Origin of the sequence: Paenibacillus sp. (assembly GCF_031177825.1) — a bacterium.
Lineage (GTDB): Bacteria > Bacillota > Bacilli > Paenibacillales > YIM-B00363 > Paenibacillus_AE.
Window position 1 is genome coordinate 1 of record NZ_JAPSKE010000027.1, and the last position, 57671, is coordinate 57671.

Below are 57671 nucleotides of genomic sequence, written 5' to 3' on the forward strand. Positions count from 1 at the left end.
CGGTAGAGAGCCAGCAGGTGCCGTATCACGGAACGGCGAGCGAACCGCCCGCACCGACGAAAACGGGGCACACGTTCGATGGATGGTACACCGACAGCGCGAGAACGACGGCGTATAACTTCGCTGCGCCGGTAACCGGGAACGTGACGCTGTACGCGAAGTGGACCGTGAACGAGTACACCGTAGATTTCAATACGGACGGCGGCAGCGCGGTGGAGAGCCACCAGGTGCCGTATCACGGAACGGCGAGCGAACCGACTGCACCGACGAAAACGGGGCACACGTTCGACGGGTGGTACACGGACAGCGCGAGAACGACGGCGTATAACTTCGCTGCGCCGGTAACCGGGAACGTGACGCTGTACGCGAAGTGGACCGTGAACGAGTACACCATTGATTTCGATACGGACGGCGGCAGCACGGTAGAGAGCCAGCAGGTGCCGTATCGCGGAACGGCGAGCGAACCGCCCGCACCGACGAAAACGGGGCACACGTTCGATGGATGGTACACCGACAGCGGAAGAACGGCGGCGTATGACTTCGCCACGCCGGTGACGGGGAACGTGACGCTGTACGCAAAGTGGACCGTGAACGAGTACACCATTGATTTCGATACGGACGGCGGCAGCACGGTAGAGAGCCAGCAGGTGCCGTATCACGGAACGGCGAGCGAACCGCCCGCACCGACGAAAACGGGGCACACGTTCGATGGATGGTACACCGACAGCGGAAGAACGGCGGCGTATGACTTCGCCACGCCGGTGACGGGGAACGTGACGCTGTACGCAAAGTGGACCGTGAACGAGTATACCATTGATTTCGATACGGACGGCGGCAGCACGGTAGAGAACCAGCAGGTGCCGTATCACGGAACGGCTATCGAACCGGCGACGCCGATTAAATCGGGTTACACGTTCGACGGGTGGTTTTCGGACAGCGCGAGAACAACAGCCTATCAGTTTCACACGCCGGTGACCGATAATCTAAAAATATACGCCAAATGGTCTCTCCGTTCCGACACCTCTTCGCCGCCCGCCGCGCCGGTAGACGAGACGCCGAGTACGCCGAGTACGCCGGGAGGTGCGGTTTCCCAAGCCGATCCGGAGCCTCCGATCCAAGTCGAACCGGAGGCGTTTGAAACCGAAGACGGGCGGAACGGCGTGCGTCTTCGGTTCGGCGAGGAGCAGGTCAGGGATATATTCATCAACGCAGGTAACCGGTTGAAGACGGTCGAGGTCCCCGGAACGGAACCTGTAATTCAAGTGGAGTTTCCGAGCGAGTTACTCAAGGAGCTTGCATCCGCTCAACCCGATGCGGTCATTGAGGTCAAGGCGCGGGGAGCGGCCTATCGCGTCCCGGTAAGCTTGTTGGCCGGTACGAACGCGAGCGGTCCGGTCGCAGTACGCATCGCCCAAGGCAGTCCAGGCGCAACGAGACAGCTGAATGAATCGGCCGAGGGACGCGGGCTCCGGGTAGTTACGTCCGAACCGGTCGAGTTTGAACTAAGCGTCGGGGGCGCGATGATGACAGACTTTAACGGTGTGTATGTGGAACGAACCATATCGCTGCGGGAAGAACCGAATCCGGACGAAATGACGGCGATTTGGTTGGATGAGAGGGGAGTGCCCCATTTTGTTCCGTCCCGATTTTCGACCCAAGACGGCCTTTCCGTCGTGACGATTTTTTCGCCGCATAACAGCGTCTACGCCGTGGTCGAGTCGCAGAATCGTTTTCAAGATATGGAAAACCATTGGGCTCGAGAAGAGGTGGAGCTCCTTGCCAATAAGCTGGTCGTGAACGGCACCGCCGACGGCATCTACAACCCCGATGTCCGAATTACTCGCGGGGAGTTTGTCGGAATGTTGGTTCGCTCCCTTGGGCTGATGCAAGAAGGGCAGGCATCCTTCACGGATGTCGGCTCCGACGATTGGTTTGCGAGTTCGGCTGCGGCGGCTTACCGCGCCGGAATCGTGTCCGGCTATGAAGACGGCTCCTTCCGGCCCCATGCTTATGTCACCCGCGAACAGATGGCGGTCATGATCTTGCGTGCGGTCGAATTTACCGGTCAACGTCTCCCCGAAGCGAAGTCGACCGCGTTGGGCGCGTTCGCCGATCGAACGGAAATTGCGCAGTGGGCGGCGGACGCCGTCGATCAAGCATGGTCGGCCGGACTGATGAGAGGGACCGCCGAAGGGGTGTTCGCGCCGAAGGAGCAAACGACGCGGGCGGAATGCGCGGTCATATTGAAACGAGTAATGGAATATGTAGGATTTATTGATTAACCGAACATCAGGGACGCCTAATTCGGCTACGGAAAAACGCTTGCCAATACGCAGGCGTTTCAGATTGCAGAAAAACTCCTCTGTTTCCAACATGGAACTCAGGAGTTTTTCTTGCTTTCGGACTGCGAAGCGCAAGAATGTAGCAAATCGTGGTTTTGAAGCACCTGCCCTCAGTGCCTTCTCCGGGTTGAAGGAGTAAAAGACCAAAACAATAGTTTGGATAATTTTGGGTTCCAATGTTTTAATTATATTGTACAAATACATTGGAGGTGACGATGAATGGTATGACGATTCGCGACGAATCTTGGCAAGGAAGCGTGACTGGAAGCGCGGATAACGCAAGATTCAGCAGTTCACAACGAAAAGCAGCGAAAAGGAGAATGGAGCATATGCTAAGCAAAAAAACGAATAATGCCGATGTTATCGGCTACTGTTGCATGAGAATTCCAGTATCGGATTTGAAAAAATCGGTAGATTTTTATTGCAATGGATTGGGTTACGAATTGAATTCGGCGGATTATCAGTTTGGAGAAGCGCATGTCGCATTGAAAAACGGAAATGGCCCGGGTATCTTTTTGATGGAAACCAAACCGGAAAATGTCACACAATTGAAGTTTGTATTTCCTCGTTCATTCTTTATCACAAGCGGCACGGGGCACGTGACGATGGTTGAGATGTTAACGAATGATTTGCTGGCTTTGCATGAACGGATTCAACAAGCTGGAGCGCATATCGATAAAGAACCTGTATTTACTAATGATTTCGGTTATTTCACCTTTTATGACCCGGATGGGCACTATATTCGTGCGGTCGAAGAAAGAGGCGTGTATTTCGAATTAAAACAAAGAATGAGTTCAACGCTTGAACGGGAACTGACCGAGCATGAGGATCGATTGATAAGGGGGTTATGCGAAAAGACGAGCGTGGAACAGCAAAAATTTCTCAGCTCCCTCATCTCGGAAATTCGAGGTTCTTAAGCAGGAGTCACAAAAATCACACAAACTCTTACAAGCGGATCCAGGCAGAAGCCAGAGGAAGGGACTTACGGGAATACCAGCGCAACCCTTCTGCCTCGATCACGCGCCCCTCTTATCCACAATGGCGAAGCAGCCCTCCTGGTTGACAACTTGAGTATATTACCTGTGCGGGAACCGAAGTCTCCGCAAGTGAATGAACCCTCCTTTATTTTTAAATCATTCCCCCAAATAAAACAATGAAATAAAAGGAAACATGAGAAAATACCGCGATTTCGTTATGTTTCTATAAGGGTTAATTTTATAAAATGGAAACGGAAGCAACAAACAACAACGAAGGAGGCTACCAGGTGTCAATCTTGTTCAGTCCGTTCACAATTCGCGGGATGACGTTAAAGAATCGGATTATGATGTCGCCGATGGGAACGGTGGCGGCCGACGAGCATGGCTGTTTGTCGGAGTGGCAGTTTATCCATTACGGCGCCCGAGCGGTAGGTCAAGCGGGTTTAATTATAATCGAGGTGACGGCGGTCGAAGAGAGAGGCGCCGATCCCGGCTCGCTAGGACTCTGGAACGACAGTCAAATGGATAAACTATCAGAACTCATTCGCATCATCAAGCGTCAAGGAGCCAAGGTCGGCGTTCAGCTCGGCCACGCCGGCCGAAAGAAAGAGACGGGACTGGGGCTGTCCTCCTCCGGTCTGCCGTTCAGGGGCAGGCGCACGGAAGCTCTAAATGTAGCAGGTATTCTGGAAATCGTAAAGGCGTTCGGTCGAGCGGCATATCGAGCGAAGCAAGCCGGCGTCGACGTCATCGAACTCCATGCCGCGCATGGCTATTTAATAAATGATTTCCTTTCGCCTCTAACGAACGTACGCGAAGACCATTATGGAGGGAGCCATGAAAATCGGTATCGGTTCCTCGGTGAAATCATTGACAGCGTGCGGGAAGTATGGGAAGGGCCCCTCTTCGTAAGGGTATCGGCCAATGAGTATGAAGAAGGCGGGAACGGAATCGAGGATCATCTTATTTTCGCATCTTATATGAAAAAACAGGGGGTCGACCTGATTGACGCCAGCAGCGGCGGCGTTACCGATCGAAAGCCGGAAGTGTTTCCCGGCTATCAAGTGAGATATGCACAAGCAATCCGGCAGCAGGGGCAACTGCCTACCGCGGCGGTGGGGTTAATCACGACAGGGAAGCAAGCCGAGGACATATTGCGCGAAGGCAGTGCCGACCTTATCGCCGTCGGACGAGCCCTGATGCGGGATCCGTATTGGCCGCGGACCGCAGCCGAGCAGCTTGGCGAGACGATCCCGGAACCTAATTCTTACCGTGGACTGTGGTTCCCGAGGGGATATACCGAGGGGGGCTAACGAACCCCGAAGAAGCCGGACTACATTGTAGTTCCGGCACGCGGTCTTTGCTCTGGTGTGCGCAGCTCCGCACTTCGCAGACGCTCTCCCTTACGCCCAGAAGGTAGGGTATTTGCGTCGTTGATCCAAATTGTTAATTACCAACGCTGTCAGCACGATCGCTAAGGAGCCGGCGAGAACGGGAGTCAATAAGAATAGCCAAGGGCTGCCCTCCATAATGACGACGATCGGATCCGCCCCCGCCGGCGGGTGCGTCGTGCGAGTCAAGTGCATGAGCGCGACGGACAGTCCAACCGCCAACGCGATAACCCAGGGATCATTCCCGAAGAGCTTCAGTAAAATTAACCCGACGAAGGTGGAGAGCAAATGCCCTCCGACGATGTTCCTTGGTTGGGAGAGCGGTGCATCCCACACGCCGAAGGCTAACACGCAGCTGGCTCCGAAAGGCGCCATCATCCATGCGGATTGCGTTGCATCGGTGAGCCACGCCAGAAGACCGATCGCCGTGAAACCGCCCAAGAAGCCGATCAAGGCAGTGCGTGGAGCGACGGAGAGCGGATTCCTCCCATTCCCCTTCATTTTAGAAAAATACTTCGCAACCTTGTTCTCCAACATGTTGAAACCCATTCCCCCCCCCCCTATAAATAACCATATAAATATGATTGAAATGCTAATGAATTGGTTATTTAAGATATTATTAGGTTTGTAATTCGACGTCAACCTATATTTTGGCGAAGCAGGCATTCGAGCCGGCACGGTTTCCATGACCTAACGGCTGCGGTATAATTTATATATACTTTCCTACCAAAAATTTTGGGGGATTTCGATGATAAAAGGCTATGTTCTGCAAGCGGACCCCGAATTTGCGTATGGCTTGAATTTGCAAATCAAGGAGCAGCTAAAGTGGCTCATCGGAGTCGGAGCGATCGGACCCGGCGAGCTGCTCCCTCCTGCGCAACAGCTGGCGGACCAGCTAGGCGTGAACCGCAACACAGTAACCCTTGTTTACACGCAGTTGCGCGACGAAGGCCTCGTATCGATCAAGAAGGGGCGGGGGACGCAAGTCGCAGAAGGAACGGCGACGGACCGATTGCGGGAGTCGCGAGGTTCGATGTACGAAATGTTGAATCGGATAGCCGAGGATGCGGCCGCTGACGGCAACGACTTGAACGAGTTGATCGTTGCGTCGTTTGCCTTCGTTCAGTTATTCCGTCGCAAAGACGTGCACAAAAAGAAAATCCTTTTTATCGAATGCCGCGAGCACGACTATCCGTTCTACCGAAGTCAAGTCGAGCAATGCTCGGGCGGGGAACTCGTAAGCGTGTTTTTAGAGGATATCGCAAGCAACCCTCGGGTCTTAGAGGAGGCTGCGAAGCAAGCGCAATTGGCCGTTACAACTTTGAATCATGCCGAAGAGGTAAGAAAGTTGCTTTCCGACAAACCGCTGCGGCTTGTGACCATTGGAGCGACGGCCGATATATCCGTGCTGCTCGATATCGCAAAAATCGAGGCGGGAAGCAAGATCGCTTTCGTTTGCCTGGGGAAGCGGGGGGGACAGTGGATGGCGGAAAGGGTGGAGGCTGCCGGAATCCGTCATTTCGATATTTCCGCTGCGGGTACCGATGACAAAGAGGGACTTTGGGAAGCTATAAGGGAGTCAAACCGGGTTTTCGCATCCTCGGCGGTATTCGACGAACTCAAGGTTCTAGCGCCGGACAAGGTTTCCTTGTTCCCGCTTGTTTTGGAGAGGAGCAGCGAGGAATTCATCAGAGAAGCGGCCAAGTAAGGAGTTGTGCACACATGCCAAAGAAAATAGCCCCGACCTTTTATTTTATCGGGAATCATCCCGTTATCGATTTTGTAAATACGGTAATTCCGATAGACGGAAAGCTTGTCGATTTGTTGGGAAGCCTTGCGGAACTGTTGGATTGGATGGTAATAGCAGGCTTCCTGCGCAAAGACGAAGCGGCGGACTACGTCCGTAAGTGGGAAGGAGGGAGCGAGGAAACGGAAGTTCTGGAGACCGCCCGAACATTGCGTAATGGACTGGCGGAATTGTTGGGAGCGGACAAAGCGGGACACGACGGTTCCGATGGGATCGAAACGGTCAATCGATTGCTGAAGGAAAGGATCGTAACGACAAGGCTCCTTCGTCGGAGCGATGGCGGCTTTATCGCCGAACGGCGGACGTTGATGCGAACCCCCCTCGAGCTATTGGTCCCGATCGCGGAAGCGGCGGTCGATTTCTTTAGCCGATGCGATTCGGGATTGGTGAAGAAATGCGAAAATCCGGATTGCGTTCTTCGATTTTACGATCAAAGCCGAAACGCAACGCGACGTTGGTGCAGTCAGAAAACTTGCGGGAATCGGATGAAAGTGGCGGCTTTCATGGAACGGCGGAGACAACAACGAGAATAAGAATTGGCTGCACCCTGGATGATCATCCAGGTTTTTTTTGTTTTGTTTTTATTAATACCCAAAAACAATGTTTGCATATTAAATAAACGAGTGTATAATACCCTTATCGGAGGAATGGGGGTTAAAAAGGGGGTGAAACTAAATGGACGATGTATATCATGCGGGGGAGTTGAAGGTTCAAGAGATGGCCGGCGTACGGATCGTCGCCCAACGAAACGGCGCGTCGGTTAAACCTACCATCGTAAAAGGTGCGTCCGCTTTTCTTCGAACGCAACCCCTTATTGTGGCCTCATCCGTCGACAAGGAAGGAAGAGTGTGGAGTTCTCTCCTTACGGGACCGCCGGGGTTTATCGAGCCCGTATCCGAAACGACGTTAACGATCTCGTCCAAACCCGCCGCGAACGATCCGATGTTGGAGAATGTCGATATGAACCCGCAAATCGGTTTATTGGCGATCGACTTCATGCGCAGAATCCGTCTTCGGATAAACGGTAAGGGGAGATACGACGATACGGGAAAACTATGGGTTACGACGGAGCAAGTGTACGGGAACTGCCCGAAGTACATACAGAAGCGTTCGCCGAAGCCGATCGGCGGTTACCACAGATCTCTTAGTTCCTCTCGCCGAAGGCACAGCCTCGATTCAGAACAACAGGAATGGATTCGCAAGAGCGACACGTTCTTCATCGGCAGCGTCAGTTCGGAAGGGAAAGCGGACGCTTCTCACCGAGGGGGGAATCCCGGATTCGTAAAAGTGGTCGATGTAAAGACGTTATTGTTTCCTGACTATTTCGGGAATTCCATGTTTAATACGTTAGGAAATATACACAGCAACCCTAACTCCGGACTATTATTTTTAGATTTCAAGAGCGGCCACTCGCTTCAACTCACCGGTCGGTCGCATATCGTTTGGGACCCTATCGAGATTTCACGGTTTTCCGGGGCGGAAAGACTGGTTCGGTTCGAGGTCGACGAAGTCGTATATACCGAGAACGGCAGCCCGTGGCAATGGGATTTCGATGAGTTTTCTCCGGCGAATCCGACGTTGAATTAACTATTGAAGGATATAGGAGGATGAAACTTTATGGCGGTGTCTAACAAGTTTGTTTTTATTATTCAGGCGAATCAACAGGATGTAGGGAAAGCCGTTCACGGCCTGCTTTACGGCAAGGAGCTCTACGACGAGGGGTTCGAGGTCGAAATCGTGTTCGATGGCGCCGGCACGCAATGGCCTGATGAGTTGAGCAAGGCGAACCACCCGTTTCATCCGTTATACAAACAAGTCTTGCAAGCGGGACTGATCAAGGGCGGGTGCCAGGCATGTTCCGGATTTTTCGAAACGGAAACCGAAATGAAAGAGGCGGGGGTTCCGACCGTGGGGAATCACAAAACCGGGGGGCATCTTCCGTTCGCTCAGTATGTGAAAGACGGTTATTTTCCGATCGTTTTATAGGAATGTATAGGGGACGAAAAAGTTCGTCTTCATCTCGCACAAACTGGATTCTCGAATACGCAAGGACTCGAAGGCGCTAGGTACGGCTGGGGGAATTGGTTCGGCGAGTTTGAAAAGGTGTTGTAACCTCGCGAGACGACGGAATCCTATCCGTTCGTCTCTTTTGTTTTACGACGCTTATTTACTTTCGCTATGGCTCGGGAGTGGCGCTCGCATGCTTCTTGAGGTTCTTCGCGCGCCTTTATGCTTGATATGACTTCCTTAGCGATAGACCATGCGCGGCCAGAATACAAATCCATCTATTGGCAATCCTAAGCAAAAATCTTTTCGCGAGGGACTGTCTATGACCACGGAACAACAACAGCGCTTCATCGACGCTGTCTCGCGCCGATTCGCAGACTGCGGCGATTATGCGAACGAAGCTCGGCAGTCGCCGCGGGGACCGTTGCAGCTCTTATACCTGAATAGTATTGTAGACCCGGCCAGTCTGTCTGAAACTATAGAAGCCTACCTCTCGGGAGCCGCGGAAGACAAAGACGTCTCCGTGTCGGACGCCGTCGATGCTCTCCTCTCGGGTAAGATGATTCTTGCGGAGCGTAGCGGAATCGCCATTCTGTCGCCGAGCGCGCGCCGGTTGCAGCGTACCGTCGGAACGCCGCAGAGCGAAACGTCGCTGTTGGGGGCGGCGGATGCGTTCACCGAGGCGCTGAACGCGAATGTCGGGCTGCTCCGAATCCATGCGCGGTCGCCTGATCTCGTCGTCCGCCAGTTAGAGACGGGGACGCGGCGCAAGCGAACGGTCGCAATCTGCTTCCTGCGGTATACAGAAGACAGCGAGGCGATCGCTCGCGAGATCGAGCGCGAACTGAACGAGCCGGGAGGTTTGGAAATCGAGCATTTACAGTCGTTAACCGCCCGTTTGCGGCAACGCAGCTGGAGTCCGGTGCCGCCCTGCCTCTCGACGGAACAGCCCGAACAAGCCGCGGCACTCCTCTTGGAAGGCCGCGTCGTCCTACTCGTCGATCAGTTGCCGTTCGCGGTTGTGGTCCCATCGCTGGTAACCGATATGTGGAACATCTATTCCGATCGCAATTACGCGAAGTCCGTCATGATCGCGGTTCGCGGGATGCGCATTTTAGGCATCATGGTAACGCTACTGGCACCCGGTCTTTACGTCGCTTTGGTGAGCGTCAATCCGGAGCTGTTCCGTATCGATATTGCGCTCTCGGTGGCGAAGAGCCGGGAAGGCGTACCTTACCCAGCGATCGTCGAGATGTTGATGATGCTCATCGTCAGCGAGATGATCGTCGCCGCCAGCGTAAGACTGCCCAAGAGCATCGGTCCGACGATCACGATGGTAGGCGGCATTATTTTGGGACAGGCGGCCGTCCAAGCGGAACTCGTCAGCAATCTGCTGCTCATCGTGCTATCCGCGACGATAATCGCGAATTTTACCGTGGTCGGATTGCAGCATGCATACATGCTGCGACTCTTTAAGTATGGGGGTGTCCTGCTCGGTTCCATCTACGGCGTCATGGGCCTCATCTCGGGACTCGCATGGCTGCTCCTATATTTCGGAGGGATTCACTCGTTCCAAGTTCCTTATCTCGGCTTGCGCCCGCGCCGGGAGGAACGGATATGAGCGGCGCGGCGCGACTCGCATCCGTCTTCTTCGCGGTACACTTAAGCATGCTCTTCTACTTGTACCCGGAGAACGTCATCGGTATGTCTCATTTCGGGCAATGGGCTCCGATCCTTGCGGGGTATGCGATAGAGCTCGTGTTTCTCCTCTTCTACTTATCGGGGTTGTCCGCGTTTCCCAGGGAAGACGTGGCGGACATTTTGTCTCGTTGGGGCGTCTGGGCCGCTCGACTGCTGCTGCTTCCTTTGCTGACGTATTTCTTTACGAGTCTGGTACTGTTGAACCGAAGCCATGCGGAGATTGCGGCGATTTTATTTCTGCCGAATACGCCAATCTGGGCGCTGCAGCTGCTAATGCTCGTCATTCCGTTACGGGCGGCGGCGGTCGGTTTCGCTTCGGTGCAGCGAGGCGCGATCGCGATCCTGCTGTTCGTCGCACCCTTAATCGCCTTCTCGTTGGCGTCTTGTTTTCAGAATGCGAATTTGAATTACCTCTTTCCGCTCCAGGCCGATGGGTTGTTCTGGCGGAAGGAATTATTTCTCTCTGTATTGATCCCCCATTCGGGGTTTCTGTTCCTTGGTATGACGGGGACCGTCTGTAATTTCGCTTCGCGCCCGCTGCGTCGAGCATTGTTCCTAGCGATGGGGGGGTTACTGCCGTTCTATTTCCTCGTCGCATACCTTCCGATTCTCATACTTGACCCGGGCAACGCGGCGCAGTTTCAATTTCCGCTCCCGGCCGCGCTGGATACCGTCAATCTGGAATGGCTGATGTTCGATCGGATCACCATGTTTTACGTCGTCGCGACGATCGTATTAATATACGTGTACTCTGCGGTGCTGTTCTGGTGTTCGACGAGGCTGGTGTCGAAGTTGTATTGGCCATGGTCTCCGAAGCCGCTGCTGTTCGGGATCGCCGCAGCGGTGTACGTTTCGTGTTTGGCGATACCGGATTGGTATACGTTCGACGTCTTGTCGCACTGGAATGCGCCGTTACGGTTATACGGGATCGCTTGTATTCCTGTGCTGGCGTTCGCGGTCGCGATCACGAACAAGCGCGTGAGGAGGACGATCAATTGAAGATTCGGTTGCGAACGGCGGCGATCCTTGCGGCTTTCGCGCTGATTTTGAGTGGCTGCTGGGATTCGAAATCGATCGATAATCGGCTGCTGCCGGTAATTATGGGAGTGGATCGGATTCCGGGACGAGACGGTTATATCGTAAGTTTGCGCATTCCCGACCCGAAGAGCGGCGAGTTCCACGCCATTCGGGCCGAAGCGAAGACAATCAGCGAAGCGTTGGATCAGATCCGAATGAACGAGGAACGAAGCATCGACGTGCTGCACCTTACGCTTATCCTCCTGGGCCGAGAGCTCGCGGAGGAAGGGGTGACAGACGTGTTAGTATACGCGATGCGAGCGCGGGAAATCAAATCCAAGGCGTTTCTGGTCATCACCGAAGGTACCGCTTACGAGATGATCGGCGGTCAGAAGAACGTCCGCAAGGAGAGCGGTAAGCAGATGCTCGACCTGTTCAGCAGGGATGGCGGTTGGACACCCTACGTTGCGCTAACGTCCGTATGGGAAGGGTACCGCGACGCGCATTCCAATACGGCGGACATGGCGCTCCCGATAATAGAACTTGGTGACAACACGCTCTTTCACATCGTCGGCTCCGCGGCGTTCCGGGACGGGCGCATCGCGGAGATCATTTCGCCGGAGGAGACGTTCCTGTATAACTTGTACCGTAATCGCTTCAAAGGCGCGATTGTCGAAGTGACGGACTCCGCCAGCTTGCAAATCGTCGGTGCGAACGTCTCGAATCGGACGTCGTGGAAGGGGGACACGCCGAAATTAGAAAGCACCCTGCGCCTTAAGACCATTGTCATGGAGGCCAACGAAGGGGCGGCGCAATCGACGGAGAAAATCCGCAAGGATTTGGAGAGGATGCTGAACCGACGATTCCGGGAACTAATGGTGAAGTTGCAGCGCAACCGTTCCGATATTTTAATGACGGGGGTTATTTTCCGAAACAAGCTAAGTCCCGATCAGATCGAGAAATGGGAAGAACGGTATTACCCGAAGTTGGACTTCGACATACGCGTACAAGTCGACGTCCGCAACACCGGAAATTTGAAGATGCCACAGTAACTGAACGGATGAATGTTTGCCCATATCCGCTGGATCGTCTCGGTATTTCATGGATTTCGCAGGATAGGCATCTACTATGCCTACGATCGGACAGCCTTACGCCCGTCGCGATGACAGCGCTTGCCACAGACATCCAGTTTACAGGTATAATAGGGGAAGAAGTACATTTTCGACAGTTCTCTATAATAGGCGGTGTACGAACATGAGGGAACAAATCATTTATTTGGCGGGGGATTCCACCTGTGCGACATATCCTCCGGAACAGGCGCCGATGCAGGGGTGGGGGGCCAGACTCCATCGATTTCTTCCCGCCGACGTCCGGGTCGTCAACGAAGCGACATGCGGCAGGAGCTCTAAGAGCTTTATCGAAGAGGGCAGGTTGGAACGCATTTTGCAGCGGATTCAACCCGGAGACTTCTTATTCATTCAATTCGGTCATAACGACGGCAAGGAAGACGAGGCAAGGCATACGAGTCCTTGGAGTACGTACCCCCGGTATTTGCGGCAATATATCGATGGAGCTAGAGGGAAGGGGGCTCGGCCCGTCCTAATTTCACCGATTTGCCGAAGGCATTTCGACATCGACGGTTTGCTGCTCCACACGCATGGCGAATATCCTCGGTCGATGGAAGCGTTGGCCGCACAAGAGAAGGTTCCTTTCATCGATTTACACGGAAGAACCGCCGTCGCCTTTAAAGAGATGGGGGACGCTGCATCGAGGGAGTGGTTGACATGGCTGCGACCGGGCGAGCATCCGAATTATCCGGAAGGGATCGAGGATAACACGCATCTCAACGAACGGGGCGCGGAGGCCGTCGCGCGTATGGCGGCCGATGCGATCGACGCGCTGCAACTGATCCTATAGCGTGGAAGGCATGGCCTGCCTTCCACGACCGGGAATCATGCCCTTGGGCGCTAAACAGTGGTTCTGCGATTTTCTCGGTTCACCGGCGCAGGAGCGGACGCAATGCGTTGGCCCAGCAGCGGTACCCGCGTTCTGTCAAATGACAAAAATCAGGTGCCGTCTGTTCGGACAACGTTCCGTCGGACTCAAGGAGCTGCGGGCCTATATCCACGAACGCATACCGACGTTCCGCGGCCAACTCGGCGTAAAGGGCATTCATCTCGGCAATTCGCTTACGGCGCGGGTGATCCGGGTGTTGCTCGCGGGGGAATACAGCCATGATAATGATATTCGCTTGGGGCGCTAAAGCTTCGACTCGGTCGCAAATCGCACGCAAGCCTTCCGCAACTTCCTCCGGTCGATTCGCCCGGGCGTTCGCTGTCTCGCTTGTATTGTTGGTCCCAATCAGAATCACAACCGTCCTTGGCTGAAGACCGTTCATCTCCCCATGATCAAGCCGCCAAAGCACATTTTGGGTCCGATCCCAACCGAAGCCCATATTGAGCACCCGATAGGACGAGAATACCGAGTTCCACGCTTCGGGAGCGCCTAGGATGCTTTCCGTCCGAGGTTCGCCTCCCCAGAAATGAGTAATCGAATCACCGATCAGGACGATTTCGGGGTTTATCTCTACCTGCTTCCGAAGCACGTCTTCATGCCGCTTCCACCAATCGTAACAATCTTCCTCCAGCTTGGGAACTGGGATCGTCGCCGTATTGACGGCGGCTTCGCGATGGTTCTTCAACGTCCTAACCTCCACGGATTGAAAAATGGTACCTCACATCCCCATAGTAAACGGTGCGGTACGGAAACTCCAGTTGTGCGCGACTGCTCCCGTATACAACATAGGAATCATTACCCCGAACAAGTCCTTGACAAACAAGGGCTTTATTTATTTAGGAAGCATATGCGGCTTCTTGCGAAGGCGAAATAGGGCTGCAACGGCTCCCCAATTTATCAATAAAATGATAGGTTGTCACAGAGGAAAGTAAGCGCTATACTTTCTTTGTTGTGGAACAAAATACCAAATTGCCAAATGATAGAAACGCTCAACAGATTGGGGGGATACCTGTGTCGATCCAGGATCAACTACCGGAGCATCTCCGGAAGCAACTCACAGGCGAACCGCTGTTCAGCGCCAAGACGGACCTTCTGCACGACGGACGATTCGGCTTGCAGTGGATCGCCGTTACCCGCAGCGACATCGCGATCTGGCCGGAGGAAGGTCCGGCAACGATGCGATTGCCGATCGCGGAGCTGAAGGACGCGAGAGCCGTCGGCGGAATCGGCGGCGGTACGCTGCTCGCCGACACGGAAGACGGCCCGGTCGTGATCGCCCGCTACACGGCCGCCCTGACGTCGGTCTTCACTTTCGCCGCGAAGCTGCTGGGAGCGCTCGCGAAGAAGGAGGAGCTGCCGGTCGCCTCGGAGCGCGACTTCCCGCGGTATTGCCCGACTTGCGGCAATCCGCTCGGCGAAGGCACGCAGGTGTGCCATCAATGCTTGAACAACGGCAAGGTCGCCGGCCGAATGCTGCGTTACGCCAAGCCATACAAACTCCAATTGGCCTTAGCGGCTTGTATGCTGGTAGGGACGACGTTGGTGGAACTGGTGCCGCCGTATCTGACGAAGATCATGATCGACGATGTGCTGCAGGCGAACAGCCCGGGTTCTACCCTGCTTCTCGTCATTTCCGGGTTGGGTCTTACGATGCTGCTGATGAGCGCGATGCAGACGGTGAGAGGCTTCATCGGCGTATGGGTCGGCTCCAAGCTGATGGGCGATCTGCGCAAGGACGTTTACGGGGCGCTGATGCGACTGTCGCTAGGCTTCTTCGACCGCCGGCAGACGTCGCAGTTCATCGGGCGCGTCAACAACGATGCGGAATCGATGCGCCAATTCATGACGGACGGCGTCGTCTTCGTCTGCGGCGAGTCGATGCGGATCGTCGCCATTTTCATCATTATGTTCACGTTGGATTGGAAGCTGTCCCTGTTCGCGCTGCTGCCGATGCCGGTCATGGTGGCGGTGTCGATGACGATCTGGCCGAAGATCGGGCGCCGCTGGTATCAGCAATGGCGGTCGATCTTCCGGCTCAACACGCTGGTCGGCGATTCGCTGCAGGGCATTCGCGTGGTCAAGGCGTTCGGTCGGGAGAGGGAGGAGATGTCCCGTTATGCCGACGCCAACGTCGATGTCGTTCGGTACAACATCCGGATGGAAGGGCTTTGGCAATTCATGTTTCCGGCGTTCAACCTGATCGCGGGCGTCGGTACGCTCCTGATCTGGTACAGCGGGGGCAACAAGGTGTTGGCCGGCGAGATGCAGCTGGGGGTGCTGATGGCGCTTGTCGCGTATCTCGGCATGCTGTTCGGTCCGCTGCAATGGGTCAGCCAGATGATCAACTGGGCCAGCAATGCGATGGCCGCCGCGCATCGGGTGTTCGAAATTATGGATACCCCGGCGGAAGTGCCCGACGTGCGCGAGCCGATGCCGCTCGGCGTGATTAAGGGCGATGTCGTCTTCGAAAATGTGACCTACGGGTACGAGAAACACCACCCGGTTTTAAAAGATATCGATCTGCAGGTAAAGGCCGGAGAGATGATCGGTCTGGTCGGTCATTCGGGGGCCGGCAAGTCGACCTTCATTAATCTCATATGCAGATTTTACGACACGGACGAGGGGGACATTCGCATCGACGGCGTCCCGATCCGCAGCATCGGCCAGTCCGATCTCAGAAGGCAAATCGGCGTCGTCCTGCAGGAGACGTTCCTGTTCGACGGCTCGATCGCGGACAATATCGCTTATTCCAAGTCCGACGCGACGCCGGAGGATATTATGCGGGCGGCCAAGATCGCCAATGCGCATGATTTCATCGTCAGGCTGCCCGACGGCTACGACACGCGCGTCGGAGAGCGAGGACATAAGCTGTCCGGGGGCGAGAAGCAGCGCGTGGCGATCGCTCGAGCCATTATCCACGATCCGCGCATTCTGATTCTCGACGAGGCGACCGCTTCCGTCGACACGGAGACGGAGCGGCAAATTCAGGAGGCGATATCTAGGCTGGTGCGAGGGAGAACGACGTTCGCGATCGCGCATCGGCTGTCCACGCTCCGCAACGCGGACCGTCTGGTCGTATTGGAACGCGGGAAGATCGTCGAGGTCGGTACGCACGAGCAGCTTCTCGAGAAGGAGAACGGCGTCTATCGCAAGCTGGTCGACGCGCAGAAGGAGCTGTCCAAAATCAAGGGGGTAGAGGGCTGATGGCGGAAAGCTTCGACATCCGAATCTTAGGGCCGAACGACACGTATTTCAGCCGCGGCAAGGGCGGGGTGCTCCAAGGCGTCGTTGACGGCAAGCCGTTTGACGAGCTTGTCGTCTACCGGGCGTTCCCGTTCCGGTACGCAACGGAGTATATTTCGGTACGCGATGCCAAGGGAGAGGAGCTCGGCATCGTGCGCGATATCGCGGAGTTGAACGAGGAGAGCGTCGCCGAGCTGACGAAGGAGCTTCAGCTTCGGTACTTCCTGCCGAAGGTGACGCGCGTCGACAGCGTGAAATTCAAGTCCGATCTCTGGTTATGGGAGCTGCAGACGCATCTAGGGCCGACCCGGATGGCGATGCGAAATCTTCACGAGCACCTGCAGTATCCCGGCGACGGTCGGGTCGTGCTGACCGATCTGGGCGGCAAGCGCTGCGAGATTACCGACTGGCGGTCGCTCGACTCGCACAGCCGAAGGCAGCTGGAGGAAGTGTTGTAACATGGAAGAAGCCTGTTGACCGAGTAGGTCGACAGGCTTCTTGCGTGTATACACAGTTACAGCCGTACCGGCTGCAACAGTCCGTCCTCGCCGAAGGCGAGAGGGTCCACGCAAATTTCGCGGTGATAGCCTTTACCTTCCGGGAACCGGGTCAGCGGCGTGACGAATCGGTGATAAGCGATCCAATACGTATCGGCGCCGGGTTCGCGGAGAATCGAATGATGACCGGTACCGAGCATATCCTTTTCCTCGCATTTCGTAAGGATCGGGTATAGGTACGTGACCGGACCGTATAGATGTTCCGCTGTGCCGTAGTTCACGTGATAATTCTCGCTGCCGGTATCGTCGCAGGACCAAGTGAAGTGATACAGACCGCCGCGCTTCAGAACGGCGACCGCTTCTCGGAAGTCGTGCAGGCCGGCAAGGTTTTTCATAGTCTCTTCCTTAACGCACAACATATCCTCGGCAAGCTGTACGATGGCGGCGTGTCCGTTGCCGAACAGCAAATAAGCCGTGCCGTCCTCCTCGAAAAAGACGGACGGATCGATGGTCTGACCCATGGCGATTCCGAGACGTCTCGTCTGATCCATCGTAATGAGCGGCTTCGGCATCGCGCGGAACGGACCCGCCGGTCGCTCGGCGATCGCAACGCCGATGGCGCTTTCGCCGTTCGGCTGCTTGCCGCAGAAATAGTAGAAGTACTTCCCGTCTTTGGCGGCGATCGCCGGAGCCCATGCGCTGCCGACGGCCCATGGCACATCGTCGGACGCAAGATCCAAGATCACGCCCTCGTCCTTCCAATGGCGGAGGTCCGCCGAAGAGAACGCTCGGAATCGCGTGCCCGACCAGCCCTCGAAGCCGTCCGTCGTGGGATACAGGTAGTAGCGGTCGCCGAACTTCGCGAGATCCGGGTCGGCGAATTGCCCGGGAAGCGCCTGATGACCGTCGCCGAACGCCGCCAGGAGGCGGCCGCATTCCTCCGCCGTGATCGGCAGGACGCCGCCGTGTCGTTTCTTCGTTCGACCTAAGTCGAAGGCCTCGTCCGGCAGCATTCGGAATTCGCCGCCGTCAAGGTCGGAGGTGAGCAAGGGCAAATAACCTTTGCCTTCCGCGAACCGATCCACGATGAGGCACCATTCCTCGCGCCCGTTAAGCTTGTAAATTTGCGGTCCTTCCACGCCGAACAATTGCTCCAACGCCGGAACGCGCAGAGGGGCGAACGCATCTTTTGCCAGCGAGGCGCCTTTTTCGACCCGGATCGTTTTCGTCGTTTCATCCTTGGAGAAGCGGTAGTAAGCGCCGTTATGAGCGATGATCGTCGTGTCGATAATATGGTTGTCCCGTTCGATATATTTCTCCGGCGCTGTAAAGCTGCGGAAATCCTTCGTGCGCGCGCTATAAATTTTATGTTTCCGCTCTTGTTCGTGCGGCTCCCGCGTCGAGGAAGCCCAGAACACCAAGAAGTCGCCGGACGCTTCGTCGTATACCGCTTCCGGCGCCCAGACGCAGCCGGCTCCCGGTACGCCGACCGTGACGGCCCAGGGCGAAGACCAATGCACCAGGTCGGCGGATTCCCATACGACGATGTCGCGGCTTCCCGCCTCGACGGCGGCGCCCCAGCCCTTGCCGTTCGCGATGCGGAGATCCGTGGCGATCAGATAAAACTTGGCTTCCTTGGGCGAGCGGACGAGGAACGGATCCCGCACGCCTCTCTCCCCCAGCTCCGACCGCAGCACCGGCAGGCCAGCGTTCAAGTCCTTCCAATGCAAGCCGTCTTCGCTGTAGGAGAAATACACCTGCTCTCCGTCCGGCTGTTCCCCGATAAAATGGACCAAAAGATAACCGAAATCATTCTCATCAAGCGATAACATCCGAATCCTCCTGACGGCGTTGAAGACGCATGGTGCCTTCCCGCTTGCTTCAAGCACGATAAAATTGCTGTTCCATGTAACCATCATAGGAGATTTCCAGGCTTGTTTTCCACAACAATAATGAGCGATCGTAGCACAAAATTGCTGCCGTCTCCCGTTAATCGAAAAAGAGCTTGCTGAATGGCAAACGATTGTCGGCGATGCGAAATTCGCCGGGGGTTTGGCCGGTAAGCTTCTTAAACACCTTGATATAATAGCTTCCCGTGGAATAACCGACCTCGGATGCGATTCGATCGACGCTCCAATCGGTCGTGCGCAGCAGCTCCACAGACTTCTCGATTCGCCTTCGGTTGACGTAGTCGTTAGGGGTGAGGCCGACATGACGCGTAAACATGCGCAAGAAGTGAAACTTGGATACCCCGAGACGCGCGGCGAGCTCCTCCTGTCCGACCATGCGGTGGAAGGACTCATCCAGAAACCGAACGGCGTCTTGTACGAGCGCCGGCCGCTGCGTTCGGGGTTGGCCGCTCGCCGACGAAGCGCGTCGCAGTTCCATCGCGAATCGATAGACGTAAGAAGAGGCGATATAAGGGTCCGTAATTTTACCGCGATGAGCCGCAAGGAACAACTCCTTCAGCGCCTGAACCGGAGCGCTTCCCGCTTCGAGGAAAGGCGCGGGGCCGAGCAAGGAGACAATATCCTCCCACAGCGGCGCGATCATCGCGGGGCGGACCAACACGAAATAAAACTCCCACGGTACGCCGTTGCCGGGATGATAGTATCGGTGGTCGCCGGGGATTTCAGCTAGGAACGCCCGTCCGTCGTGGATTCGGTAGGCGGCAGTTCCGTTTTCGAACAGCCCTTCGCCTTGCACCGTATATTGAAACAGCAAAAGAGGTCCGTCCGTGCGCGCCTGACCGTCCCAATGGTAAGAGGGATCGTCGATCGATTCATGTCCCACCGCATACAAGCCGCATAACGGTTGTCGGGGGACTTCGTGGAAACGGAAACCGTAAATGCCGAACGGAGTATCGGGCCTCATGCTCTCCCCCATTTGCCAGCAGGATGTCACTCGAACATTCAATATCCATCGTAACATACGAGCGAGGCGCGGGGGAGAGGATACGAGCGATGACCGCGATATGAAAAAATACCCAACGAGCATATTGACAGATTCCGAAAACGGGGTTTAGAATATGCCTAACGACGATGAAACCCCTTACATTTGACGAAGGTTTGCGATTGCATTTCACTCGTTCTTTTTTTTGCCACAGAATGAAACCCGTTACATGTAACGGGTTCCACAACACGGAGGGGGATCGCATGGAATCGACCGCTTCGGCCTTGTCGCCCGTACGTTTGGCTTCGAACGCGTTTCGCATTCACGGGAAATCGGAAATCTTGCTTTGCGCGTCGCTGTTTTACTTCCGGATTCCGAGGGCGCTCTGGCGCGAGCGAATGATGCAGTTGAAGTCGTACGGCTATAACTGCATCGACGTGTACTTCCCTTGGAACTACCATGAGCCGCAAGAAGGAGTCTGGGACTTCGACGGCGAGAAAGACATTGCGGCTTTCTTGCGAACGGCGAAGGAGGTCGGCTTGTGGGTCGTCGCCAGACCCGGACCCTATATTTGCTCGGAATGGGACGGCGGAGGCATCCCGGCGTACCTCTATCCGATCGATGGCATGAAACTAAGAGACAACAACCCTGCATTCTTGAACGCAACGTCGAAGTGGTTCGATCGAGTGCTCCCCGTGTTGCGAACGTTCCAGGCCGGCGCGGACGGCACGATCGTCTGCGTGCAGCTCGACAATGAATTAGACTTCTATGGATGCGCCGATCCGAACGGGTATATCTCCGCTTTGCGGGATATGGCGCATCGTCACGGCATCGCGGTGCCGCTGATCGCTTGCGCAGGGCAGGGCGGATTGGTAGAAGCTTCGGGTCTCGCGGACGGCGTCGTGCCGACGTGCAATTTTTACCCGAACGATCGCGACCCCGCGTTCGAGGATAAGGTGTCCCGTTACCGGAAGCTGCTTGAAGGCATGGGGCTCCCGTTGCTCGTGACGGAGACGAATCGTTCCCACTTCTTGCTTAGAAGGTTGTTGTCTTGCGGAGGGAAGCTGCTGGGGCCGTACCTGCAAGCGTCCGGTACGGATTTCGGTTTTACGAACGCGACCAATAACTGGGGGAAGCCGCTCGCGTTCCTCACCTCGGATTACGATTTCGGCGGAATGATTTCCCCCGAAGGGCATATCCGCCCGGAAGCGTACGAGGGTAAGCTGCTGGCCAGAATCATAACGGCGTACGGCACATCGTTAGCGGAGGCCGAACCTGCGGCGAAGGACGCCGTCCGGTCCGTCGCGTCGCCGAAGGATGCGATCGCAGGCTGTCATGCGTTGAAGCTCCGGGACGGAGGCTATCTCGGATTCGTCTCCCATATCGGGGAGGCGGCGGCGGAGGTGTCGTTCGAAGCGAACGGCATTCGGGTACCGCGGAGAACGAAGCTCATCATGAACCGTTGGCGTTCCCTGGCGCTGCCGTTCGGCGTTCCGCTTCGAACTTGGGGCGCCCAAGGCACGCTCCTGTACGCAACGGCCGAACTCTTCCACTGCCGGCGCACCGACTCGAACATTTTGCTCGCGTTCCATACGGAAGGCGAAGGGGAGATCGGTCTTCGAATCGACGGAGCGACGTTGCTGGACGCGGCGAATACGTCCGTAACCCAAGACGGCGGAACGATCACGCTGTCGTTCGCCTCGGGCGAGCTCGCATTCTGCAAGCTTCAGCTGCCGGAAGGGCGAGCGCTCGAGATCGTCGGCATGGATCGCGCGAAAGCGCTTCTGATGGAGGAGCTCGCCGAAGACGGCGCGATCCGATTCGCAGAGCGCATCGAGTATCCGAAGGAAGCCGTCGAGCTATCGATCCCGTGGTCGCTCTCCCCCGTACCGGCCTACGAACCGCCGACAGGCGGCGATGTCGTAACGGCCTCCAAGGCGGACTACCTGGAAACTTTCGGGATTTACCGGGGGTTCGCTTGGTACGAGACGACATTCGATCCGACGCCCGAAGCGGCGCCTCAAGGAATTCTCGTACAGAACGGAAGCGACGTCATCTCCTTGTATCGAGGGAAGGAATATGTAGCGACGGTCGTACCGGGCGGGGCGAGCCGATACGTTCCGATCGGGGCGAGCGAGGCGGGAGAAAAAATATCGGCAAGAGTCGAAATCTGGGGTCATAGCAATTTCGACGATATTCGGCTCCCGTCCCTCAGGCTGCACGCGATGAAAGGGTTGACGGGACTCGTGTCGGTCATCGGAGTCACCGACCTATCTCGAAACTGGCGGGTAACATCCGTAACCGATCGAACGGTCCGAGACGATCTAGCGAGTCCGACGGCGGACGACGCGCTATGGCCGGTCGTAGGGTTCGGGGGTTGGTTATCGGAGCGCCGGCCGGCGCTCGAGTATTATCGCAACGAATTCCAGGCGGCGAGTCGGGCGGATTCATGGACGCTTCGCTTCGAAGACCTGCAAGCGCTCGCCCGCGTATTCGTGAACGGGGAAGAGGCGGGAGAAGCCGCCCCTTCGAATCCATACGTGGACATCAGTCCGTTCGTTCGTCCGGGGGAGTCGGTGCAGCTCACGGTGTTCGTAGAGAGATATCCGGGTTTGTCGGCCGGCAAAGCGACGCTCTACGAAGGCGTATCCGCCAAAGCGTGGCGCATTTCCTCCTGCGGAGAGGGACAGCTTTGGGCGAATGCTCGGTCGGCTCGAGGCGAAGCGCGGACGGAGCTTCCGATCGACATGAACGCGGGCGAGACGGCCTGGCTGCTAGGCGAGATCGGAGATTCGAACGGAGGGAAAGGGTGGAGAGTTCGAGCCAAGGGCGCGAATCTCAAATTGTCGGTTTGGTTCAACGGTCATCTGGTAGGCCGCTTATGGCTGCAAGGCAGCCGCGCGCGCCCCGCGTTCACGGGCGGGAATCAGGAATCGTTCTATCTGCCGGGTCCATGGTTCCGGGAAGAGCGAGCCGAGGCGACCCGGTTGGCCGTTCTGCTTGAGGCGCTGGATGGTGAGACGCCTTCCCGGCTAGAAGACTTATCGTTCATCCCTGTGTAAGACGGCGAGACGGAATAATGCAATGACGGAGAAAAACGCGAATGGACGCTTCCGGGAGCGGATCGTAAAGTCAATTCATGTAAGCGCTTTATGTAACCCATTACATGAAATAGGTTTCATCATTGGGAAGGGGCGTCCGGGTGAGATATTCGAGGAAACGATCCGCTATTTCTCTAGGCATCGTCGGTTTGGCGGCGTGTACCGCCGCAATCTCTTTCCTTGCGGCGACCCCGAACTCGAAATTCGATTCCGGAGAGAGCGGCGAAGGGAGTCAAGTCGTGGGCGAAAACATTAGGTTGGATTACGACAACGTACATCAACAGATCGACGGGTTCGGGGCATCCGGCGCCTGGTGGGCGCAAGACGTCGGCGGATGGGATAACCTCGACGACATCATGGATTTGTTGTATGACGACCAGGAAGGGATCGGGCTCGATATTTACCGATACAACATCGGGGCCGGCAAGCCGACGATCGCGAGCGATCCTTGGCGTACGACGGAGACGCTCGAAGTGTCGCCAGGGGTATACGACCTGAACAGGGATAAGAACGCGGTCCATGCCATGAGAGAGGCGGCGAAGCGCGGCGCGGACGTCGTGCTGTTCGCCAACAGCCCTCCGGCGAGGCTTACGGTGTCGGGGTACACCTCGGGAGAACCGAACGGAAAGTCGAACCTTCCGCCGGAGAACGAAGAAGCGTTCGCCAAGTATCTCGTGGATATTACGGAGTTGTTCGTGAAGGAAGGATTGCCGGTCAAGTACCTAAGTCCGATCAACGAACCGCAGTGGGAATGGAAGAGCGGGCAGGAAGGCTGCCATTACGAGCCGGAGCAAGTGATCAGCCTGTCTCGAAAAGTAGCGCTGGAGCTCGAGAAAAGAAAGCTTCCCGTAAAGCTGCTTATCGCCGAGTCCGGCGCATGGAACGATCCTGAATACACCCTCACGATGTACAAGAGGATCATGAGCGACGACGTACTCTCGAAAGCCATTGACGCTTATGCGGTTCATTCGTATTGGTCGAGCGCGAAGGATAAGGAGATCGCGGCGGAATATTTTTCGCAATTCGACGACTTGCTCCCGCTGCACCAGACCGAATGGTGCGAGATGCTGAACGGCAACGCCGCAAGCATGGAAGCCGCCCTTGTGCTGGCGAGAACGATCCACGAGGATATGACCATCTTATCGGTGTCTACTTGGGAACAATGGCTGGCGGTCGCCAAAGGGGATTACCGGGATGCCCTCGTATACGTAGACCCGGAAACCCGAAAGTTCGGAGCCGCCAAGCGGATGTGGAGCTTCGGCAATTATTCCAAATTCATCAAGCCGGGCTATCGCCGGATCGAAGCGGCAAGCGAAGCCGACGATGTGCTCGTCTCCGCATATGCCAGCCCGAAACGAGACGAAACCGTGATCGTGGCCGTCAACGCGACGAAACGAGCGAAGCCGATCGCATTCGAAAACCTAAAGGGCGGCAAAACGGAAATCTACGAGACGTCGGAGAAATCCGATCTTGCCTTGGTGAAGGAGGTGAACCGACTGGAGAACTATGAACTGCCGCCGGAGTCGGTTACGACGTTCGTGATTCGAGGAGGTACGTTCAGCTTCCTGTAAGGCCAGGGGCTGTATACATATCAAAAACTAAGGGAGGATCAGAATGACTAGCACACTGAAGTGGAAAAGGTTGTTTGCAGCATTCATCGTACTTGCTTTAAGCGTCACCTTCGTGATCGGCTGCGAAAAATCGAGCGGCAGCGAGACCGCCGCAACCGACGAAGAAAACCAAGAGACGCAAGCGACAGAGAGCGAAGGAGCTGCGCAGACGACCGGCGCGGGGGCGGCGGGAGAACCGACCGTCATCGTGTTCGGCACCCACTGGCAGGCGGGAGACGACCCGAATTGGAAGGATCCCGTCACCGGCGAGCCGGGCATGCCGCCGGAGCAGCTGCTAGCGAGACAAAAAGCGCAAGAAGCCGTTCTGAACGAGCTGAACGTCGAAATTCAATGGGTACAATACCCGAGCGACGTCCGAGAAGCGCTCCTGAAGTCGGTTCTCGCGAACGCGCCGATCGTCGATATCGCCTTGCTGTGGGGCGGGTCGCAAGGTACGCTGCTCGGGCAAAACATCTTCCAACCGCTCGATGAATACGAAGAGATCTTCAGCGACGAAGACAGCGCGTGGATGTTGGGCGACGAGATGTTCGGCGGCAAGTACTTCCTGAATTATATTCTGGATTTCGTGAACGCATGGCCGCTCGTCTACAACGTCTCGTACCTCGATAAGGTCGATGCGCTGAAAGAAAACGGCCGAACGGTGTATCCTCACGATCTGTGGAAGCAAGGGAAATGGACGTGGTCCGCGTTCGAGGACTACCTGACGAAGGTCAACGAATATTACGCGAACAAGATGTCGCCGGTCCGTACGGACGTGCCGATCAAGGCGTTCCAAACGGACTATCGTTATACGGCGCTTCAAGCGATTCACGCGAACGGCGGAGCGGTGTACGGTGCCAACGGGCTGACGGCCGACGCTCCCGAGGCGAAGAAAGCGGTCGAATATATCGACAAGCTGATGTCGAAGAACCTTATGATGTCCGTCCGTTACGGCGAAGACACCTCCGTTCCGGGGTGGACGTGGAACGGAAGCGACTTCGGCAACGGCGAAACCGTCTTCACGAACATGGTCCCTTGGCTTTCCAACGGCGCAGGTCAGTCTCTTGCGGCGCGCGGGGAATCGATGGGCGTCGTGCCGTTCCCGAGACCGGACGACCTTGCGGCCGACGATCCGAAGGTTGAGCAAGTGATCTTCCCGGGCAACCAGATGGCTGTCTTGAAAGGTTTATCCAAAGAAAAGACGGAGCTTGCGCTGAAAGCATACAAGGTCTATTGGTCTACTGTGTACAAGACATTGGCCAACAGCGATAAGGCGCTGGATTTCTTCGAGAAGCAAGCGAAAAATACGGCGATCAACTATGGCTTCGACGTCACGAACGAGCAATTCGGCGACGCGGTGATGGAAGCGTTCATCGGCATCTCGGGCAGCAGCCCGAACGAGTATGCGACGATCATGCCGTGGGGCGGCATGTGGACCGACACCATTCTAGGGAACTCGCTTTACGGTCTGAACGGATCGCCGAAGTACGCCGGCGCCATCGATGCGCAGAAGAACGTCATCGTCGACTCCATGAGCTCGATCGAACAGACGATCAGCTCCGGCGTATCCAAAGACAATATGCCGCCGAGCTTCTCGACGACCGGCGTACCGATCGCGGTAGCCGCAGGCACGGACCCGGCAACCGTCCAATGGGATACGTTCGTGAAGGCGCAGGACGGCATCGACGGAGAGATTCCGTTCGCGAACGTCGCGGTGGATACGTCCGCCGTCAAGTTCGACAGCGTCGGCAAATACGACGGCGGCTTGGCGCTCGCCGTGAAGGATGCGGCCGGCAACGAGGGCAAAGCCTCCCATGCCGTCATCGTATACGATCCGAACAACGCGACGGCGCCGACGATTGCCGCGAAGGCGGAGTATCGAGCGGTCAAGGTGGATGAAGACGCTTCGGCGATCAACTGGGCGAACGATTTCGTCGAACAGGCGGTCGACAAGGACGGATTCGACTTGAAGAGCAAGATTACCGCGGATATCGGAAGTCTGGACGTGACCACGCCAGGCACTTACGACGTCACGCTGACCGTTACGGATTTCGCCGGAAACCAAGCGAGCTTGACGATTCCGGTTGCCGTCGAATAAGAAGGTTTCGTACCGTACATCGTTACAAGCTGTGGGTGCTATGAAGCGATTCATAGCACCTCGCAGTTATTAATGGAGGGTTTAGGGGTATGTACATGATGAAGAGAATGTTGGTTTGCTCCGTTCTGACAATGTTTGCTTTCGTCATGTTCATATCCGCGATCGGAGCAGGCGGCGTACATGCGGAGACGGCGGCCGCGTCCGCGGATCGCGAGGAATATTACGAAGAAACGTATAGCAAATATCTGGAAAGCCAATCGTTCGATGGAGCGATTTCTTCCTCGGAGATCAAAGTAGACGTATTGTCCTATCAGGCGTCGTCCGACATGGAGGCCGACGCGAACGACGGCGCGGTCCTCACGGGCGAAAGCGGAACGATCACGTGGAACGTTCAGGTGCGGGAAGCAGGGTTCTATCAGATCGCGGTGACTTACAAGCCCGCAGCAGGGACGAACTCGAAAATCGAAAGAAAGCTGTATATCGACGGCCAAAGCCTGTTCAACGGAATGAATCAATTGATCTTCCATAGAGTGTGGGACAACGGCGGCAAGATGCTGGAGAAGGATGGGAACGAAATCCGCCCGACCGCCGTGGAGAAACCGGAGTCGATGACGGTTTACATAAGCGATTCGCGAAGAAGAAGTTTGGAACCGTACAAGTTTTACTTCAGCGCGGGGACGCACGCGTTGACCTTGGAATCCGTGAAGGAACCGATGGAAATCAGAGACATCACGCTCAGAGCGGCGCCCGACATTAAGCCGTACGCGGATGTCATCGAAGCCTGGAAACAGATCTACAAGGTGTACGACGGCGTCAATCTGGAGTATCAGGCGGAGCGAACGGACGACCGTACGATCGCCATCGAGAAATCGTCCGTGGATATATTGCTCTCCACCGATTACAGCAATCCGAATACGGTCCCCTATCATCCATATAAAATCAAGCTGAATACGATCGGCGGATCGAGCTGGAGAACGCCGGGCGACTTCCTGACCTGGAGGATCCACGTACCGGAAGAAGGATTATACCGGATTTCGTTCCGCGGGGCGCAAAACACGAACCGGGGCGTCATGTCCTATCGGGAATTGAAGGTAAACGGGGTAGTTCCGTTCCGAGAAGCGATGGCCATCCCGTTCGATTTTCATTCCGGGTTCGTCCATTATGTGCCGGGGAACGACGACGGCGAGTTTCTCATTCCCCTGAAGCAAGGGGAAAACACGATCTCGCTCGAGGTCGTCCTGGGCGAGTTCGCGATGCCGCTGTCGGAAGTGGAGAAGAGCGTGTTCGCGCTGAACGATCTGTACCGCAAGACCGTGCAGATCACCGGACTCGTTCCGGATCGGTATATCGATTACGAAATTACGAAAAAAATACCGAACTACACGGAAATTTTAAGAACGGAAAGCGATCGTCTGAAGAAAGTCGTCGACGAATTGGTGAGAATCACGGGGGAAAAAGGCGAGAAAACGGCGATGATCGAAAAGATGCGGGTGCAGGCGGAACGTCTCGCCGCGAGGCCCGAGGAGGTCATCGCCGAGCTGGGCACCATGGAAAATAATATTTCCTCCTTGGGCACTTGGATCACGACGATCTCCGAGATGCCCCTCCAATTGGACAGCTTTACGCTATCCTCGCCGACCGCCCGGCTGCCGGACGCGATGCCGAATGCGCTCGTTCGAGGGTATTACGGTCTGGTCAGGTTTCTGTCGACCTTCTTCGTGGACGAAACGATGTTGTCCGACGGAACGGATAAGAACGCCATTAAAGTATGGATCGCGGCCGGGCGCGATCAGGCGCAAATTATCAAAACGTTGATCGACCAAGGCTTTACGCCGAACTCGAATATCCCCGTGGATTTGCAATTGATCCCGGAGGACGTCATTCTTCCCGCGACGCTGGCGGGCAACGGTCCCGACGTCGCGCTGGCCGTACCGCAGGCGACGGTCGTCAACTTCGCCATGCGGAACGCCCTGGTCGACCTGTCGAAGCTGGACGGCTTCGAGGACATCCGCAGCAAGTTTCCCGACAGTACGTGGAGAACGGTGACTTACCGGAACGGGATCTTCGGTCTTCCGGAGCAGGAAACCTTCTTGATGATGTTTTACCGGAAGGACATTCTGGATCAGCTTGGTTTGCAAGCGCCGGAGACGTGGGACGAGGTCGAGCACTTGATTTCGATTCTTCACGCCAACAACTACGATTTCTACATGCCCGGCCAGGAGCTATATCCGTCGCTTGTGTACCAGTATGGCGGGGACCTGTATCAAGGCGGCGGCGGCGATTACGGCATCAAGAGCGGATTGATCGACGACAGCGCGATGAGCGCGTTCAACCGAGTCACGCGGTTCTTTACAAGCTACCGACTGCCGGTGACCGCCGATTTCCCGAACCGATTCCGAACCGGTGCGATGCCGGTGGGGATCGCGCCGTACACGACCTACAACCAATTAGAAGTATTCGCGCCGGAGATTAGAGGCCTGTGGTCTTTCGCCCCGATGCCGGGCATCGAGACGGCCGACGGGGGCGTGAACAACACGGTCGTGTCCACGACGATCGACAGCATCATGATGCAGTCTTCGCAGCGGAAAGCGGAAGCTTGGAAGTTTATGCAGTGGTGGCTGGAAACCGATACGCAGGCTCAGTACGCCAATGCGCTGGAAGCCGTCATGGGATCCGCCGCGAGATACCCGACGGCGAACGTCGATGTATTGAAGCGGTTGCCATGGGCGACGAAGGACGCGGAGCAGCTGCTCAGGCAGTTCGAGTTTACCGTAGGCTCCCCGGAGGTGCCCGGCGGATATATGACGCCGAGAGCCATCGATTACGCTTTCCGTTCCGTCGTCACGAGCGGGAAAAACCCGCGCGAGGCGTTGTATATGAACATTAAGCAAATCGACAAGGAGCTTACGAAGAAACGGAAAGAGTTCCATCTATCCTACAGCGAGGGCGATTGAGTATGAATGTCTGGAAGGAACACAAGGAGAAATACTTGCTGCTGCTGCCGTTCTCCGTCATCTTCATCGTGTTTACCGTCATCCCCGTTCTGACTTCGATCGTGATCAGCTTCACGTCCTTCGATATGCTCGAGCTGCCTACGTTCGTCGGCTTCAGCAATTATATCAACTTAATCGTGAACGACGACATCTTCCTGATCGCGGTGAAGAACACGCTGTTCTTCGCGCTCATTACCGGCCCGATCAGCTACGTCATGTGTTTCGTGTTTTCGTGGTTGATCAACGAGCTGACGCCGAAGGTGCGCGCGGTCATGACGCTGGTGTTTTACGCGCCGTCGATTTCGGGGAACGCCTATCTCATTTGGAAATTGATTTTCTCGTCCGACATGTACGGATACGCCAATGCCTGGCTGCTGAAGCTCGGCTTCTCGAGCGAAGCGATTCTTTGGTTCGATAAGAAGGAATACGTGTTTCCGATTCTGATCTTAGTCCAGCTGTGGTTAAGTCTCGGCGTCAGCTTCCTGGCGTTCATCGCGGGCTTGCAGAACGTGGACAGAACGCTCTACGAGGCCGGCCAGATCGACGGCATTCGAAACCGCTGGCAAGAATTGTGGTTTATTACGCTGCCGTCGATGAAGCCGCAGCTGTTATTCGGAGCGGTCATGCAAATTACGAGCTCGCTGTCCGTCTCGCAAATTTCGATCGAGCTGGCCGGCTTCCCTTCGGTCGAGTATGCAGGGCATACGATTCTGACCCATCTGCACGATTACGGGTTCGTCCGTTACGAGATGGGGTACGCCTCCGCGATCGCTACTTTGCTGTTTTTCATCATGGTATTTACGAACATTATCGTGCAGAAGGCATTGAGAAGGGTGGGGGTCTAAGGTGAACGTCGTGCCTACAGCCATAAGGAGAGCGTACCTGTCCAGGAAGTTTAAGCGAAGAAACCGAAGCATCGTCGGCGACTTCACCCTGACGTTCTTCCTGGGAATCTTCGGATTGTTCAGCGTCTGGCCGCTCATCTTCATCGTGAATAACGCGTTCAAGCCGCTGAACGAAATCTTCATCTTTCCGCCGAAGTTGTTCGTGCAGAGCCCGACGCTGACGAATTTCCAAGATCTCTTCATTATTATCGGAAACTCTTGGATTCCGATGTCGCGCTATTTGTTCAACACGGTGTTTCTGACCGCCGCGGGAACGGTAGGGACGGTCATCATCGGCTCCATGGCCGCTTTCCCGCTCGCGAAATACGTGTTTCCCGGGTCGAAAACGATGTCGAAGCTGATCGTGTATTCGCTCATGTTTAACGGCACGGTCACCGCCCTTCCGAACTATGTCATCATGTCGAAGCTGAATATGATCGACAGCTACTGGGCAGTGATCTTGCCTTCGATCGGGTCTACCCTAGGGCTGTTCCTGATGCTGAACTTTATGGTTCAGGTGCCCGACGCGCTGATCGAAGCGGCCAAGATCGACGGGGCCAGCGAGTTCACGGTCTTCTGGAAAGTCATGATGCCTCTCTCGAAGGCGGCCTGGATCACCTTGATCATCTTGTCCTTTCAGAACCTGTGGGGAGCCACCGGCGGGGGCTTCCTGTTCAGCGAGAAGCTGAAACCGATCAGTTATGCGTTGTCGCAGATCGTCAACGCCGGCGTGGCGCGGACGGGGGTCGCCTCGGCCGTGACGCTGATCATGCTCGTCGTGCCGGTCGTCGTCTTCGTCGTTTCCCAAAGCAATGTGATCCAGACGATGGCGACGACAGGCATTAAAGAATAGTGTTCAATTTCCGATCGGAAAGGAAGACCCAACGGCGATGAGATATAAGTGGGCTGTTTTGTTCGCCTGTATGATCTGCATGCTCCTTGCGCCTGCGGGCGCATTCGCCGCCAATACGTTCGAGGGCGACTATACCTACGATGCCTGGGGGAACGCCAAGCGAAGCCTTCCGGCGTTCGAGCTGGTCCATGCGCTGGACAGCGGCAGCATGGGGAAGATCAAAGTGGGAAGCGTCGACGACGTGTACGTCGGCGAAGACCGAATCTTTCTCGTGGATGCGACGGAGAGCCGCGTGAACGTGTTCGACGCGGAGCTGCGATTCGTCGCTTCGATTAAATTGATCCGCGACGAAACCGGAAAAATCATGGTGAGCGAGGAGACCGGCAAACAGCTGATGCTCGCCAATCCCGAGGGCGCGTATTACAGCGAGGAGTCCGACGAGCTGTACATCGCGGATACCGGGGCGGAACGAATCGTCGTGCTGGACGGAAACACATACGCGTACAAGCGAACGATCGGGAGACCGGAACATATGATCGGAGCGACCCAGTTCAAGCCTTCGAAGCTCGTCGTCGACCAAGACGGGAAAATCAGCGTCGTCGTCCAGGGAAGCTACGAGGGGATCATCGAAATTCATCCCGACGGCTCCTTCTCCAGGTATTTCGGTTTGAATAAGCCGAGGGTCAATCTCATCGATTACTTCTGGAAATCCGTTGCGTCCAAGGAGCAGAAGGAAAAGATGAAGAAGCTGTTCGCGCCTTCCTTTAATAATATTAGCATCGATTCGGAGGGGCTGATTTACGCGACGACGTTCGACCCGTCGGCGCAGGATATGGTGTTCCGGTTCAATTCGAAGGGTGAAAACGTGCTGATGCAAGGCGGATATTTCCCGGTGATCGGCGACCTGCCCCGAGTCACGGAGCTGGAGAGCCAATTCGTCGATATCGCGGTGTCCGACTACGGCGTATACGCGCTCTTGGACAAGACGCAGGGAAGGGTGTTCCTCTACAACTTCGAAGGGGACTTAATGAACGTATTTAATTCCATCGGAAATTTGAAGGGCAACGTCAAGGAACCGACCGCCGTCGCCTGGTTCGGCGACAAGCTGATCGTAACCGATAAGCAGTTCGGCAGCGCCTACGTGTTCCAACCGACGGAGTTCGGGCAGGCCGCGCTGGAAGCGGAAAAGCAATATTTCAACGGGAAATGGGAAGCGGCGGGCGAAGCGTTCGAAGACACGCTCGAACGGAACGCCAACTACGATATCGCCTACACGGGCGTAGGCAGAAATTTCTTGATGCAAGACGCATTCGAAGAGGCGATGTACTATTTGAAGCTCGGCAACAGCCGCGCGTACTACTCGCAAGCGTTCGCCGAATACCGCAATTTGTTCATCCAACGTCATTTCGGCTGGTTCGTCTTCCTGTTCGTCATCGCGGCCGGCGCCTTATTCTATTCGGAGTACAGATACAACAAGAAAAACGGTTGAGAACGCATGGTTCCATAATGCTCTATAGGAAAGGTAGGATCGCGACCTATGGCCGGTATTGTTGAAGATGGAAAATATATGTTTCGCGTCCTTCTCCATCCGTTCGACGGATTTTACGATGTGAAATTTCTAGGGAAACGAAACTTCGCGCTCGCTACGTTCGTCCTGCTCATCTGCGGCGTCGTCGGCATCATGAATTACCAATACACCGGCTTTATTCTTAACTACAATCCGCTGTTCGCGATGAACAGCGTTACGATTTTCGTGACGACGCTGTTTCCCTTCCTATTGTTTCTGATCAGCAACTGGAGTGTCGCGACGCTGTTCGACGGCAACGGATCCTTCGGCGATATTTACATCGTGATCAGCTATGCGCTCGTCCCGAAGCTGCTCTTCGACATCGCGGGCATCGTTCTGAGCAATGTCGTGATCCAAGAGGAAGCGGCGCTGCTGTATGCGTTTATGACCATCGGGACGGTCTGGTTCGCTTTCCTGTTGTTTTGCGGGCTGTGCGTCGTTCACGAGTATACCGCGCTCGTCAACGTCGTGACGCTGGCGGCTTCCTTCTGCTCCGCGATCGTGATCGTGTTTCTGTCCATGTTGTACTTCACGTTGGTGGGCAAAGTCGTCGGCTTCGTATACGCCGTATTCCTGGAACTGACGAAAAGGTGGTGACGACATGTTGAGAAGCTTCAGCGGAGCGGCGGTCGAACGGGTCAGGCACGCGGGGAAAAAGGAGCTGCTGCTCGCGGCGCTCGCGGCGCTGATCGTCGCCGCGGCCCTCTTGCTTCCTTCCGTCGCGAAGCACTTCGGCATCGAACGGCAAGCTCTTCCCGAATATAGTCGGGATGGGGTAGCGGCTCCGACCGGAGAGATCGATCCGCATTCGGGGACGGTGCTTCTGGCCGAGAGCGAGGGCAAAGAGCTGTACATCGATACCGGCACGTTAAATCTGAAGGTCGTGGAGCCTGCAAGCGGCGTTGAGTGGAACAGCCTTGCGTTGGACGAGAAAAGCGGAGATGCGGAGAAGTCGCCGATCGTCATCAAGTTTCTGGGCAAAGACAGCGCCATGTACGAGTGGGACGCCTACAATTATGCGATTCAGAACGACAGATATACGCTCAATCGAATTGAAAACGGCGTCCAAATCGTATTCGATTTCTCCGAGACGGAATCCTATCGGCTCAACGAATATATGCCGCAGAAAATATCGATCGAAAACTATGAAACTTTGTTTCTCAAGAAGCTAGAAGAGAAAGTCGCGCAAGGAGACGTCGCGCCGGCTCAGGCGAAGAAATACGAAGAGGCGCTCGGCATCGCGTATCAGAAAGACGAAGCGAACGGTCTGTACTTTTTCAAATTTTCGGGATTGCCGCCGCTCTCGCTCGTGAAAGATTTGATCAACTTCTCCAAAGAAGTCGAGTACACGACCGAGATGCTGGTCGCGGACAGTCAACAGTTCGGCATTACGGTCACGATTACGCAGCCCGCCAGATTCGTCGTGACGATGGAAGCGACGCTCGACCGCGGCGATCTCGTCGTCAAGGTGCCGACCTATGCGACCGAAACCGGCAATGATTTCTATACGATGCAGAACATCGCCGTGCTTCCTTCCTTCGGTCTCGCATCGGCGGATCGCGTCGACGACGGATACATCGTCGTGCCCGACGGGGCCGGCGCCTTGTTCCGGGTCAACACGTTCAACGGCAAGTTTCCGGAGTACGAGCGGCCGGTGTACGACAACACGTTTTACAATACGCTTTACGAGATGCCGGAATTTCCCGAAAACCTGACAATGCCCGTATTCGCCATGTACTATACCGACCTGAGGGGGACGTCGCAGGGGCATCTGGGCATGATCGAGAAGGGTGCGGAGCTCGCATTCGTGAAGGTGCAGCTCGGCACGAAGGACACTTCGGCCGGGGGCACCCTGTATAACAAAGTGTACAGCACCTTCGATTCCATGCAGTATTCGCGGGTGAAGGTGTTCGGACCTTACAGCGACAACGAGGCGCGGTTTCTGGCGTCCACCGGCTTGATCCCCGTCGATTATCAGGTGAGATACAAATTGTTCGGCGAGAAGGTTACCTATTTCGACTTGGCCAAGACGTACCGGGAATACCTGGTGAACGCCTACGATCTCAAGCCCGCCTTCCAGGCGACGCCGAAGCTGTTTCTCGACGTCATCGGCACCGTCACGCTGGAGAAGCGATTCCTAGGCATACCGTACAAAGAGCCGTATTCTATGACGAAATACGATCAGCTGCTCGCGATCATGAACGATCTGCAAGGCGTACATACGGTCGTGAATTACAAAGGCGTATTCAACGGCGGCCTCCGCAACACGATCGGAAACAAGGCGGAGCCGGCCGCAGCGAATGGGAGCGGGGAGGCGTTCGACGCGTTGCGGGACGCCTTCGACGGAGAGAGCCGCACGCTGTTCTTGAACGCCGAGTTGATGCGGGTGGCGGACACGAGCGGCGGCTTCTGGCCGAAGACGAACGCATTGTACGGGTACGACGGGAAGCCGGTCGAGTTCATGAAGTATAACTACGCGAGCGGCCGATTCGACCCGCGCAGCACGAAGCACTACTTGCTCAACCCTTTGTTCTTAAGCGATACGGTGGACGAATTTATCGAACGCTCCAAGGCGTACCCGAATATTTCCGTGGGCGACATGGGATCCGCGTATTACGCGAGCTACAATCCGCGCGAAATCGTCGACCCCGTCGTCAGCCGTTCCATCGTGAAGGAAAACCTGAAGAAGCTGTCCGAGCAGAAGACGATCGCGCTGGACAATCCGAACATGGATACGATTCCGTACATCGCTTACGCCGCGAACATTTCTAGGGAAAGCAGCAATTACGCGACGATGTACAGCTCGATTCCGTTCCGGCAGCTCGTTCTGAACGGACTGACGGAGTATACGACCTTGAACGTGAACATGTCTTCGGAGCGAAGCGATTACTTCTTGTTGCAGGCGTTCGAGCTCGGAAGCATTCCGAAATTTACGATCAGCGCGGAAAATGTCGATGTGCTGAAAAACTCCGAGTACAGCGATTACTTCTCCATGCAGTACTCCACGCTGCAGGACAAAATCAAAGCCGTGTACGAGGAGTACCGCCGGGGGCTTGCCGAAATCGGCTCCAAGGAAATCGTCGGCCACCGGATGCTTTCGGACAACGTGTTCGAGACCACGTACGCTTCGGGATCGAAAGTCGTCGTCAACTACAATAAGTATCCCGTTACGATATCCGGGTCTGCGCTTGACGCCCTAGGTTATCTCATCCAGCCGAAACCGTAAGGAGGTCATGATATGGAGGGTGCAGCGGGCAAGACTCGGAAGATGCAAGTTTCTTATAAAAATATGAAGAAGATTCATGGCATCGTCTTCGTGCTGCCGTGGCTGATCGGGTTCGCCTTGTTTTTCGTCACGCCGCTGGTGAGCACGATCAAGTACTCCTTTCACCAAGTAGGGGTAGCCGACACCGGGGGGATGACGCTCGAATATGTCGGACTTCGGAATTACTCGAATCTTTTTCACCAGGAGGTCTCTAGTCAAAGCCAGCAATTCCTAAGGGTATTCGCGGACGAAAACATCAATATTTTTATCAACACTCCTGTCATCGTCGTCTTCAGCTTGTTTTGCGCGATCTTGATTAACGTGAAGTTCAAGGGGCAAGGTCTCGCCCGGGTCGTGTTTTTCTTGCCGATCGTCTTGGGGCTCAAGGTCGTCGTCGATTTGATTATGGTCACGACGGGCGGCGATGTGGCTGACGCGGTCGTCAACAACAACTTCGACAGCGAGATGCTGATCGATTTTCTGCGGACGTATACGTTCCTGCCAAGAGAGGTTACGTTTTTCATCTCCGACTTGGCGAGCAATATTTTTATGCTCCTCTCCCAAACCGGCGTGCAGACGTTGATCTTTCTAGCCGGATTGCAGTCGATCAATCGGTCGCTGTACGAGGTGGCCAAGATCGAAGGCGCCAACAATTACGAGATTTTCTGGAAAATTACGCTGCCGCTGGTGGGCAACATTTCGCTCTTCGCATTGATTTATACGTTCGTCGACATGTTCTTGAAGTCTTCGATTTCTACGGAAATTTACTATTTTGCCTTCAACAAGAACAATATCGGCGTGGGCTCCGCGTTGTCGGTGGTGTATCTCGTCAACGTGTTAATCGATTTGCTCTTATTGATGTTTATCCTGAACTTGGTGGTGAAGGGAAGCCATGCTGCAAAGTGACGTGCGGGTCGGAGCGCGGACGAACGCCGATCTGGTCAAACGAAAGTTTCAAAGCATCGTGTTCGGGTACGTGTTCTATTCCTTAGTGATCGGATTAGGGTTCGCAATCCTGTATCCGTTGATCAAGCTCATTCCGTTCGTCTTTAACGACCTGGAGGATTTGGGGAATCCCGACGTCATTTGGGTGCCGATCGAGATGTCCATGGTCAGCTTTCAGGCGGCTATGAGACTCGTGTTCGGCAACGGCATCCCGATGCTGCAATCGGTCGGATACGCGGCCGTGATCGCCGCGATTCAAATCTTCATGTGCGCCATCGCGGGCTATTCGCTGGGACGGATCGACTTCTGGGGGAAAAACCTCGTCATGTTTCTCGTCATCGTGACATTCGTCGTTCCGCCGCAGTCGCTATTGATTTCCCAATATTTAAACTTCAAGCATTTCGACGTCTTCGGGATCGTCTCGGCCGCGACCGGCGGTACGATCGACTTGATCAACCAGCCCTATACGTTGTACTTGATCGCATTGTTCGGGTTCGGAGTCAAGCAAAGCATGTTCGTCTTTATTTTCCGGCAGTTTTTCAAGGGGTTGCCGAAGGAGCTGGAGGAAGCGGCTTATATCGACGGTTGCGGCTTCTATAAGACGTTCTTCAAGATCGGCTTGCCGAACGCCGTCCCGGCGATCATGACGGTCGGCATTCTTGCTTTCGTCTGGAACTACGGAGACACGTACTATACGGGTTACTTCCACCCGAACGGACCCTACGTAAGCATCAAGCTGGCGACGACGTTCGCGCCGGCGAACGTGAACAACATTTTATTCGCGATTCGAACGTGGTACGACGTGCCGGGAGCGACGACCTTCGCGTTCGACGCCGTGAAGCAGGCGGCGGCGATCATTTTCCTCCTTCCGCTGCTCGTCATTTACTTCGCCGCGCAGAAGCGGATCGTCGAAAACTTCGAACAGTCGGGCATCGTCGGATAGGGTAACCATTACAACATGAAGAGGAAGGCGAATCTATTGAGCATCATCTACGCGGCACGACAGACGTCCGAGATCGCATACGATCGCAAGAGCTACATCATCGACGGGAATCGCGTGTTCCTGAGCAGCGCGGCCATTCACTATTTCCGGATGCCGAAGGAGGAATGGAGAGAGGTTCTTGGTAAGGCGAAGCTCGCCGGCATGAATTGCATCGACACCTACTTCGCTTGGAACGTGCACGAACCGAACGAAGGGGAATGGAACTTCGAGGGCGATGCGGACTGCGGAGCGTTCCTGGACCTGTGCGCCGAGCTCGGGCTGTGGGTCATCGCCCGTCCGGGGCCGTTCATCTGCGCGGAGTGGGATTTCGGCGGCTTCCCCTGGTGGCTGGGCCGGAAGGCGGGCGTGAAATTTCGGGAATACAACGAAGTGTATTTGAAATACGTGGATTTGTATTTCGATCGGATCGTGGACGTCCTTCGCTCGCGCCAACTCTCCGCGGGAGGCACTGTCATTTTGGTGCAGGTCGAAAATGAATACGGCTATCTGGGCGACGACGAACGCGGACGCCGCTACTTGAGCCACCTGCGGGACGGCCTGATCCGCCGAGGCATCGACGTGCCGCTCATCACCTGCGTCGGCGGCGTCGAAGGCGCGATCGAAGGCGCGAACTTCTGGAGCGGAGCGGACCACCACTACGAGCAGCTGGTCCGGAAGCAGCCGGACGCGCCGAAGGTGGTGACGGAGTTTTGGAGCGGGTGGTTCGAGCATTGGGGGGCGCCCGCCGCCACCCAGAAGACGCCGCAGCTGTACGAGAAGCGCATGCTCGAAGCCGTTCAAGCGGGCTTTAGCGGCATCAATCATTACATGTTCTTCGGCGGAACGAACTTCGCCGGGTATGGCGGCAGGACGGTAGGCGGCAGCGATATCTTTATGGTCACGTCCTACGATTACGACGCGCCGCTCAACGAATACGGAAGAACGACGCCGAAATATTTCGCCGCGAAACGGTTTTCGTATTGGGTGCGCGCGATCGAACCGTTCCTGCTGGCCTCGGAGCCGGCGGACGTGTCGGGCGTCAAGGCGTCCCCGGGGGTTACGGTCCGCGGCAGAAAGCTGAACGACCAGAGGCTTCTGTTCGTCGAAAGCGCCAAGACGGAACGGGAGACGTTCCACCTGACGCTGGAGGACGGGAGGACGATTCCGGTGCTCGTCAACCCCGGTGAAATCGTCCCGGTCCTCGATCGGTTCGAGCTTCGCGAGGGCGTCCGTCTGACCTGCACGACCGGGATCGCCTGCAACGAAATCGTCGACGGCGTTCGAACGTTGATCGTGTATGCGCGGAACGGGCAGCGATCAATGGTGGAATTGAGCGCCGACGAAGAAATTCGGGTCGCGGACGAGCGGCTGCTGCTTGCCGCGGTCAGTCCGGATCGGCGAACGGTTTCCTTCGACTTTTATCACTTCAGCGAACCGCAGCGCGTTCAGGTCGCGATCGGGGGCGAGCCGCTGCGGTTGATCGTCCTCAATAGGGACGAGATGGATCGGACATGGCGCATCGGCGACGGACAGTGGATGTTCGGGTGCAACGATGTGAACATCGGTATGAACGGACGAATGCAAGCAAGCGTTAGGGAAACGGCGAACGGCGACCTGCAGCCTCCGGTATTAGGACAATGGCGGACTAGGACGCTAGATCTCGGCTCGGTACAAGGCGTTGCGAGCGTTCAGCCGCAGGATTTCTCCAGCTTCTCCCGACCGTTCGGCTACTTGCTGTATAGCTGTCGAATCGAGAGGGACTCCGACGGCCCGACGACGTTGATCCTGCCGAAGCTTCAGGATACCGCGCGCGTGTACGTGAACGGAACGGAAGCGGCGCTCCTTCGCGAGGTCGGGTCCGCCTCCGTCGAGCTGCGCTTGCGGGAAGGGGGCAACCTCGTGCAGCTGCTCGTGCAGCACATGGGAAGGCTGAACTTCTCGCCGGACCTCGGAGAACCGAAGGGCTTGTTCGCAACGGGATACGTGAACGGAACGACGTTGGATGTACGCAGGGGCTGGAGCAATGGGGAGGAAGCGGTCGTGCATCTGGATCAGGTCGTACAGATCGATGGGCATCCGCTCTTATCGCGCACGTTCCGCATCGAGGGACAGGACCGAGCCGTTCTCGTCGGAGCGGTGAGCGCGCCGCTCTACATTAACGGCGAGGAAGTCCCGCTCGAAGGGTACCAGAACTGGTTCGCGCACCGCTCCGTCGACATCTCTCCGTATATGAGACAGGGCGATAACCGGATCGAGATGCCGTACGTCAAGGCGCCGATGCAGCGTCTGCAGCTTCTTGCTTATCGTTCCGCGGAGGCGATTCGCGAGTGGAGCATGGCTTGCGTAGAGGATGGGACGCCCGGCGACGGTCCGGCGGGTCTCGCGGGCGCGGGAGTTCCGGCATGGCATTCCTGCGAGTTCGCAAGACCGGACCTTCCGGAAACGGTCCATGCGAAGCTGAAGCTGCGGCTCACGGGCATGAGCAAAGGAAGCCTGTGGCTGAATGGGATCAACTTAGGACGGTATTGGCAGATCGGCCCGCAGGAGGATTATAAAATTCCGATGGCTTGGCTGAAGGAGAACAATGAACTGGTCCTGTTCGACGAGGAAGGGCGTTCGCCGGAGCGCGTTCGCTTGCGGTTCGACGAACCGTCTGCAAGGCAGTGGGAGAGGATGTAAGCATACCGGAGTAAGACCGGGAAGGGGAACTCCGGAAACGAACGAATACGCTGGGACAGGAGAGCCGAAGCCCGTCTGAGGCTCTCTTCGTTTTGCGGGATCGTTAGTGAAACCCGTTACATTTTCCGAAAAGTTTGTTATACTAAATAAAATTTTAAGTAGAAGCGGGGGTGTGCCGGTTGAAGCAAGTGACCATTTACGATATCGCGAAAGAAGCCAAGGTATCCGTCGCGACCGTTTCTCGGGTGCTGAACAATACGGCGCCCGTGAAAGATAGCACGCGATCGAAAATTATGCAGTTGATCGATCAGTACCAGTTCCAACCGAACGCATTGGCGCGCAGTTTATCGAAGAAGGAGACGGGGACGATCGGCGTCATTCTTCCGGATGTGACGAACCCCTTTTTTCCGGAAGTGTTCAGCGGGATCGAGCGAGTCGCCCGAGATATGGGATATACCTTTTTCTTGTGCGATACGTTGGGAAACTACGATCGAGAATCGCAATATTTGCATATCCTGCGGGAGAAGCAAGTGGACGGAATCATTTTCCTAGGGGGACGCATTAACTTATCGAAGTGCAAACCCGAGCTTGTCGAAGAAGTCGTCGAGACGGCGAACCGGATCCCGCTGGTGTTAGTGAACGGCAATTTGCCGGGCACCTCGCTGTACCGCGTCATTACGGACGAAAGCAAAGGGGCGGAAATCGCCACGCAATATTTAATCGATTCGGGGCATCGGAAGATCGCCTTCATCGCGGGCAACGACAACATGTCGACGACGGCGCAGAAGGTCAGGGCGTTCAAGCGCATCATGGAGCGCAACGGTCTCAAGGTTCCTGCCGACAGGGTGCTGTACGGGGATTTTTCGATGGTGTCGGGCGAACGCTCCATGGTGCGGATTCTGTCCCAGCCGGATCGACCGACGGCCGTGTTTTGCGTTAACGATTTCACGGCGGTCGGCGCTCTCAAGGCGGCTATGAAGGCAGGGATTCAGGTGCCGGGGGAAATTTCCATCGTCGGCTACGACGATATTCCGTTGGCCTCGGCGATTTACCCGGAGCTGACGACGGTGAAGCAGCATATGGATCGGTTAGGAGCCAACGCGGTGCAAGTGCTGCATAAGCTCATCATGAAAGAAAAGGTTAGGAAGCTGACCGTGATCGAGCCGGAGCTGGTCGTCCGGGAAAGTACGAGATCGCTCAATGAAGATCGTTCGAAGGAGCGAGAGGTAGAGAGAGCGGAAGTATAGCCGCAACAACCTATCGTGCCGGATTCAAGGACAAGGTCCATTGAATCCGGCTTTTTTTCTACCGCTAATCAGTCACCGAACAGGGTTAGGTAAACTCGGGTATGGGGTGGCGTTTCGGTAAAATGGGGGGCGCCCCGGCGCTTGCATTCGCGAAACGGGCATGATAGGTTCTAATCGGAATCGAACGCATGCCTCGTGTTTGGAGGGGAACGACTTGACGCAGAGAGAATTATGCAAAGTGCTGATCGTAGACGACGAAACGTTGATCAGACAAGGGATTAAACATTATATGAACTGGGAGCGGGAAGGCTTCCGGATCGTCGGGGAAGCCGCGAACGGTCAACAGGCGCTGGAGCTCATCGCGGAGACGCGGCCGCATATTCTGATGACCGATATCGTCATGCCGATCATGGACGGGGAAGAGCTGACGAAGCAAGTGAATTCGTTATATCCCGACATCCAGATCGTCATCCTGAGCAGCTTCGGCGATTTCGATTACGTCCGAGCTGCGTTCCATAACGGAGCCGTCGATTATATTCTGAAGCCGAAGCTCGAGACGGAGGAGCTGCTCCAAGTGTTGAAGAAGGCCGCCGGCCGGATTCCGTCCCTCGCCGGGAAGGGCGATGCGTCGCAGCCGAGTCTCTCCGTCGAGAACGCGGTGGATCGGCTCGTCTCCGGCTTCGAGGTCGATGCGGAGAGCGTCGAGCCTTTCCGCCATCCTAGTTATCGGTTCTTGGGGCTCGATTTGCGGCACCGGCAGCTAGGCGAGACGATTCTAGCGCCGCGCGAGACGAGAGCGTGGGCCGCAGCGGCGGTGGACGCTGCCTTAGGGCACCTCGTGCTTCATCGATTTCAACCGAATCCGTACACGGTCGTCTATGTACTCGGCGGAGAGGAGCGATCGGTGCAAGACGCCGTCGCCTCGGCGCCGCGGGTGACCGACCCCGAACCGACGGTCGGATTCGTCTTCGGCGAGCCCTTCGAGGATTTCCTGCAGCTCGGCGCCATCTACCGGAAGCGATTCGTCAAGCAGCTGCAGTACCGCTTCTATCTGCCGAACATGCCGCTCCTCGCGCCGGAGCTGCTTCCGGAACGGAAGCCGGCGTCGGAGAGCTTCCAGCTGGACTGGTTTACGAACGAGCTGAAGCGGGAACATTTCGAGACGGCGTTCGACTATCTCGAGCATCACGCGTCGGCGCTGGCGACCGATTATACGATGGAAGTGTCGGAATTCAAGACGTTCTTCGGCAACATTATCTTCAATATTATCGTGCTCCTCGGCAATATGGAGTACGATGTCAAGAAGCTGTCGCAGATGAAGAGCGCGTACATCTCGTCGATCGACAAGGCGGGCACGGCCGCAGAGGTCGTCGGTACGCTGGAGCTGTTCCTCCGCGTAACGAAGCGGTATATTCACGAGACGCAGAGCCAGCAACGACTCGGCTCCTCGAAGATCAAGCAGCTGATGGACTATATCTCGGAGCACTACGCCGAACCGCTCAGCCTCGGGGAGATGGCGAAGCGGTTTCACTTCAGCCCCTCCTATTTATCCAGTTATTTCGCCTCCCGCACGAACGAAGGCTTCGCGGAGTACGTCAATAAGGTTCGGGTGGAGGAAGCGTGCAAGCTGCTGAGCAAGGACGCGGCAGCGATCTCGGAAATCAGCGGGATGGTCGGGTACTCGGATCACAGCTACTTCTGCAAGGTGTTCAAGAAGCACATGGGGCTATCCCCCAGCCAATATCGAAGACAATTCAGGGAAGGCGATCTATGAAGACGCTCCGCGAAAGCCTCACCCAAAACGGCTTATTCCTCCGCATGTTCCTCATTACGGTCGTCAGCGTCGTCGCCGTGTCCGTGCTCGTGACGTGGACGACGATCCGCATGTCGGAGCGCTTCTATATTGAGACGTTCGGATTTACGAACGCCAAAGTCATGGATCAAGTTCGGGACAGCTTCGAATCGTTCCACTATTCGGTCGTCCTCGCCTCCAACTCGCTGCTGCAGAACTCGACGGTGAAGCGATCGCTGACGGAGTCGCTCTCGGACGCGCAGCTGATGAGCGCGTACTTCCACCTCAGTCAGCAGGTGAGACGGGCCGCGACGAGCCTCGGCGCCTATGACGTCGGCATCGGCGTCACGGGCGTGAACGGCGTCAGCTATACGTCGAATCGGTCGTATTGGCCGAAGACGGACGAGGAGCTGGCGACCCATCCGATCCTCCAACGTACGCTGGAAGCGCCGCGCAGTTTGTTCTATGGCGTCGACAGTTTCCCGAGCGAAGACGCGGCGAGCGGGACGGAGTGGGTCGTGATCGCGACCAAAGGGTTAATGGACCGGCTGTCCGGCCTCGTCTACGGCTCGATGTATTTCGCGGTGCCGGAGCGAGAGCTGCGGACGTTCTACGCCGAATATACGAGCCCCGGCAACGACGTCGTCATTCTGAACGCCATGGGGAGAATCGTCTCCAGCAACCGAGAGGAATGGATCGGCCGGCCGTCGAACGAGCTGCTGACGTACGCAAGGGAATTGCTGGATCGAGAAGCGGGCGCATACATGACGGCCGACTTTATGGGCAAGGAGCATGTCGTCATGGCGGAATATTTGCCCGTCTACGATATGTATCTGATCAATCTGATCGACCGGGATTCGGCTATCGGTCAGTTCATCGACAAGCGGACGATCGCGCTCATCTGCATGGGCATCGTGTTGGCGGCGCTCTTCATCGTATTTTTAACCTCTCGGAAAATTACGAAGGCGTTGTCGCGCTTGGTCAAGCAAATCTCGAGCGCCCCGAAATTCGGCTTCCATCAATATGTTGCCGTGACGGGCACCTACGAGACGCGGCGCATCGGGGTCGCGTTCAACGCGATGCTGGACGAGCTGCACGAATATGTGGAGCAGCTGATGGAATCGCAGAAGCAGCAGCGGCAGGCGGAGCTGGCGGCGCTGCAGCAGCAGATCAATCCGCATTTTCTGTATAACACGCTCACTTCGGTCAAGTTCATGGTGCAGCAGGGCGGGAAGGAGGAGGCCGCGGACACGATCCACGCGCTCATCTCCTTGCTGCAAAATACGGTCGGCAACGCGAACGAGACGATTTCCGTCCGGGAGGAGATCGACAATTTGAAGCACTATGTGCTCATCAACAACAAGCGGTACGGCGACCGGATCGCTGTGAATTATTACGTCATGCCGGATTGTCTCGACTGCGAGGTGCCGAAGCTGCTGTTCCAACCGTTCCTCGAAAATGCGTTCTTCCACGGCTTCAACCGGAAGACGGAGGGCGTCATCAACGTCTTCGTCTGGCGCGAAGGCGACGAGCTGCGCGGCGAAGTGTCCGACAACGGGGAAGGCATGGAGCTCGTAGGGGGCGGCGGGCTGCCCGCTCCGCAGCGCAAGCGACAGCGGTTCTCCGGCATCGGCGTCCGGAACGTGCACGACCGCATTCGGCTCATCTACGGCGACGCGTACGGCGTCGCCATTACGAGCGAGCCGGGCGCAGGGACGACGGTGCACGTAAGGCTTCCGGCCAAAACAATCGAAAAATCGTCCTAAATCGTAAAATAGTACAAATTCGATGTCGCTCTCGGGTCGGAACGCTTCGTGAAATATCGCCAACTTTGACCGAGATCGTCCTAACGATGCCGCCCGGCGGGATGATACCATAACGTTAGTCGAGCGGGAACGCTTACAAGGACATTTTCGAAAAAGATGGGGGTCATTCGAATGAAGAAAGCACTCGCATTATTGCTGGGCGGCACGATGCTGCTGACGGCTTGCTCCGGCGGGAACGGCGGCGAGCAAGCGACGGACAATGCAAGCGAAGGCGGCGGCGACGCGGCGGCGGCAAGCGAAATTACAGTATGGGCATGGGACCCGAACTTCAACATCAAGGCGATGGAGATCGCGAAGGAGGCGTACGCCTCGGTCAACCCGGACCTGAAGATCAACGTCATCGAGAACGCGCAGAACGATATTATCCAGAAGCTCAACACAAGCCTGAGCTCCGGTACGACGAAGGGTCTGCCGAACATCGTCTTGATCGAGGATTATCGCGCGCAGAGCTTCCTGCAAGCGTACCCGGACGCCTTCCACGAGCTGACGGGTTCGTTCAACCCGGACGACTTCGCGTCGTATAAGATCGCGCCGACGAGCTTGGACGGCAAAAACTACGGCCTCCCGTTCGATACGGGCGTAACCGGGCTGTACGTCAGAACCGACTATCTCGAGCAAGCCGGCTACTCCGTAGCGGACTTGCAGGACATCGATTGGCATCAATATATCGAGATCGGCAAGAAGGTGAAAGAAGCGACAGGGAAGCAGATGCTCTCGCTCGATCCGAACGATCTCGGTCTCATCCGCATGATGATTCAATCGAGCGGCTCGTGGTATCTGAAGGAAGACGGCGTCACGCCGAACCTCGCGGGCAACGAAGCGCTCAAGACGGCGTTCCAAGTGTACAAGGAGATGCTCGACGCGGATCTCGTGAAGCCGAACTCCGACTGGAGCCAATTCCTCGCAGGCTTCAACAGCGGCGACGTCGCGAGCGTGCCGACGGGCAACTGGATCACGCCGTCGGTCAAGGCGGAAGCGTCGCAGTCCGGCAAGTGGGCGGTCGTACCGCAGCCGAGACTTCCGGGCATCGAAGGTTCGGTCAACGCGTCGAACCTCGGCGGCAGCTCCTGGTACGTGTTGAACGTCGACGGGAAAGAGCAAGCCGCGGACTTCCTCGGCAAGACGTTCGGCTCGAACGTCGAGATGTACCAGAAGTTCATTACGGATATCGGCGCTATGGGCACCTATAAGCCAGCGGCCGAGGGCGACGCGTATCAGATCGCCGACGAGTTCTTCGGCGGACAGAAGATTCTCGCCGACTTCTCGGCTTGGACGGAACGAATTCCGCAAGTCAACTACGGACTCCACACGTACGCGATCGAAGACATCATGGTCGTCGAGATGCAAAATTACTTGGGCGGCAAAGACATCGATCAAGTGCTGACCGACGCGCAAGCGCAAGCCGAGACGCAGCTGAAATAACCGAATACCAACGACCGAGCCTCGGGGAACCGGGGCTCGTCCATTACAAAGGAGGGTGCGGGATGACCACCAATACAGGTACGGGGATTACGATCCCGGCGACTCGTAGGCGGACTCGCGCGAAGCAGGCTGCGATCGGCTGGGCGTTCGTGATCGTCGCCGTCGCGATGATCGGTTTGTTTTATTTCTACCCTATGGCGCAAGCGCTGATCATGTCCTTCCAATCCGGCACGGGCACGAACTTGCAATTCGTCGGGGCGGACAATTACGCTCGCTTGCTGAAGGATCCGACGTTCTTAACTGCGGTGAAAAACACGGTCATCTACCTCGTGATTCAGGTTCCGGTCATGATCGTGCTCGCGTTGTTTATTTCCGTGCTGCTCAACGACAGCAAGCTGAAATTCAAGGGCTTCTTCCGAACCGCGATTTTCTTGCCGTGCGTGACGTCGCTCGTCGCGTATTCGGTCATCTTCAAATACTTATTCGGCACGGACGGACTCGTCAATCTCATGCTGATGAACTTATCGATCATCGCGGAGCCGATTCCTTGGATCACGCACCCGTTCTGGGCGAAGATGACGATCATTCTCGCGATTACGTGGCGTTGGACCGGCTACAATATGATTTTCTATTTATCCGCGCTGCAGAACGTGGACAACTCGATCTACGAGGCTGCGAGAATCGACGGCGCGAACGCCGTACAGCAATTCTTTAAGATTACGATCCCGATGCTGAAGCCGATCATTCTGTTTACGTCGATCACCTCGACGATCGGGACGCTGCAGCTGTTCGACGAAGTCATGAACATTACGAGAGGCGGACCGGGGAACGCGACGATGTCGATCTCCCAGTACATCTACAACCTTTCCTTCAAATACACGCCGGACTTCGGCTACGCGGCGACCGTCTCGTACGCGATCGTCCTCATGATTATCGTCTTCTCGATTATTCAATTCAAAGCGGCAGGTGATCGAAATGGGTAAGACGAAACGACTCTTCACCTACATCGCGCTGTCCGTCATCTCGCTCGTATCGATCTTCCCGTTCCTGTGGATGATCGTCAGCTCGACGAACGCGTCGGTGGACATTACGCAGGGGCGGCTGCTGCCGGGCGGGCATTTCGGCAACAACCTGTCCTCGCTGCTCGAGACGGTCGATCTCGTGCCGGCCTTGCTCAATTCGGCGAAAATTTCGATCTCGACGACCGTTCTCGCGATGCTGATCGCGTCGCTCGCCGGCTACGGCTTCGAGGTGTTCCGCAGCCGGGCGAAGGATATCGTCTTTACTATTTTGCTGCTCTCGATGATGATTCCGTTCGCGGCGCTTATGATTCCGCTGTTCCGCATGTTCGGGTCGATCTCGCAGATGATGCCCTCGATCGGCATCGATACGCTGACGTCCGCGGTGCTGCCGACGGTGACGACGGCGTTCCTCATCTTCTTCTTCCGGCAGAGCACGAAGATGTTCCCGAAAGATATGCTCGAGGCGGGCCGGATCGACGGGTTGAACGAGCTCGGTTTATTCTTCCGCATCTACGTTCCGACCATGAAGACGACGTATGCGGCGGCGGCGATCATTACGTTCATGGCGAGCTGGAACAACTACATGTGGCCGCTCGTCGTGCTGCAGTCCCCGGAAAATCAAACGATCCCGCTGCTCATCTCGAATTTGGGCTCCAGCTATGCGCCGGATTTCGGCGTCATCATGACGGCGATCGTCATCGCGACGCTGCCGACCGCGGCGCTGTTCTTCGTCATGCAGAAGCACTTCGTCGCCGGCATGACGGGCTCCGTGAAATAAGGAAGCAATATCGTTGCAAGAGAGGATGCGTATCCCATCATGACAAGAACACCTGCATTATCGTGGCTAGCGGACCCTAGTATATTCGCGGTTCATCGTTTGCCGGCCCGCTCGGATCATCGCTATTACGCGACGCTGGAGGAGGCGAAGCGGGGCGGCCCGATGCGCATGCGGCACGAGCTGAACGGAAGCTGGAAGTTTCATTACGCGCCGAACCCCGCGAGCCGTCCCGAACGCTTCCACGAAACGGATTTCGATTGCTCGGGTTGGGGAAATATAACGGTACCGGGGCACATCCAGCTCCAAGGGTTCGGACGCCCTCAGTACGTGAATACGATGTATCCGTGGGACGGGGCGAACGACATTCGTCCGCCGGAAATTCCGATGGATCGGAACCCGGTCGGCTCTTACGCGAAGACGTTCCGCGTGCCGGACACGATGGCGTCGAAGCCGTTGTACATCTCCTTTCAAGGGGTGGAATCGGCGTTCTACGTCTGGCTGAACGGCGCGTTCGTCGGCTACAGCGAGGACAGCTTCACGCCGGCCGAATTCGAGCTGACGCCTTACGTGCGGGATGGGGAAAATAAGCTCGCCGTGGCCGTGTATCAGCGCAGCACGGGCAGCTGGCTCGAGGACCAAGATTTCTGGCGGATGTCCGGCATTTTCCGAGATGTCTATCTCTATACCGTTCCGGACATTCACATCGCCGACGTGTTCGTTCGCCCGACGTTGGATGCGTCCTTCGCGAGCGGGACGGTAGCGGCCGAGCTGACGTTCCTCGGCGATGCGCCGGCGGGAACGACGATCGTCGCCGAGCTGCTCGATGCGGACGGCCGGAAGGTCGCTTCGGCGAAGGTCGAAGCCGCCGGCGTGAAAGCGACTGTAACGATGGAGGCGGACCGTCCGAAGCTGTGGAGCGCGGAGTGTCCGTATTTATACCGGTTACTTCTGCAGGTGTACGACGGTGCGGGGCGATTGATCGAGGCCGTTCCGCAGAGCGTCGGGTTTCGTACGTTCGAGCTCGTGGACGGCGTCATGCGGCTGAACGGCGAGCGGATCGTCTTCAAGGGCGTGAACCGCCATGAGTTCAACTGCCGAACGGGACGGGCGATTACGAAGGAAGACATGCTGTGGGACATCATGACGATGAAGCGCAACAATATTAATGCGGTGCGGACGTCCCACTATCCGAACCAAAGCTACTGGTACGAGCTATGCGATCAGTATGGCGTCTACGTCATCGACGAGATGAACCTCGAGACGCACGGCTCGTGGCAGAAGATGGGGGTCGTCGAGCCGTCCTGGAACATTCCCGGCAACAAGCCGGAGTGGCGGGACATCGTGTTGGACCGGGCGATCTCGATGGTGGAGCGGGATAAGAACCATCCGTCGATTCTCATCTGGTCCTGCGGCAACGAATCGTACGCCGGGGAGGTCATCCTGGACGTCAGCCGGTACTTCAAGGCGAAGGATCCGAGCCGGCTCGTGCATTACGAAGGCGTATTCTATGATCGCGAATACGACGCTACGAGCGATATGGAGAGCCGGATGTACGCGAAGCCGGCGGATATCGAGGCGTACTTGGCGAGCGATCCGGCGAAGCCGTATGTCAGCTGCGAGTATATGCATGCGATGGGCAATTCGCTCGGCGGCATGTACAAATACACGGAGCTTGAGCGGAAGTACGAGAAGTATCAAGGCGGCTTCATCTGGGATTTCATCGATCAGGCGATCGCGAAGAAGGATCGGTACGGCAACGAGTTTCTCGCGTACGGCGGGGATTACGACGACCGTCCGACCGACTATGGCTTCTGCACGAACGGGATCGTGTACGCGAACCGCGAGCTGTCGCCGAAGATGCAAGAAGTGAAGTTCTTGTACCAAAACGTAAAGCTGACCGTGAGCCGGGACGGCGTCGCGGTGCGCAACGACAACCTGTTTACGAATACAAGCGCTTATGATCTTGAACTCGTCTTGTACCGGGAAGGGATTGAATTGTTCCGCGATCGGGCGGCGTTGGCCGTCGAGCCGAAGCAAGAAGGCTTCGTCGCCGTCGTCTGGCCCGAGGAGCTGTTCGCCGATGCCGGCGAATATTGTATTCATGCGGCTCTTACGTTGCGAGAGGACCAGCGGTGGGCCGATGCGGGGCATGAGGTCGCTTTCGGACAGCATGCGTTCCGGGTCGAGGCGGCGACATCGTCCGCGTCTGCGCATCCGGGCCCGCTGCGCGTCGTCCATGGCGACGTTAACGTCGGCGTGCGCGGCGAGGGGTTCGAGGCGATCTTCTCGAAGCAAGCGGGAAGCCTGGTGTCGCTCGTCTACGACGGCCGGGAGATGATCGCGGTTCCGCCCGCGCCGCTGTTCTGGCGGGCGACGACGGACAACGACCGCGGCTTCGCGCAAGGCTTCGAATCCGGCTGCTGGTACGCCGCGAGCTTGGCGCGGAAGACGGTCGGCTTCGACGTCGAGGAAGAGCCGGGCGCGGTGACCGTTACGTATTCCTACAAGTACTCCATTCATCCGGACATCGCGTCGACGATCGCGTACACGGTGACGCCGGACGGCGCCGTGCGCGTCCGATCGACGTACCGCGGCGCGGAAGGGCTGCCGCAGCTGCCGATCTTCGCCGTCTCGTTCCGCGTCCCGGCCGACTACGACCAGTTGGAGTGGTACGCCATGGGTCCGGAGGAGAATTACTCGGACCGCCGCGAAGGCGCGAGGCTCGGAATTTTCCGCAACACGGCCGCGAGCAATGTCAGCGGGTACCTGATGCCGCAGGAATCGGGCAACCGGACCGGCGTGCGCCGCGTCAGCGCGACGAACGCGCTCGGACAGGGCATTCGCGTGGCATCGGTGTCGGCGCCGGTGGAATGCAACATCTCGCCTTATACGGCGTTCGAACTCGAGCATGCGCTGCACCGTCACGAGCTTCCGAACGTGCATTACACGGTCATTACCGTGGCTGGGAAGCAGATGGGCGTCGGCGGCGACGACAGCTGGGGAGCGCCCGTGCATCCCGAGCATACGCTGGTCGCCGGACAAGACCTGGAGTTCGAGTTCGCGATTCAGCCTTGCCGATGACAAGAGAATAAATGATCGTAGCCGGACAGTGGTGGAACTGTCCGGCTTTTCCATGTTCGGACCTTTCCGCGGTAGCCGACGTTGGATCGAGGCGTCGGCCGCCGAGGGCGGCACGCCAACGATCGACCGTTCGCTCTTCGAATTCGGTGTTTAGATAGCGAACAAGCGAAATTATTGGTTTAATAAAGGAGATTATGAAAATAGAAAGCAGGTAGATCCCATTGTGCTTGATCCTATTCGCGTATCGGATGCATCCGACGTATCGATTGATCGTGGCGGCGAACCGCGACGAATTCTACGGCAGACCGACGGCGCCGGCGCAGTATTGGGCAGACGACCCTCGCATCCTAGCCGGAAGGGATTTGTTGAAGATGGGCACGTGGATGGGCGTGACGACGACCGGACGGTTCGCGGCGTTGACCAACGTGCGGAACCCGCAGGAGGTTCCGACCGGCAAGCGATCCCGAGGCGAGCTGGTGGCCGATTATCTGAAGAGCGATGTCACGCCTGAACAGTATATCAAGCAAGCGGCGCGTACCCGCGACGATTATCCGGGCTATAATTTGCTGGCTTGGGACCGCGATGAATTATATTATTATTCGAACGTCGGCGACGCGCCGCAGCGGCTCGAACCGGGCGTCTACGGGGTCAGCAATCATCTGCTGAATACGCCGTGGCCCAAAGTCGTACGAGGACGGGAAGGATTAGCCGAGCTCTTGAAAGGGAACGGTGACCCCATGACGGAGCGGCTATTCGACTTGCTGCGTCATGACGCGCCGGCGCCGGACGAGCATCTGCCGCGGACCGGCGTTCCGCTGGAATGGGAGCGCCTGCTGTCCCCGATGTTCGTCCGAAGCGAAGCGCACGCATATGGGACAAGGACGTCGACCGTCGTCTTTATGAGCGAGGAAGAGATCCGGTTTCAGGAGAGGTCCCGTCCCGAAGAAGGAGACATGGTGCGGAGCTATTCCGTACGTTTACAATAAGAGCGCCGGCACGAAGACCGCCGCGCGCCGCAACGGCCGATACGCGGATCCGGGAGAGACGACGACGCTGCAGGGGCGCGAATTCGCGGTTGAACGGGTCTACAGCCAGACGCTCGGCGAGCTGACGAGCCGTCATTAGAAAAAGGACAGCCGCCCTCAATTCGCAGGGCTGAGCTGTCCTTCTTCGTTCCTCTCTTCTTTCAACACGAGCGTCCGATACACCGAGTCATTGCGCAGCAGCTCCTCGTGCGTCCCCGCCTCCGCGACCTTGCCGTCTTGAATGACGAAGATGCGGTCCGCGTTCCGCACGGTGGAGAGCCGGTGCGCGATCACGATCGTCATCCGGACCCGGCGCAGCCGATCGAGGTTCGCTTGCACCTGGCGTTCCGTCTCTAAGTCGAGCGACGAAGTCGCTTCGTCCAAGATCAGAATCTCCGGGTCTCGCAGCACGGCGCGGGCGATCGCGAGGCGTTGTCGCTGCCCGCCGGACAACGTCACGCCGCGCTCCCCGATGACGGTGTCGTAGCCGTTCGGCAGCTCGCGGAAGAAGTCGTGGATCATCATGTCGCTGCACACCTCGACCATGCGTTCTTCCGAAATATCGTCGCGCCCGAGCAGCAGGTTGGACCGAATCGTATCCGGGAACAGATAAGGATCCTGGAAGACGACGGTGACGCGCCGCATCCAATCCTCCCGTAGAAGCTCGGGGATCGGAACGCCGTTCGCGGAGACGACGCCCTCGTCGGTGTCGAAGAAGCGCGCAAGCACGCTCGCGATCGTCGATTTCCCGCTGCCGCTGGACCCGACGAGCGCGATCTTCTGCCCGGCCGCGAGCTCCAGATCGATGCCGTCGAGCACAGGCCGATCCCCGTATCGAAACGCGACCGCGTCGAACCGCACCCTATGAACCGGTTCCGCCAACGTCTCGTCGCCTTCCCGAATCGCGTCGCCGTTCAGCACCTTCCGGATGCGCTCGACGGAAGCGAGCTTCGACGACGTCTCCATCGCGAAATGATACAGCCCGTTAAGCGAGTCCATCATCCGGGTCGTGAACTGTACCGCGATGACGAACGTGCCGATGGAGAGCTGCCGCTCCATGACGAGGACGCCGCCGAAGCCGAGGACGAAGAGAAGCGCCCCCCATTTCAAGGGATCGGAGGCCAGCAATTGCTTGTTGATCAGCCTGCCCTCCGCCAATACACTGGCGAAGAGATCCCCGAATTTATTTCGATACGACCGCGCTTCCCACTCCGTTCGGTGGAAGGCGATCACTTCCCGCGTGGAGGAGACGCCTTCCTCCAGGTGAACAAGCAGCGCGGAACGGGTTCGATTCACTTCGGCGGACGCTTTCTTCCGCAAAGGGCCGAAGCGACGTCCGAGCGCGATGTACAAGACGGAAAATCCGACGATCACGAGGAGCATATATATATTCGTTCCCGCCAAAATCACCGCGATCGTCGCCGCCGTCGCGAGCTGCTGCGCCAGCCTCGGGATGTCGTTTCCCCCGAAATTCGCGCAAGTGTTCAAGTCGTGCGTAAGATGGTACACATAATCCGCGGTCCGTTTCTGCTGAAGCGTCCCGGTCGGGATGCGGAACATGCGCTGCATCAGCTGTTCGCCCATCGACACGCGCAGCTTCGCGACGGCCAGATGAATGACATGAGGACCGAAAGTAAAGAGCAAGGAATAGACAAGGTAGGCGATACAAATTTGGGTCAGGATCGGCCAAAACCGATCCGACAGGCCGCCGACGAACACATCGTCGATCATAGATTGCTGTAATGCGACGGACCATAGGTTGGTAAAGGCTTCGACCGCCATCAAGACGACGGCGAGCGCCAACATCCCTTTTACCTTACGGACATGGGTCCATAACCACCGTACATTATCCATGAGCCGCTATCTCCTTCGTCTCGGTCCCGGAGGCCAGCCGGTAGAAGGCACCCCGGCGCTGCATCAGTTCCTCGTATCCGCCGATTTCCGCGACCCGCCCGTCCTCGATGACGGCGATGCGGTCGAAATCCCTGACCGTCGAGAGACGGTGCGCGACGGCGATGACGGTGCGGCCGACCAGGAACGTCTCGAACACCTTCTGCACTTCCGCTTCGCTGACGTTATCCAGAGCGGACGTCGCTTCGTCCAGCAGCACGATCGCCGGATCGTGAACGATCATGCGGGCGATCGCGATGCGCTGCTTCTGGCCGCCGGACAGCTTTACGCCGCGCTCTCCGACGATCGTATCGTAGCCGTCCGGCAGCGCGGAGATGAACTCATGCGCGAACGCGGCCGCCGCCGCCGCTTCGACCTCCTCGTCGGTGGCGTCCGGCTTGCCGAAGCGGATGTTTTCCTTCACGGTAGACCCAAAGATATACGTATCCTGAAACACGTACCCGAGAGCGCCGCGAAGCGTCTCGAACGAGAGCTCCCGCAGCGGGACGTCGTCGAGGGTGATCCGCCCTTCGGTAGGATCGTAAAACCGACCGACGAGCTTAAGCAGCGTAGACTTCCCGTTGCCGCTCGCGCCGACGATCGCCAGCCGCTCGCCGGCGCGCACGTCGAGCGTCAGACCTTGCAGTACGTTCCGCTGGCCCGGGTAGGCGAAGGAGACATTTTCGAAACGGATGCGCCCTTCGACCCGCACGAGCGGCGTCGGCCGCTCCGCTTCTTCCACCTGCGGCCGCAGCTTCGCGAACCGGTACAGCCGCTCCGCTTGATACATTAACACCTTCTGCTCGGTCACGTTCGTCACGACGGCGGTCAAGCGGTGCATCGCCGTAAAATAATAGAGTAGGAACGAGACGAAGTTCCCGACCGTGATGCCGCCGGTTTGCAGCAGATGAAATCCATAGATGAAGATGGCGACACCGCCGATATTGTAGGTGATCCGCCGGTTCGTCCCCCGAAGGTACGCGTACCAATACGTTCGAATCATGCTGGCGTTGGACGTATTCAGCTTCTGCACGTATCTTCCCAGATCCCATCGCTCCGCGGAGAACGCCCGAAGCTCCGCGATCGCCGATACGCTCTCGTACGCTTTCCGATTTTCCTCGACTCGGTGTTCGGCCATCCGCTTGCCGGAGAGCGAAGCGTTCCGTTCCAGCATCGGACCGAAAATATAGTACAACAGGAAGCAGGGCAGGACGATGAGCGATAAGCGCGGACTGGTCGCGACCATGATCGCCACGGAGAAGAGGGAGAAGATGAGCCCTTGGACGAACCAAGGGAATTGATTGCGATACAAGTTCTGCAGCGAGGCGACCTCGGTGTTGAGGAACGCCAGCGTCTGACCGACGGGATGCTGTTCGTAGTAAGCGAAGCCGAGCCGTCGCAGATGTTGAACCATGGCGTACTGCACGTCGCGCGAAGTCTTCTCCTGCAGCTGTCTGCGAATCAAATTTTGAGCCATGCCGACGACGATGACGATCGCGAGGACGGCGACCAATCCAAGGAGCAGTCGATAGAATAACGCGCGGTTCGAATGCGGCAATACGTCGTCGATGAACAGCTGAACGAATTTCGGGACGAGCAGCTCCGCGGCGGAGATGACGGACATGGAGGCGAGCAGGAGGAGCAGCAACGAGAGGTACGGTCTCAAGTAGGAGAGACACCAGAGATACACGGTCCAGAGGGAGACGGTTCGTTCGTCGTTCCTCGGCGCATCGTTGGACTTAGGCGGTTGGTGCATAGGACACCCCTTCCGAAAGATAGTGTCCATTTTATGGAATCGGTGCCAGACTGTCAATCGGAAAGTATTATAAGCAAAGCCTCCCTTCCATGGGTTCATGGGGGAGGCTTGATTTTCGTTACGGGATGCTCTTGTAAATCGCCTGTACCGTCCGGAATGCGGTCTTCGGCTTCCGGTATTCGTTAAGGAGTCCCTTGTTGTTAAAGCTTCTGGCGCGGTCCCGGAATTGCAGATGCTCCTTGCGGAGATTCACGCGGATGTCGGCGAAGTGCCAGATGAACGTGCCGCAGACGTTCTTGTCCGCCAGGAAGATGCGGAGCGCTTTCTCTACGACCTCGTTCTGGTAGTCCTCGCTGAAGATTCGCGGCTCGAATCCGGTTTCGCCGAAGACGCCGGCGGCGCCGAACTCGGACATGATTACGGGTTTGTCGGCGCAGCCGAACTGCTCCATTCGCGCGTGGAATCGTTCGAGCATGCCTTCGAAGCCGCTGACGTCCCCGCCGTACCAGCCGTAATATTTGTTAATGCCGACGATGTCGACGAGCGGAAGGACGATGTCCTCGTCGGGGTGCATCGTGGCGTAAACGATCGGGCGCGTCTGGTCTTCGCCGCGGACGGTCTCGATCAGCGGCACGCTGAAATCGTACGCGATTCGGGAACGGGTGTCGATCTCGTTATGGATGCCCCACATGATGACGCAGGCGTGGTGGCGGTCTCGGCGAATCATCTCCCGCAGCATCGTCGAGGCGCGTTCGGCGACGACGGGGCTTTGCAGCGGCTCCAGCGGAAGATGCGCGCCCCAGATCGGAATTTCGCCCCAGAAGACGATGCCGTTCTCGTCCAGCAGGTCCAGCCAATAGGGGCTTTGCGGGTAGTGGCTGCCGCGCACGGCGTTACAGCCAAGCCTTTTTAATATATCCAGATCCTTGTGCATCAGCTTGGGAGGAACGGCGAAGCCCCACTCC

40 protein-coding genes and 1 pseudogene (1 of these 41 running past the window's edge) are annotated in these 57671 nt (G+C 56.8%); 34 read left to right on the forward strand and 7 right to left on the reverse strand.

What is annotated here, in order from left to right:
- The 3 genes from RIN49_RS23040 to namA form a co-directional block, all read left to right on the forward strand.
- A partial coding sequence (locus RIN49_RS23040; protein WP_309122498.1) for an InlB B-repeat-containing protein occupies positions 1 to 2282 on the forward strand: 2282 nt, incomplete at its 5' end.
- Positions 2283 to 2557: 275 nt separating this feature from the next.
- Complete coding sequence (locus RIN49_RS23045) at positions 2558 to 3259, forward strand: VOC family protein (RefSeq protein WP_309122499.1); 702 nt, start codon at positions 2558 to 2560, stop codon at positions 3257 to 3259.
- A gap of 305 nt (positions 3260 to 3564) precedes the next feature.
- A complete protein-coding gene (gene namA / locus RIN49_RS23050) occupies positions 3565 to 4632 on the forward strand; it encodes an NADPH dehydrogenase NamA (RefSeq protein ID WP_309122500.1) in 1068 nt (355 codons plus the stop codon).
- A gap of 90 nt (positions 4633 to 4722) precedes the next feature.
- Here namA and RIN49_RS23055 read toward each other — a convergent pair whose 3' ends face one another.
- Complete coding sequence (locus RIN49_RS23055) at positions 4723 to 5259, reverse strand: HPP family protein (RefSeq protein ID WP_309122501.1); 537 nt, start codon at positions 5257 to 5259, stop codon at positions 4723 to 4725.
- A 199-nt stretch (positions 5260 to 5458) separates the two neighbouring features.
- On the opposite strand from RIN49_RS23055, the gene RIN49_RS23060 reads away from it, so the two are divergent.
- From RIN49_RS23060 to RIN49_RS23100, 8 genes are all read left to right on the forward strand, one after another.
- Positions 5459 to 6418 (forward strand): GntR family transcriptional regulator, encoded by a 960-nt coding sequence (locus RIN49_RS23060; protein ID WP_309122502.1) that lies wholly within the window; start codon positions 5459 to 5461, stop codon positions 6416 to 6418.
- Between the two features lie 14 nt (positions 6419 to 6432).
- Positions 6433 to 7050 carry a CGNR zinc finger domain-containing protein gene (locus tag RIN49_RS23065; protein WP_309122503.1) on the forward strand — a complete coding sequence of 206 codons (618 nt, stop codon included), beginning with the start codon at positions 6433 to 6435 and terminating at the stop codon, positions 7048 to 7050.
- Between the two features lie 142 nt (positions 7051 to 7192).
- Positions 7193 to 8104 carry a pyridoxamine 5'-phosphate oxidase family protein gene (locus RIN49_RS23070; protein WP_309122504.1) on the forward strand — a complete coding sequence of 304 codons (912 nt, stop codon included), beginning with the start codon at positions 7193 to 7195 and terminating at the stop codon, positions 8102 to 8104.
- A 30-nt stretch (positions 8105 to 8134) separates the two neighbouring features.
- The gene (locus RIN49_RS23075; RefSeq protein WP_309122505.1) at positions 8135 to 8503 is read left to right on the forward strand and encodes a hypothetical protein; all 369 of its coding nucleotides are present in this window, start codon (positions 8135 to 8137) and stop codon (positions 8501 to 8503) included.
- Between the two features lie 343 nt (positions 8504 to 8846).
- Entirely contained in the window at positions 8847 to 10145 is a 1299-nt protein-coding gene (locus RIN49_RS23085) for a spore germination protein (RefSeq protein WP_309122506.1), read from the forward strand.
- Positions 10142 to 11224: a GerAB/ArcD/ProY family transporter gene (locus RIN49_RS23090; protein ID WP_309122507.1), complete on the forward strand. Its 1083-nt coding sequence runs from the start codon at positions 10142 to 10144 to the stop codon at positions 11222 to 11224. Before RIN49_RS23085 ends, RIN49_RS23090 begins: the two co-directional genes overlap by 4 nt.
- Positions 11221 to 12294, forward strand: coding sequence for a Ger(x)C family spore germination protein (locus tag RIN49_RS23095; RefSeq protein ID WP_309122508.1), 1074 nt, complete (start codon positions 11221 to 11223; stop codon positions 12292 to 12294). The genes RIN49_RS23090 and RIN49_RS23095 overlap by 4 nt, the downstream gene beginning before the upstream one ends.
- A gap of 202 nt (positions 12295 to 12496) precedes the next feature.
- Positions 12497 to 13159, forward strand: a complete 663-nt coding sequence (locus RIN49_RS23100) for a rhamnogalacturonan acetylesterase (protein ID WP_309122509.1) — start codon at positions 12497 to 12499, stop codon at positions 13157 to 13159.
- 79 nt (positions 13160 to 13238) lie between these two features.
- Here the strand turns inward: RIN49_RS23100 and RIN49_RS23105 are convergent, their stop codons facing one another.
- A complete protein-coding gene (locus tag RIN49_RS23105; RefSeq protein WP_309122510.1) occupies positions 13239 to 13943 on the reverse strand; it encodes a GDSL-type esterase/lipase family protein in 705 nt (234 codons plus the stop codon).
- 326 nt (positions 13944 to 14269) lie between these two features.
- Here RIN49_RS23105 and RIN49_RS23110 point away from each other — a divergent pair, with 326 nt between their 5' ends.
- A complete protein-coding gene (locus RIN49_RS23110; protein ID WP_309122511.1) occupies positions 14270 to 16462 on the forward strand; it encodes an ABC transporter ATP-binding protein in 2193 nt (730 codons plus the stop codon).
- Positions 16462 to 16959 (forward strand): DUF1854 domain-containing protein, encoded by a 498-nt coding sequence (locus RIN49_RS23115; protein ID WP_309122512.1) that lies wholly within the window; start codon positions 16462 to 16464, stop codon positions 16957 to 16959. The genes RIN49_RS23110 and RIN49_RS23115 overlap by 1 nt, the downstream gene beginning before the upstream one ends.
- Before the next feature lie 56 nt (positions 16960 to 17015).
- On the opposite strand, the gene RIN49_RS23120 is transcribed toward RIN49_RS23115, so the two are convergent.
- Together RIN49_RS23120 and RIN49_RS23125 are read right to left on the reverse strand one after the other, a co-directional pair.
- Positions 17016 to 18830: a glycoside hydrolase family 43 protein gene (locus RIN49_RS23120; RefSeq protein WP_309122513.1), complete on the reverse strand. Its 1815-nt coding sequence runs from the start codon at positions 18828 to 18830 to the stop codon at positions 17016 to 17018.
- A gap of 157 nt (positions 18831 to 18987) precedes the next feature.
- Positions 18988 to 19791, reverse strand: coding sequence for a helix-turn-helix transcriptional regulator (locus RIN49_RS23125; protein ID WP_309122514.1), 804 nt, complete (start codon positions 19789 to 19791; stop codon positions 18988 to 18990).
- Between the two features lie 362 nt (positions 19792 to 20153).
- Here RIN49_RS23125 and RIN49_RS23130 point away from each other — a divergent pair, with 362 nt between their 5' ends.
- The 21 genes and pseudogenes from RIN49_RS23130 to RIN49_RS23230 form a co-directional block, all read left to right on the forward strand.
- Positions 20154 to 22952, forward strand: a complete 2799-nt coding sequence (locus RIN49_RS23130; protein WP_309122515.1) for a beta-galactosidase — start codon at positions 20154 to 20156, stop codon at positions 22950 to 22952.
- Positions 22953 to 23230: 278 nt separating this feature from the next.
- The gene (locus tag RIN49_RS23135; protein ID WP_309122516.1) at positions 23231 to 24562 is read left to right on the forward strand and encodes a glycoside hydrolase family 30 protein; all 1332 of its coding nucleotides are present in this window, start codon (positions 23231 to 23233) and stop codon (positions 24560 to 24562) included.
- 43 nt (positions 24563 to 24605) lie between these two features.
- Entirely contained in the window at positions 24606 to 26699 is a 2094-nt protein-coding gene (locus tag RIN49_RS23140; RefSeq protein WP_309122517.1) for an immunoglobulin-like domain-containing protein, read from the forward strand.
- Positions 26700 to 26794: 95 nt separating this feature from the next.
- Positions 26795 to 29653: an extracellular solute-binding protein gene (locus tag RIN49_RS23145; RefSeq protein ID WP_309122518.1), complete on the forward strand. Its 2859-nt coding sequence runs from the start codon at positions 26795 to 26797 to the stop codon at positions 29651 to 29653.
- Positions 29654 to 29655: 2 nt separating this feature from the next.
- Positions 29656 to 30537, forward strand: coding sequence for a carbohydrate ABC transporter permease (locus RIN49_RS23150; protein WP_309122519.1), 882 nt, complete (start codon positions 29656 to 29658; stop codon positions 30535 to 30537).
- Position 30538: 1 nt separating this feature from the next.
- The gene (locus tag RIN49_RS23155) at positions 30539 to 31429 is read left to right on the forward strand and encodes a carbohydrate ABC transporter permease (protein ID WP_309122520.1); all 891 of its coding nucleotides are present in this window, start codon (positions 30539 to 30541) and stop codon (positions 31427 to 31429) included.
- Positions 31430 to 31466: 37 nt separating this feature from the next.
- Positions 31467 to 32918 carry an NHL repeat-containing protein gene (locus RIN49_RS23160; RefSeq protein ID WP_309122521.1) on the forward strand — a complete coding sequence of 484 codons (1452 nt, stop codon included), beginning with the start codon at positions 31467 to 31469 and terminating at the stop codon, positions 32916 to 32918.
- A 78-nt stretch (positions 32919 to 32996) separates the two neighbouring features.
- Positions 32997 to 33593 carry a YIP1 family protein gene (locus RIN49_RS23165; protein WP_309122522.1) on the forward strand — a complete coding sequence of 199 codons (597 nt, stop codon included), beginning with the start codon at positions 32997 to 32999 and terminating at the stop codon, positions 33591 to 33593.
- Between the two features lie 4 nt (positions 33594 to 33597).
- Entirely contained in the window at positions 33598 to 36222 is a 2625-nt protein-coding gene (locus RIN49_RS23170; RefSeq protein WP_309122523.1) for a DUF5696 domain-containing protein, read from the forward strand.
- Positions 36223 to 36234: 12 nt separating this feature from the next.
- Positions 36235 to 37167, forward strand: a complete 933-nt coding sequence (locus tag RIN49_RS23175; protein ID WP_309122524.1) for a carbohydrate ABC transporter permease — start codon at positions 36235 to 36237, stop codon at positions 37165 to 37167.
- Positions 37154 to 38149 (forward strand): carbohydrate ABC transporter permease, encoded by a 996-nt coding sequence (locus RIN49_RS23180; protein ID WP_309122525.1) that lies wholly within the window; start codon positions 37154 to 37156, stop codon positions 38147 to 38149. The genes RIN49_RS23175 and RIN49_RS23180 overlap by 14 nt, the downstream gene beginning before the upstream one ends.
- A 36-nt stretch (positions 38150 to 38185) precedes the next feature.
- Positions 38186 to 40867, forward strand: coding sequence for a beta-galactosidase (locus RIN49_RS23185; RefSeq protein ID WP_309122526.1), 2682 nt, complete (start codon positions 38186 to 38188; stop codon positions 40865 to 40867).
- 179 nt (positions 40868 to 41046) lie between these two features.
- Positions 41047 to 42114 carry a LacI family DNA-binding transcriptional regulator gene (locus tag RIN49_RS23190; protein WP_309122527.1) on the forward strand — a complete coding sequence of 356 codons (1068 nt, stop codon included), beginning with the start codon at positions 41047 to 41049 and terminating at the stop codon, positions 42112 to 42114.
- Between the two features lie 214 nt (positions 42115 to 42328).
- Positions 42329 to 43888 carry a response regulator gene (locus tag RIN49_RS23195; protein WP_309122528.1) on the forward strand — a complete coding sequence of 520 codons (1560 nt, stop codon included), beginning with the start codon at positions 42329 to 42331 and terminating at the stop codon, positions 43886 to 43888.
- Positions 43885 to 45672: a sensor histidine kinase gene (locus RIN49_RS23200; RefSeq protein ID WP_309122529.1), complete on the forward strand. Its 1788-nt coding sequence runs from the start codon at positions 43885 to 43887 to the stop codon at positions 45670 to 45672. Before RIN49_RS23195 ends, RIN49_RS23200 begins: the two co-directional genes overlap by 4 nt.
- A 171-nt stretch (positions 45673 to 45843) precedes the next feature.
- Complete coding sequence (locus RIN49_RS23205; protein WP_309122530.1) at positions 45844 to 47154, forward strand: ABC transporter substrate-binding protein; 1311 nt, start codon at positions 45844 to 45846, stop codon at positions 47152 to 47154.
- Positions 47155 to 47216: 62 nt separating this feature from the next.
- Positions 47217 to 48137, forward strand: coding sequence for a carbohydrate ABC transporter permease (locus tag RIN49_RS23210; RefSeq protein WP_375295278.1), 921 nt, complete (start codon positions 47217 to 47219; stop codon positions 48135 to 48137).
- Entirely contained in the window at positions 48130 to 48954 is an 825-nt protein-coding gene (locus RIN49_RS23215) for a carbohydrate ABC transporter permease (RefSeq protein ID WP_309122531.1), read from the forward strand. The genes RIN49_RS23210 and RIN49_RS23215 overlap by 8 nt, the downstream gene beginning before the upstream one ends.
- A gap of 39 nt (positions 48955 to 48993) precedes the next feature.
- Positions 48994 to 52035, forward strand: coding sequence for a beta-galactosidase, LacZ type (lacZ, locus tag RIN49_RS23220; RefSeq protein WP_309122532.1), 3042 nt, complete (start codon positions 48994 to 48996; stop codon positions 52033 to 52035).
- Positions 52036 to 52256: 221 nt separating this feature from the next.
- A complete protein-coding gene (locus RIN49_RS23225) occupies positions 52257 to 53021 on the forward strand; it encodes an NRDE family protein (RefSeq protein ID WP_309122533.1) in 765 nt (254 codons plus the stop codon).
- A gap of 4 nt (positions 53022 to 53025) precedes the next feature.
- Positions 53026 to 53157 (forward strand): annotated as a pseudogene (locus RIN49_RS23230) (ASCH domain-containing protein); the annotation flags it as partial.
- 20 nt (positions 53158 to 53177) lie between these two features.
- Here the strand turns inward: RIN49_RS23230 and RIN49_RS23235 are convergent.
- The 3 genes from RIN49_RS23235 to RIN49_RS23245 form a co-directional block, all read right to left on the reverse strand.
- The gene (locus RIN49_RS23235; protein ID WP_309122534.1) at positions 53178 to 54914 is read right to left on the reverse strand and encodes an ABC transporter ATP-binding protein; all 1737 of its coding nucleotides are present in this window, start codon (positions 54912 to 54914) and stop codon (positions 53178 to 53180) included.
- On the reverse strand, positions 54907 to 56706 hold the full coding sequence (locus tag RIN49_RS23240) for an ABC transporter ATP-binding protein (protein ID WP_309122535.1): 1800 nt from the start codon (positions 56704 to 56706) through the stop codon (positions 54907 to 54909). The genes RIN49_RS23235 and RIN49_RS23240 overlap by 8 nt, the downstream gene beginning before the upstream one ends.
- Positions 56707 to 56824: 118 nt before the next feature.
- A protein-coding gene (locus RIN49_RS23245) for a glycoside hydrolase family 2 protein (protein ID WP_309122536.1) crosses the window boundary here: on the reverse strand, positions 56825 to 57671 show its final stretch. 866 nt of this gene lie beyond the right edge of the window; 847 of the gene's 1713 nt are visible here — the last part of the coding sequence; its start codon lies off the right edge, out of view — the gene reads right to left on this strand; the stop codon is at positions 56825 to 56827.

Coding starts and splice junctions, on each gene's coding strand:
- RIN49_RS23045 (WP_309122499.1), top strand. CDS start 2,558: ATGAATGGTATGACGATTCGCGACGAATCTTGGCAAGGAAGCGTGACT.
- namA (WP_309122500.1), top strand. CDS start 3,565: ATGGAAACGGAAGCAACAAACAACAACGAAGGAGGCTACCAGGTGTCA.
- RIN49_RS23055 (WP_309122501.1), bottom strand. CDS start 5,259: ATGGGTTTCAACATGTTGGAGAACAAGGTTGCGAAGTATTTTTCTAAA.
- RIN49_RS23060 (WP_309122502.1), top strand. CDS start 5,459: ATGATAAAAGGCTATGTTCTGCAAGCGGACCCCGAATTTGCGTATGGC.
- RIN49_RS23065 (WP_309122503.1), top strand. CDS start 6,433: ATGCCAAAGAAAATAGCCCCGACCTTTTATTTTATCGGGAATCATCCC.
- RIN49_RS23070 (WP_309122504.1), top strand. CDS start 7,193: ATGGACGATGTATATCATGCGGGGGAGTTGAAGGTTCAAGAGATGGCC.
- RIN49_RS23075 (WP_309122505.1), top strand. CDS start 8,135: ATGGCGGTGTCTAACAAGTTTGTTTTTATTATTCAGGCGAATCAACAG.
- RIN49_RS23085 (WP_309122506.1), top strand. CDS start 8,847: ATGACCACGGAACAACAACAGCGCTTCATCGACGCTGTCTCGCGCCGA.
- RIN49_RS23090 (WP_309122507.1), top strand. CDS start 10,142: ATGAGCGGCGCGGCGCGACTCGCATCCGTCTTCTTCGCGGTACACTTA.
- RIN49_RS23100 (WP_309122509.1), top strand. CDS start 12,497: ATGAGGGAACAAATCATTTATTTGGCGGGGGATTCCACCTGTGCGACA.
- RIN49_RS23115 (WP_309122512.1), top strand. CDS start 16,462: ATGGCGGAAAGCTTCGACATCCGAATCTTAGGGCCGAACGACACGTAT.
- RIN49_RS23120 (WP_309122513.1), bottom strand. CDS start 18,830: ATGTTATCGCTTGATGAGAATGATTTCGGTTATCTTTTGGTCCATTTT.
- RIN49_RS23130 (WP_309122515.1), top strand. CDS start 20,154: ATGGAATCGACCGCTTCGGCCTTGTCGCCCGTACGTTTGGCTTCGAAC.
- RIN49_RS23140 (WP_309122517.1), top strand. CDS start 24,606: ATGACTAGCACACTGAAGTGGAAAAGGTTGTTTGCAGCATTCATCGTA.
- RIN49_RS23145 (WP_309122518.1), top strand. CDS start 26,795: ATGATGAAGAGAATGTTGGTTTGCTCCGTTCTGACAATGTTTGCTTTC.
- RIN49_RS23150 (WP_309122519.1), top strand. CDS start 29,656: ATGAATGTCTGGAAGGAACACAAGGAGAAATACTTGCTGCTGCTGCCG.
- RIN49_RS23160 (WP_309122521.1), top strand. CDS start 31,467: ATGAGATATAAGTGGGCTGTTTTGTTCGCCTGTATGATCTGCATGCTC.
- RIN49_RS23165 (WP_309122522.1), top strand. CDS start 32,997: ATGTTTCGCGTCCTTCTCCATCCGTTCGACGGATTTTACGATGTGAAA.
- RIN49_RS23170 (WP_309122523.1), top strand. CDS start 33,598: ATGTTGAGAAGCTTCAGCGGAGCGGCGGTCGAACGGGTCAGGCACGCG.
- RIN49_RS23175 (WP_309122524.1), top strand. CDS start 36,235: ATGGAGGGTGCAGCGGGCAAGACTCGGAAGATGCAAGTTTCTTATAAA.
- RIN49_RS23180 (WP_309122525.1), top strand. CDS start 37,154: ATGCTGCAAAGTGACGTGCGGGTCGGAGCGCGGACGAACGCCGATCTG.
- RIN49_RS23200 (WP_309122529.1), top strand. CDS start 43,885: ATGAAGACGCTCCGCGAAAGCCTCACCCAAAACGGCTTATTCCTCCGC.
- RIN49_RS23205 (WP_309122530.1), top strand. CDS start 45,844: ATGAAGAAAGCACTCGCATTATTGCTGGGCGGCACGATGCTGCTGACG.
- RIN49_RS23210 (WP_375295278.1), top strand. CDS start 47,217: ATGACCACCAATACAGGTACGGGGATTACGATCCCGGCGACTCGTAGG.
- RIN49_RS23215 (WP_309122531.1), top strand. CDS start 48,130: ATGGGTAAGACGAAACGACTCTTCACCTACATCGCGCTGTCCGTCATC.
- lacZ (WP_309122532.1), top strand. CDS start 48,994: ATGACAAGAACACCTGCATTATCGTGGCTAGCGGACCCTAGTATATTC.
- RIN49_RS23235 (WP_309122534.1), bottom strand. CDS start 54,914: ATGGATAATGTACGGTGGTTATGGACCCATGTCCGTAAGGTAAAAGGG.
- RIN49_RS23240 (WP_309122535.1), bottom strand. CDS start 56,706: ATGCACCAACCGCCTAAGTCCAACGATGCGCCGAGGAACGACGAACGA.